The following is a 57,671-nucleotide window of genomic DNA, read 5'->3' on the forward strand; positions in this document are numbered from 1 at the left end:
TCCATGTTGCTCCATTATCTTTTCGTTATTGATTTGAATACCATGGGCGCAGGTATGCCATGTTATCCGTTAATGAGAATGGTATTCTTATCGTCATAATAATAAGACGACTGGAATTGATTGTTTGAAACTACGTACGCAAATCGCTTTAAGTTTAGTGTTGGTGAGTTTAGTCAGTGCGGCATCGGTGGGTGGTATAGCCTATTGGATGTTAATGCGTGATTTTAAACAATCGGTGCTTGACGATGCGTTTAGTCGCTTTCGCGATGACGTAGCCGCTTACATTGATGCCTACGGTAGTTGGCAGCAAGCGGTGCAAAGTGAACCCTTTCCGCGTTTTGTGGAATACCGCAATCGGCCTTTGCCCGGTATGACCGAAGGGCCACATTCATCCCTTCGGGAAGATTCCTATTTTCAGCGTCGTGCTACCGCGCCCTTTATGTTTTTGCTGCTTGATACTCAGGGTGTGGTAATGAAACCCGCCGAAGGTTATGCCATTGGTCAGTCGGCGCCGGAATTATTAGATGATGCATTTCCAATCAGCCTGCGTGGTGAGGTAGTGGCTAAGGCGGTGCCGTTGGGCGATCCTAATCTCAGCCCGCAGGACGAATCCTATTTACGCGCGATGCGCCAGGCACTCCTAACCGGCATGAGTGTGGCGGTATTGATTGCTCTATTGCTGGCACGTATGTTTATGCGCCGTATGAGCAAAGGCGTGGGACGCTTGATGGTCGCTGTGCGACAGATGCGTCAGCAGGGCAAACTGCAAGAGCCGATCCCGGTGCGCAGAAACGACGAAATTGGCGCGCTGTCAGAGGCGTTTAACCATATGAGTGCCGATTTAGCCAAAGCCCATGACAAGTTACGTGAGCTAAGCATTCGCGACCCGCTGACTCAGTTATACAACCGCCGACATTTTGTGGAGCAGGCTTCACAACTGTTTGAACAAGCCGCTCGTTACGACCACCCATTGACGTTTTTACTGGCGGATTTGGATCATTTTAAACGTATCAACGATCAGTTTTCCCACAGCGTGGGTGATGAAGTGTTGCGACAGGTGGGGCAGTTATTCACTAAAAATTTGCGTAAAAGTGATGTTATCGCCCGCTACGGTGGTGAGGAATTCGTGGTCGCGTTTGCCGAAACCTCGCTGGCTCAGGCGTGGCAGCGTTGTGAAACGCTGCGTCTGGCAATTGAAAACCATCCGTGGCATGAAATCCATCCCGAGTTAAAGGTCACCCTGAGTGGCGGTCTTTGTGGGGCGTTAACACTCGGCTCGGTAAAACGTATGTTGCATCAGGCCGACACGAATTTGTACCGCGCGAAAAAGCTGGGACGTAATTGCATCGAGCGCAGTCCACAAGAGGTGGACAGCGTCGCCTGAGTTAACGTACGCAGCGCACCAGATTCTCAATACGGATTTCATCCTGCTGACCACCTTGTTGCTGCGCGACTCTCGCCCCGCGCAGTTTGGGGTCGCTGCGCTGTGCACCTGCTCCGTGTACATCAATACCCTGTACCGACGTGCACTTTCCAAAACATACATAGTCAGCCTGGGAAATATCGTCGCCATGGGTGGTACTGCTCCAATACCAGGCGGCTGGATCACTGACGCCAAAACTAGCCGTGTCAATCGCGGGGGCTGGGCGCTGATAATTCACAATGCTCTGTAGTTCCTTCACGTTGGGCAAACGCCAGTCGGTGTGTCCGGCCAGAGTTAACCCCTTACAATAGTTCAGCGCCTCTTGCCAGTTGCGGGGTTTACCATCGTCCTGTTGTTGCCACATCAGGTCACTCATCTTATCGCTAACGGTGCCATTATTGTTGTCGACAAACTGATTCTCACCCCATGCAGGACCGCGCACACAGCGATAAAATAATCCCTCCCGTCCGCGCGTCGGCGCTTGCTTGATGCGGCCATCCAAAAAATTAACAAAAAACGCCGCTTCGACGTTGGGATCATCCCAATGTTGACCGGCATATTTAGTCGCCGACCAGGTTTGCCCCATCATTTCCGGCCTGTGATTGGCGGCAAACGGATCATTTTTGCTCAAGCTGGCTGGTGGCCGGATATCAAACTCATCGGGCAGATAAGCGCGTTGCCCAACGACACCCCGAAAATCAATAATTGAGAACAACTCTTTTATGCTTGGTAAGCGCCAGTCTTTGAATCCAGCCAGCGTCAACGACTCACATGCCTGATTCGCCTGGTACCAGTTGATGCGTTGTGGGTTATGGGCCTGTTGCCACATCAGTCCGGTAACGTTATCGGTGACAGTGCCGGATTTATCCTGTGTGTAGCTGGGCGTTGCACCTGCATAGTGGGCATCCTGACCATAAAATGCGTCATCTTTTGGCGGGCAAGGGATCTTTTGGTGATTATCAAAACAGCTGCCCTGGTTCGTATCGGGTATGCGACTCGTCGTTTTTACTGCATCGTTTGTTGTGGCATCGATGTCGATTTTGGCGCGTTTAGGTGGTTTGTTGCGTTGATCATTACGCTGATTGCTGCGATTAAGCATAGGCGGCATACTATCAGGCACACACAGTAAGCCCTCTCTGACGTCGCGACATTGTCCGCTAACCTTGCCGTGAGGCGCGATAAATTCACAGCGCTGCCCCTGAGGTTGTCCCTCGCAGGCACTTTTCGCCTCCGGTGGCGGTGGAGGTAATTGCTGGGCAAAGACAGGGGGCGCCAGTAGTAAACTGACAAAGAAATATCGGCGCATAGACAAGCTTGGTAGAGAATGATGGCGTTATGGTCTGGCAGATAGGTGCAAGAATCAAGTAATGAGGGTGGGATTGTATTTGTTGGGGTCGCCCACAAACGGGTATGGAACCCATTTGAACAGCGACAGCTAGCCTGCGGAGCAGGGGATAAAGCACGGGATTTAATTATGTCGATAGCAAATATTGAGGAAATCGATGAACATGCTGTACACGTGGGTAAAAAATCCAAGAGAGTTAAGCTTGAAGGCACCCTCTCAGTAAAAGTCTATAAAGTCATCAATTTTGAATTCGTAGTTTGCCGTTTAATTGTCGAAGAAATCCTCGTCGACTCTCTTTAAGTGTAGGGTCTCAATGTCTCGGCATCCGACGTTGTATCGAAGCATTAACTTTGAAAGCTCCTTCCCGTTGATCAAAACGATTCGCGTCCCGAGGTCTTTCGCCGTTTGAATTGCTGACGGAGTGAAGTCGGACGTTGTAATGAAAATCCCCTTACTGGCCTTCTTGAGGTTCAACGCACCGAAGAAGTCCCGGATGTCTCCGGCTCCGATATTGTTTCCGCTCGCATATCTCTTTGCTTGGATATAAATTTGATCAACGCCTAAAGGGTCTTGGTTAATAACCCCATCGACACCATTGTCACCAGTTTTTCCGAGAGCGTGAGCCGCCCCATCTTCGCTTCCTCCGTACCCCATTTCGACGAGTAATTCGACGAGCAAGTTCTCGAAGAACTGAGGTGTAACCGTTCGGACCCGGTTAAGTAAATCGGTCGAAAGCGAGTCGTTTATCTTCTGATAAGCGGCCCGGAGAGCCTCGTCGGGAGTTACGTGTTCGTCTTCTTTGGGTAGAGCCGTATCGACCTCGGTATCGGCTGAAGTTTGCCCTTGGAACGCGTTAAAGTCATCGAACTGTTGAAGGTACTTATTATTGATCTCTTGGCCTGATGAAAGGGCATCCTCTCCGAGCTTAGTTATTTTGAAGTAGCCTCGCTTTGTGACTTCGATGAGTCCCGCTTTTGAGAGGTAAGTCTTAGCCCAACCAATACGATTAGCAATAACGGTTTGCTTTCTACTTGGGAGCATCTCCGTGAGCTCTTCCTCTGTGAGATTGAGGTCTGAACTAACTTCATCGACGACCTTGCTTAATTTTACTTCTCCGTTAGCTGCTTTTTTTAGTACGGGTGTCATCAGCTCTTGATAAGTAGGAATCATCCCTTAATCCTTTTTTGTTTTTCGTTTGGCTCCAGTATAACTAGTTCGGTTTATCTGTCTAAGGGCATGCTCGACTCTTCACATGTTGATAATGTAAAGCGCACTTCATTTACCTTTCCGGTTTAAAAATTATCCTTTCAACGATAACAGAACATCTAGACAACCCTAAACTTCTGTTCGAGACTGATTACCGACGAATAGAGACAATATGCTAATTCTGGCGGGATTGTCCTCAGCGCCGTCCATGGCGCTGACCCTTCGGGCGCCTGCGGCGGTACAAAATGTTCCAGACATTTTGTGAACCCACTACGCGGGTTAGACCAAACCCTAACAACAACCAATAAAAAACCCCATGCCTAACGGCACAGGGTTTGTTATTGGTGGAGCTGGCGGGATTTGAACCCGCGTCCGTAATACCTACATCCTCAGTCCTACATGCTTAGTCAGTCTTTTCTTTAACTGTTTGGAACTCCGACAGACAGGATTTCCTACAGTGAGCCCGATTAGATTTAGCGCTTAAGCTACGGACGAAGCCGCTGCGCGATCCTGCGAGTATGACCTTCCGAATCTCCACCAGCAGGCAAGGCCGGAGTGGAAGGGCTCCCTACCGGGTATTAAGCGGCTAGAGCGTAGTTTTCGTCGTTTGCGACTATTTATTTGCGGCTTTTTTACGAGGCCTACCGCACCTCGGCATGCACCTTGGGTTTCGTGTATTCCGTCGAATCCTAATCAGCCCCGATTCATGAATCTGGGATAGGAGTACGTGGTTAACTAAAACCTAAGTGGTTTGAGTGTACCATAGTGTTTTTCACACTGCTGCACTTAGCACAACATATGGGACTCAAGTGATGAAATTTCAACCGTTAACGTGCGGTATGTTTCATCAAACGTTCTTTTTCGCGTGCCCAATCACGATCTTTGACCGTGTCACGCTTGTCGTGTTCCTTTTTACCTTTGGCCAGATAGCATTCCAACTTCACCCAGCATTTTTTCCAATACATGGCGGTGGCGACGATGGTCATGCCTTCGCGATCACGGCCACCTATCAGGCGATCTAATTCGCGTTTATTCAGCAATAACTTACGCGAACGTTCCACGTCACAGAACACATGGCTGGAGGCCTGATTAAGCGGCTGAATTTTACAACCAATCAGGTAGGCTTCGCCGTTTTGCAGGATCACGTAGGTGTCGGTGATATTCACTTTCCCCGCGCGAATGCTTTTGATTTCCCAACCTTGCAGCGCAATGCCTGCCTCGAACTTGTCGTACAAATGAAATTCGTGACGCGCTTTTTTATTCAGGGCGATAGTGCCGGTGCTGTTGGCTTTGTTTTTATTACTTTTGCTCATGCCGCGCATTATACGCAAAGCTGACAAGGATGGGAGAGGGGGAATAAAAAAAGGCGGGGTCTTTCCCCGCCAAAGGCACTCAGTAGAGGAATCGTCCAAGTGGGTTGAGTAAACGGCTCAGTCCCTGGGTGAAATGCAACGCATCGTCTGCCGCGGTCAGGCACACACAACCTTTCGTGCTGACCGGGCTATGAGTGTGATTACCGTCCAGCCAGATAAAATCACCACGTTGGTATTTGCCCATGTCGTCACTGAAACTGCCATCGAGCAGCAGCGTGGCTTCAAATCCTTTATGGGTGTGAGCAGGAATTTCGCCACCGGCATCGATTTTCAGCAGATGGCAGTGAATATCGTCCTCGCCGGTTTCGATCCGTGCACGTGACATTTTACCTAGGGTAAACCAATCGCCCATGCCTACGTGTCGCAGGGCGCGAGGGAGTTGAATAGCTTCGGCTTCGTTAAGTTCAAGAATGCGCGATTTGACTTCTGGTTCCGCTGGCGCATCGCCCTGGGCCATAATGCGAGCCGCCATATCCGCAAAATCATAGGTGTTATCGCTAGCGCTGAACGATTCGTTGGCCAGCGCCAATTCGAAAGTTTCGATGTGCTGCTGACAACAAGCGCACATTTCTGCGTGTGCAGCGACGAGCATGTTCAGCCCGCTGGGTAATTGAGCTGCGGCAAATGCGCGTAGCAAGCCTGGGTCTGGATGGAAATTAATCATACTACTGCACCTGCTGACGAAGTTTTCCAAGGGCAAGGCGAAGTCTCGATTTGACCGTTCCTAGCGGAATATTGAGGTGAATCGCCAATTGTTCCTGCGACATGTCCTGAAAGTACACGCCACGTACTACCTGTTGCTGCGCTTCTGGCAGGCTTTCAATCAGTCTTAAAAGTTGAGACTCTTCCAGATGGTCATCAAATACTTCCACCTCGTCCAACGCAGGCTCTCGGGATGGCCATAAATCATCACTGACGGGTAATTCACGACTATTTTTCATTTTGCGCAGCATGTCGTAGGAGACATTACGCATCACGGTGTATACCCAGGTGGTCGCCGCACCTTTCTCACGGTTAAACAAGTGAGCTTTGCGCCAGATATGCGTCATGGTTTCCTGCACGACTTCCATGGCCTGAGTTTCATTATTGAATTGGCGAGCCGCTACACGACGGATTTTAGGGGCGAACCAGTTAAATAAGTGAGTGAACGCAGAGCGGCTTCTGGTGGCGGCGATTTCTTCCAGCCAGCTACACAGCTGCTCATTGTCCTCGGACGGCGTTAGGTTGTGCGAATCTGAGACGTTGTGACGCGCTTGAGTTGCCATAGTGTGTCAGTCCTACTTGATTTGTAGGGGCATTACGCAGGCTTAATCTGATTGGATCACTCGGCGCATGAAGTTTTGTCTACAACCATGTTGATCAATTGACGTTCGCACTCGGTAAAGCTGTCAGCAGCAAGAAACCCCACCTTGCTGGTGGCGTTAATTGGTAAAAGCTCCAACCAACGGGCGCACACCCAATTGGCATTTTGCCATCTGGGAGCGGGGTACAGGTTGTTAAGCTCGGGATGTTCCGCAAACAGATTTTCTAACAGTGTCGCAAGTTGTTGATTATCCAAGCTTTGACCATGCTCAGGCCAGTGAGGATAATGGGTGATGGTCGCCCGGCGCAACCCGTCTGGCTCGCTATGTATGTTGGTTAACTCAACCAGTTGGTTGGCCATTACGTCGATGCTGAGCAAGCCATCGGGTAGGGTGGCAAAGTCTGTGATAGATACCCAGGCGGCGATCGGCGTGCAGCTCTCAGGGCGGTTCGGATCCAGCACAGTCAGGGCGAACCCATCACCCCGCGACGCTTCCTTTACCATCCGTAAATAGCGCTGCTCGAAAATTCTGAGACGGGTAGCCCCTCCGGGCAATAAAAAGATCGGCAATGGAAAGACTGCCAACGATTCTGGTGGTTGATGTTGCAGTGTCATAATGCCCTCCATAACGCAATACACGGTGTGTATTCAGAGTGTTAAGCTGGCCGCGATAAGTATCACGGCCAGCGACGCAACTACATTGCAGTAAAGTCATCCATCAGCAACAGATTGCCCGGCGCATTGTCCACCGCGACGGCAGAATAAATACCGCCTGCATCCAGCGTAATCGTGCCGGTGTTAATGGCCTCGACAGCGGCATTGCCGGTCGGGGTCACCGTTACAACATAATCACCTGCGGCCACACTGACCCAATTGGTATTGGCTTTATATGGCACATCGCTAAAAGCAGGGGTAACACCCGCAATGTTTCCGTCAGCGGTCAGGTAGATATCAACGTTACCAACGGTTGGGTGAGCATGGGTCAGGCGCAATTTGGCTTCCGTTGCGACACGACGGGTACTGTCATCCAGCACATAGTATTCCAGTGCAATATCCGGATCTTCGGTCGCAAGCGTACCTACTGCCAGAACAGTCACTTTGTCATTTGCATCCAGGGTTAAGTCGGCGGTTATGCCAACAATGCTGTTGTCTGACGTTAGCGCGGTATCAACCTGATACGTCCCCGGGTCTACGGCCACATAATCGGTAGCAGACGGGAAGGTAGCGCCGCTTAACTCATCAATTTTGCTGCCATCGGCCAAAATATCGACGCTCGGTACGTCTGCAGCAGCATGGCCGACACGCACCCATGCCTGAGTACGATCATCCATAAACACCGCGGTATCTGTGCCGTTATTAGCCAGCAGCACGACCGGCGATGTGGTCACGCCTGTATTAGGCAATGCAGTGACAATCCAGTCAGAGCCAGCGCTTAACTCAGGCAGTGTTGCATCAAACGCAACCGTACCCGCACCATCTGTTCCTTCTGGTAACACCAGGCGAACACGATAGCTACCCGCTGCTACTTCTAACTGGGCGGTGTAGTCACCATAGGCAAGTGTGGTTGTGGGTGTGTCCAATTCGCCGGTTGGCGTGGTCAGGTAAACATCAACCGCAGGTGCGTTGGCTGCGGCGTGGACTACCTGCAGACGGAAATTGCCAGCCGTGACTGCGGAGCGGGCATTGGCGATGACCAATGTGTCCAAATCATTGCTGGTATCACCATCTTCAGCGACGTAGCCGTGCGCAATAACGGTGTATTGGGTATCAGCTGCAAGCGCTGCGTCATCTATTGCCAGTACCGTGGCGGTAGACGCATCGGGAAGTACTGCGTCCACGCCGATATCGTAGGTAGCGGCATCAACTTCGACAAACCCAGAGGCCTGCAGGTAATCAACCCCTTCCAGATTCGCAAATGTCGCACCATTAACAGTAATGTTTACTTTCGGTGCATCAGCACCGCCGTGGATTACCCGAACGTCAGCTTTGGCAACAACTTCGGGTTGCATCTCTTTATCGTCATCATCATCCAGCACACATCCCTGGATGATTAATGCGCCCAACATTGGTAAGATTACGGTAGTGATCCTCTTCATGTTTAGTCCTCGTTAGTGTGTGATTGGCATTGCGTGCTACGAACTAAGCAAAAAAGCAGGATCACTTTTTTTATGATTGAAAATTTTCACCTTGTATTATTATCACGAAAAAAACAGGGAAATGCCGATGCCGCATGTAGCCAGAAGCGCGCTGATTAACTTCAGTGCTGGTCAAATGTACGATTTAGTTAATGACGTTGGGGCCTATCCGGCATTTTTGCCCGGCTGCGTCGAAAGCAAAATCCTGCAGCAGGAACCCAATTACATGAAGGCGTCACTCAAGGTGAGCAAAGGTGGCATAAGTCAGTGGTTTAGCACCGAAAATCATCTGATCCCTAACGAAAAAATTATCATGAATCTGGTCGATGGCCCGTTTAAATCATTGACCGGAGGCTGGACATTTACACCACTGGCAGACAATGCCTGTAAGGTGGAACTGAATCTGCATTTTGAGTTTAGTAACAAATTAGTTGAAATGGCTTTTGGTAAGATATTCAGTCAGTTAACCGCAAATATGGTAGACGCGTTTACCCAGCGGGCGAAGCAGGTTTATGTATGACAGATAATCAGATTTGTGTCGAAGTTGCCTATGCCCTGCCAGACAAACAGGCATTAGTGCAGGTGACAGTGCAGGCCGGTAATAGCGTAAAGGACGTGATTGAGTCCTCCGGGCTGTTAAAACGTTTCCCTGAGATTGATCTCAGCACCTCGGCGGTTGGCATCTGGAGCCGGGTATGCAAGCTGGCAGATATTCCGCGCGATGGTGACCGAATTGAAATCTACCGCCCATTAATTGCGGATCCAAAAGAAGCCAGACGTCGCAGAGCAGAAAAAGCCAAAGAAGAAGGGCGGGCAGATAAAGTGACCGGTGGCCGACCCAATGCCATCAGAAAAGCCGACGCGGAATAAAATTTAAATTTATGCCGAAAAAAACCGCGCATTGCGCGGTTTTTTTATATTTGGGCTATTGCTCGAGCGGCGTGTTGAAGTCTTCCGACAGCTCTACATCACCGGTGATTTTTGCCACCCGATCATTGCTGAATTCAATGCGCATGGTCTTTTCAACACTGTCATCTGACATACCACGTTTCATTTTATACACGTAATACCAGGTGTCGTGATCAAAGGAATCTTTGACCAATGGGCGGCCAAGCACGTAAACCACTTGTTCCCGGGTCATATCAATGCGCAATTTATCGATATCTTTCTGTTCAAGGTAGTTACCTTGTGGGACATCAATACGGTAAATAAATCCGGTACAACCGGAAACACCCATCGCTAATAGCGAGGTTAAAATCAGTGAACGGAACGTCTTCATTATTATCTGTTTCTCCTGCGAGCCGGCATCCTAACCTAAAATCTGCCGCCGGCTCAACGCTATTTTATTAATTAACCGCAACACAGGAGAGTCAGGCTGCTTTATGCTGCCCCAGCAATTCTCTGGCATTCGCCAACGCTGACTCCGTCACAGTGTCACCAGCCAATAGACGCGCCAATTCACGGATTCGTTCCTCATCGCCTAAATTTTGTATGCGTGTTTCTGTACTTTGCTTACCAGATAACTTACTGACAAACATCTGATGATGAGCGCAGGCGGCAACCTGCGGTAAGTGTGTCACACACATTACCTGATTATGTTGACCCAGCTCACGCAGTAGTTGTCCAACCATTGCGGCAGTTGGGCCGCTGATACCGGTATCCACTTCATCGAAGATAAGGGTGGGGACATCCTGATGTCCCGCGTTAATTACCTGAATAGCGAGACCAATACGCGATAATTCGCCACCGGACACGACTTTATCCAACGTATCCAGAGGTAAGCCCGGGTTAGTGCTGACTTTGAGCCTGATGATATCCAGACCGTGCGCACTGAGTGGATGCTGCTCGCTGTAATTGACCTCAATTTCCACCCTGGCTTTAGCCATATTCATCTGTTGAATACGTTGCTCAATGGCTTTGCTCAGCTGTTTGGCGGATTTGTTGCGCGCGAGGCTCAGTTTTTGCGCGGCTTGTACATAATGGCTGCGCGCCATTTCTAACAAGTTGTGCATATCGTCCAGGCTATCCTGCTCGGTTTGCAGCGCCTTAAATTCCACTGTCAGTGCCTGATGATAGGCATACAGACCTTCCGGTTGAACCTGATGCTTACGCGCCAGAGACATCGCCTGAGCATAACGCTCTTCAATTTGCTGAATACGCATGGGGTCAATTTCAAGGCGTTCGTAATAATCACGCAATTCATTGGCGGCTTCGTTCACCACGATGCAGGCATCATTGAGCATCTCTGCAATGGGCTTGAGTACCGGATCGCTATCCTGAAGCTCTTCCAATCTGTGGATACTGGCCTGAATTAAGCTAAGTGCGTTGCCTTCATCTGCGGCGTAAAGTTCATAAACACAACGCTGAGATTGTTCTAACAGAGCCTGGCTGTTACTCAGGCGTTTAAATTCCGCTTCTAATTCTTCAAACTCGAATTCCTGCAGGGCAAATTCATCCAGCTCCTGTACCTGATAGGTCAAAAGTTGCTGGCGAGCCTGACGTTGTTCATTACTGGCCTGCAATTGTTTAAATTGTTGTTGTAGCTTATGCCAATGCTGGTAAGCATCACCGACCTGGTCACGCATTGCCAGCAGCTGACCGAATGTATCCAGTGTTTGACGCTGTACATCAGGTTTTAGTAACAGATGGTGGGCATGTTGGCCGTGAATACTGATCAGACGTTCGCCCAGTTCACGCAATAATGCCAGTGGCACAGGTGCGCCGTTGATGAAGGCTTTTGAACGGCCTTCTGCGCTGATGGAACGTCGAATGATGCATTCATTCTCATCTACATCCAGTTCATGCTTTGCCAGCCATTTTTGCGCACGGGGATTCTTATCCAGGCAAAAAGTTGCGGCAATTTCAGCTTTGTCTGCACCGGGTCTGACCATGGAGGCATCGGCGCGATCACCCAGACACAGGCCCAGCGCATCGATAGCAATCGACTTACCCGCACCGGTTTCTCCCGTGACGGCAATCAGGCCTTGATTGAAGTCCACATCCAGAGATTTAACGACAGCAAAATGACGAATAGACAGATGACACAGCATAGTAGTAACACATGGTTATCAATACAGTATGTGTAAATTTATACAGTATTTCTGCGCTTGTCTAATAGAGTTTCGAACCCCAGCGCAATTTATTGCGCAAAACATTGAAATAACTATAGTTTTTGGGGTGAAGCAGGCTAAGTTTGTGGGCGTATTTGCGAATAATCACTTCATCGCCGGGTAAGGCTGATAATGCTTCATGGCCGTCACAACTGACCTGTAAATTATCACGGTTTTGACTGGATATTTTCAGGCGAATCTCACTGTTCGCATCGATGACGATGGGGCGAGAAGATAATGTATGCGGGTACATCGGCACCATTACCAGTGCATCCAGATTGGGTGTCAGAATCGGGCCGCCGCCACTGAGCGAATAGGCTGTCGAGCCTGTCGGTGTGGCGATAATCAGGCCGTCAGAGCGCTGACTGTAGACAAATGCATCGTTGACGTAGACTTCAAACTCCATCATCTGTGCGACTTTGCCAGGGTGCAGTACGGTCTCGTTGACGGCACAGTTATGGCTTTGCAGTAAACCATGGCGATGCACTTCCGCTTCGATTAAAAAGCGTTGTTCAATCTGATATTCGCCGTTGAAGATCGCATCTAATTGCGGCTCAAACTCGTCCGGATCTAAATCGGTTAAAAACCCTAAATTACCCCGGTTAACCCCAACCACGGCGACATTGAAACGGGATAATACCCGCGCCGCGCCGAGCATGCTGCCATCGCCACCGACCACGATAGCCAGATCAGCCTGCTCACCAATGCTTACCAAATCGGTAATGTCGACCTCGTCGTCATCCATTTTCCACGCGACGTTTTTTTCCAGCAAAATGCGGCACTGGCGTTTTTTCAGATAACGCAGAATGCCTTTAAGGCTGGTATTAGCGCCGGGATGGTCGGGTTTACCTATCAGGCCGATGGTGCGAAAAGTCGTCATGGGCGGTGTTTTCTAGATCCTTCATGGCCAGCAGTATAACTGTGCTTTTGAGATAAAGTCATGAATTTCAACACCATAGACTTTGTTCGCGAATGCTCAGTCATCTTTCAAAAGTCGGCATCATCGGAAAACGGTATTTTCTTTAAAAAACTTAGCGTAATTCCCTTGAATACATGTGGGTTAACCCCACATTGCTGGCATCTGAGTTTAAAACCTTTTTTTGATGGAGTTAGGCATGAGCGACAAGCAGCCGCAAAACGAAGAATTTGAAACCACGCAAACCCAGGAAGTAGAGACCGACGCACTGGAAACAGAAGGTCTGACGGTAGAGCAGGCACAAATTGCCGAGTTAACCGAAGCGCTGAATGCCGCCGAAGCCAAACTGGCTGAGCAGAAAGACTCTGTGTTACGCGCACTGGCTGACGCTGAAAACACCAAACGTCGTGCCGAAGGTGAAGTAGACAAAGCACGTAAGTTCGCACTGGAGAAATTCGCCGGGGAATTGTTGCCGGTATTGGACAATCTAGAGCGTGCGATTGCTGCAGGTAATCCAGACGATGACGCGGTTAAGCCATTGCTGGAAGGTGTGGAACTGACCTTAAAAACCTTTATCAGTGCCATCGGCAAATTCAACGTGGAAACGGTTGATCCCCAAGGTCAGCCTTTTAACCCGGAATTACATCAGGCGATGAGCATGGTTGAAAACGGTGATGTGGCACCTAACACCGTTATCGCTGTGATGCAGAAGGGTTACACCTTAAATGGACGCCTGCTGCGCCCGGCTATGGTCATGGTGTCTCGCGCCCCTGAAGGCGGCGTAGATACAACCGCATAAAAAATACGGTTTTTTTTGTAAGGGGGAGTTGAAAACCAAAATGCCACCCTTACTTAACTAGCATCAGATTTTGAAACACTTTTTTCGGAGATTTAGTCATGGGCAGAATCATTGGTATTGACTTAGGTACTACCAACTCATGTGTGGCAGTACTGGACGGTGACAAACCTCGTGTTATTGAAAACGCTGAGGGTGATCGTACTACACCTTCAATCATTGCTTACACGCAAGACGGCGAGACCTTAGTGGGTCAGCCTGCTAAGCGTCAGGCAATTACTAACCCTAAAAACACCCTGTTCGCGATCAAGCGTTTGATTGGTCGTCGCTGGGAAGATAAAGAAGTACAGCGTGATATCGACATCATGCCATTCACCCTGACCAAAGCCGACAATGGCGATGCATGGGTAGAAGTGAAAGGCGAGAAAATGGCTCCGCCACAAATCTCGGCCGAAGTACTGAAAAAGATGAAGAAAACAGCGGAAGATTACCTGGGTGAAAAGGTAACGGAAGCGGTTATCACAGTACCTGCCTACTTTAACGATGCGCAGCGTCAGGCGACTAAAGATGCCGGCCGTATCGCGGGTCTGGAAGTAAAACGTATTATCAACGAGCCAACGGCTGCGGCGCTGGCTTACGGTATGGATAAGCGTAAAGGCGACAACGTTATTGCGGTTTATGACCTGGGTGGCGGTACATTCGATATTTCCATCATCGAAATCGATGAAGTGGAAGGCGAACACACCTTTGAAGTATTAGCGACCAATGGTGACACTCACTTAGGTGGTGAAGACTTCGATAACCGTCTGATTACTTATCTGGTAGAAGAGTTCAAGAAAGACCAGGGTATGGATCTGCGTAAGGATCCGCTGGCGATGCAACGCTTAAAAGAAGCGGGCGAGAAAGCCAAAATTGAACTGTCTTCTGCTCAGCAGACAGAAGTTAACCTGCCATACATCACGGCTGATGCGTCTGGTCCTAAGCACCTGACCATCAAAGTGACCCGCGCTAAGCTGGAGTCACTGGTAGAAGATATGGTTAAAGCGTCACTTGAGCCGGTTAAACAGGCGCTGGCTGATGCGGATCTGTCTGTATCTGACATCCATGACATCATTCTGGTCGGCGGTCAGACCCGTATGCCGCTGGTACAAAAATACGTGACTGAATTCTTCGGTAAAGAGCCACGTAAAGACGTGAACCCGGACGAAGCGGTAGCGGTTGGTGCGGCGATTCAGGGTGGTGTACTGGCTGGTGACGTAAAAGACGTATTACTGTTGGACGTAACACCACTGAGCCTGGGTATCGAAACCATGGGCGGTGTAATGACCAAGCTGATTGAGAAGAACACCACGATTCCGACTAAGAAATCGCAGACCTTCTCAACTGCTGACGATAACCAGTCTGCTGTTACAGTGCACGTGTTGCAGGGTGAGCGTAAACAAGCTGCCGGTAACAAATCACTGGGTCAGTTCAACCTGGAAGGTATTCGTCCGGCTGCGCGCGGTGTGCCGCAAATCGAAGTAACCTTCGATATCGACGCCGACGGTATCTTGCATGTATCTGCCAAAGACAAAGACACTGGCAAAGAGCAGAAGATCACCATTCAGGCGTCATCTGGTCTGAACGAAGATGAAATCGAGAAAATGGTGCGTGATGCGGAAATGAACGCCGAAGCGGACAAGAAGTTCGAAGAGCTGGTACAAATTCGCAACCAGGCCGACGGTATCGTACACAGCACGCGTAAGCAGGTTGAAGAAGCCGGCGATGCATTGCCAGCAGACGACAAAGCTAAAATCGAAGCGGCATTGTCTGAGCTGGAAGGCGTGATGAAAGGCGACGACAAAGCAGAGATCGAAGCCAAGATTCAGGCTGTTATTGAAGCGTCTGCCAAGCTGATGGAAATCGCCCAGCAGAAAGCCTCAGCAGGTCAGGCTGACACCGCTGAGCACAATAGTGCTGCACAGGACGATGACGTTGTTGACGCTGAGTTCGAAGAAGTAAAAGACGACGATAAAAAATAATCGTCAGTCGTAACGAACATAAGTGGGATAGGGGCGTCGCTTCGATCCCACTTATTTGTATCTGAAGACGCAAAAAAGAGGTGCCCTTCAATATGTCGAAGCGCGATTATTATGAAGTGCTGGGTGTCGCAAAAGATGCCGAAGAGCGCGACATCAAAAAGGCATACAAACGCCTGGCGATGAAGTATCACCCTGATCGCACCAAAGGCGACAAGGAACTTGAAGAGAAATTTAAAGAGGTTCAGGAAGCCTATGAAGTGCTGACTGACTCGCAAAAGCGTGCGGCCTATGATCAGTATGGTCATGCCGGCGTGGATCCAAATCGTGGCGGTGCCGGTTTCGGTGGTGGCGCGGATTTTGGAGATATTTTTGGTGACGTATTCGGTGATATCTTCGGCGGTGGCCGTGGACGCGGCGGCCCTCGAGCGCGCCGTGGTGCAGACTTACGTTACAACCTGGAACTGAGCCTGGAAGAGGCGGTACGTGGAAAAGAAGTTGAAATCCGTGTGCCCACGCTGCAAAACTGTGATGAATGTCACGGCTCCGGCGCCAAGAAAGGGACATCGCCGACTACCTGTCCTACCTGTCATGGTAATGGTCAGGTGCAAATGCGCCAGGGCTTTTTCGCGGTACAGCAAACCTGTCCTACCTGTTCGGGTAAAGGCAAAATCGTTAGTGATCCATGTCGTAAATGTCATGGCCAGGGCCGCGTAGAAAAAACCAAAACCCTGTCGGTGAAAATTCCGGCTGGTGTGGATACCGGTGATCGCATTCGCTTAAGCGGCGAAGGCGAAGCGGGTGAAATGGGCGCTCCGGCCGGCGATTTGTATGTGCAGGTGCATATCAAAGATCACCCAATCTTTGTGCGCGATGGCAACAACCTGTATTGCGAAGTGCCGCTCAGCTTTACCCGTGCTGCGCTCGGTGGTGATATCGAAGTACCCACACTGGATGGCAAAGTTAAGCTGAAAATTAACGCCGAAACGCAAACCGGTAAGATGTTCCGTTTGCGTGGTAAAGGGGTTAAATCAGTACGTAGCGGTGTTACCGGTGATCTGATGTGTAAGGTGGTGGTGGAAACACCTGTTAACCTGACTGCACGTCAAAAAGAGTTACTGGAAGAGCTGGATAAGTCCATGGGCACCGGGGAAGAAAGTGCCAAATACCGTCCAAAGGAAAAAGGTTTCTTCGACGGTGTGAAGAAGTTCTTCGACGATTTAGCGAAATAAATCAAAGCAAAAAACGGGGCAGATGCCCCGTTTTTTGTGGTAATTTATCGCCTGATTGTCGGAGGGACGGAAGATGTACGACACTTACCAGGAAATCTTTTCCCTGCGCGGGAATGCCTATCATGATGCAATGGCCCTCGAGCCTACCGCCAGAGATGAAGAGTTTCTCAATGCTGTTCGTTTGCTAGACCTTAGTGATGGTGAGGTGCTAGTCGACTTTCCGTCTGGTGGCGGCTATCTGCAGCAATACCTTCCAGAGTCTGTCCAGCTTATTCAGGGCGAAACCTGCCAATCGTTTTTTGACCAATTAAAACCAGAACAAAGTCATAAGACATTTATGGGGGACTTTGAGTCAATCCCTTTAGAAAGCGATACTGCTGGGGTATTTATTTGTCTTGCTGCACTTCATCATGTGGTTGATGTTGCGCAATTTTTTTCTGAGGTAACAAGGGTGTTGCGTAACGATGGACAATTCCTCGTCGCGGATGTTGTTGAAGGCTCGAACATCGCTGAGTTTTTAAATACCTTCGTTGATCAGCACAACAGTATGGGACACCACGGCGTTTTTCTGTCTTCTCAAACGCTGCAAATCGCTCAGGAGAAGGGGCTGAAATGCCAGGCGAACGAAGTGATTGATTTTGACTGGAAGTTTAGATCTGAGAAAAATATGCTCGACTTTTGTCGCGGTTTATTTGGGCTCGATTTGGCTAACGATGAGCGAATAAAACAAGGTATTCATCGATATCTTGTGCCACGTAAAAAGGGGGAACATTTTTATCTGCGCTGGCAGTTGGCATATATTAAATTCGGTCTGGCCGGAGACTGACATGTATTCACTGCGACAGTGGTGGAAGTTTGCGAAGCAAATTAACCACCAATATAACGTAAGTATTTTGCGGATGTTGCTGGAAAACATAGTTCTGTATTGCTTCAGAGGCGTAGGACCACGCTATTATTTTGAGGCTCAAATTTGGCAACCTCAGCTAAATTGGCACGATAAATTGTCATATTCGGACTCGCGAGGCTACAAGACCTTGCTCGCGGAGTTGAACCCACCTGCATATCGTAAAATTTCCCAGCATAAAGTCGTGGAAAAAGCCGTATTGCAACTCAACGGTATTCCTGTCGCACCTTTCATTGGTTTTTTTCACCCCTCACGAGGAATTGAACACAATGGACAGACGCTCAACAATCGTCAGACACTGCATAAACTGCTTTCAGCACATAATGGACAGCGAATTGTATTCAAATTAGTTGAGGGGTGGGGAGGACATGGCATGTCTGTAATTATTCCGCTCGAGGTGAACCATCAGTTACAAATCAAAGACGTGAAACTTAATACTTTTTCAGCGTTTGACGTATGGTTCTCGCAATTAACTGTGCCCCAAGACGGCCTGGTTCTGGAAGAGTATGTAGAACAACATTCTCAAATGGCGCGCCTTAATCCTGACTCTGTAAATACGTTGCGTGTATGGGTTAAGTTAGTCAATAACATACCGCAAATAGTGGGAACAATTGTAAGAATTGGTCGGGCTGGTAGTTTGGTCGATAACGCCTCCCAAGGTGGCTTCATCGCCAGAGTAGTGCAGGACACAGGTATAATAGATCAAGCGATGAGTTGTGATATTGTGCCTGTTGTATATCAAACCCATCCTGATAGTGGCATCAAACTGTCAGGCACAGAGATTCCATTTTGGCACGAATCCATGAGCCTCGCTAAGCGCGCTTTACTTGCCTTTCCGGAAATGAAATTTACAGGGCTGGATATCGCTATTACCGCTGATGGCCCCCTGGTGATTGAGCTCAACCTCGAACCAGACAAGGTGACCGCCAGAAATTTTGGTAAGTCGCTTAAACAGCTATTGGATGTTAATGCTAATTAAATCGCCGCGAATAATACGAAAAGCAGAATGCCCGCAGCCGTAAAGCTCAGGGTTTGATTTTTCATACTCGCCATCTTTAACCCAAGCCATAGGCCGGTCAGCAATACAATCACTAATCCCAAAGCCAATAGCTGTTGCAAAATCCGGAAGAGTCCCGGCCCATGGCCTTTATGCAATTCAACGATGGACGCAATTAAGTCCGGGCTGCGTGGCGTAATCAGTAAATCATTCCCTTGTTGTTCAATGATGAAATGATCGCGGCTGGTCGGCCGTGTTTGCCAACGTGTGCCTGCGCCCTTAAGATATTCAAAATCCGCATCCAGGCCCACCTGCATGAAGACATCGCGAATTTGCTGTTCGCGCAGATGTTCATCGTTCGCAAGTTGGATATTGTTAAGTTGCACTGGGTCACCGGATGTAACGTTGCCTTTGATACCCAACAAATACAAACCACCTGAAATTGCCATAATCAGCAAAATTGGGGCAAAAAAAGCTGCTAGGTACAGGTGTAATGCGACCAAGGTTTTTCGCGACATATTTAGTGAGTTCCTAATAATAATTTAAGGAAGCACAGCTTACCGTTTCACTCTTACCTTATGCAAATGATAATTACTCTCATTTGTGGGGGTGTTATCCCTAAAATATTTCCAATCTATTGTAATTATGACATGGCAGTTTGTACTAAATGTTCATAACTATCTGTAATTAAATGAAAAAAATTATGGAATGGGGTTTGCGTCTCAGATTGGGTCAATTTCTTTAAAAGGAGAAAAATATGAGTTCCGCTCACTACAATATTGAAGCCGTCTCGTCTTTGGTACATGTATTAAACAGCGGCATCGACTTTTATCGGGAAGCGAAAGAGAAGGTCGCAGACAGTCAAACCCAGCCTTATTTTGACCGGATGATTTCCCGTCGTGAGATGGTTAAACAGTTATTGACCCCATACGCCAAAGCGGAGACAGGGGATTTCAAGGCTCTGGATACGGGAAGTAATTTCGCGCTCGAGGCGCGCCATTGGCATACCACGATTCTGGCGAAAATTGCGTCTGACGAACAGCATACCTGGGTAAGCCAGCTGGAAGAGGTGGAAGATAAAACCCTGGAAAAATTTGATGAAGTTATCGCCCAGGGTCAATCGGTTGCCTGTGAAGCAGCGCTGCAAAAAGGCAGGGAGCTAATGCAATCCTGCCATGATCAGATGCTTAGTTTGCAGAAGGCCACTAAGCATTAATTTCCTGTGGTAAAGGTAGACCACCAGATCCGCTTTACTGCGCGTTCAGTGACTGGCCGTTCTGGTCTTTACTGATGTCACTTAGCAGATAAAGGTACAGCGGCATAATCTCGTCGGCGGTAGGTAACTTCTCAGCATTCTCAGCCGGGTAGGCTTTGGAGCGCATGGCTGTGCGTGTCGCACCCGGATTAATTGCATTAAAACGCATAGTGGAATTGGAGAATTCGTCCGCCAGTGTTTGCATCAGGCCTTCCACGGCGAATTTAGACACGGCGTAGCTTCCCCAAAAAGCGCGCCCTTTGCGCCCGACGCTGGACGTGGTGAATACCACTGAAGCCGCAGCTGATGCTTCAAGTGCTGGTAGTAAGGCTTGCACCATCAAAAAGTTACTGGTGACGTTTACCTGCATTACATTCGCCCATTCTTCCTGAGGGATGTCTTCAAACGGGCGCAATTTACCTAAAATACCGGCATTGAGCAGTAGGCCATCTAAACGCCCAAACTGATCCATAATAGTGGCATTTAAGCCCTGATAATGGGTTAGCGTAGCTCCTTGTAAGTCCATCGGCACGATGGCAGGCTCCGGATGTCCTGCAGCGACGATCTCGTCATACACAGCTTCAAGCTTTTTAACTGTTTTACCCAACAGAATAACTGTGGCGCCATGCGCCGCTGCATGCACTGCTGCTGCTCGACCAATTCCGTCACCCGCACCGGTGATCAGGATAATTTTATTTATTAGCGCGTCTGGCTGAATTTGCGGATACATAGTCATTTTAATTCTGTAAAAAACCGAAAGGCGGATTCTACCAAAAGCCTTGTAGTAGCAGGGAAAAATTTATGTTGTTAATAAGTCTTACAAACAGTTAACAAACCTTTGCAAAAATTTTTCAAACTCAATAAGATGGCACCAATGTCAACTGGTCGTACATGTACGTACAGTGCCATACAGGAACAATACACTGTGATGGTCATGACGGCTGATAATTATAAAAAGGATCCTGGGAGTCATAATGAAAAAACTGATCTTAAGCTCCACCATAGCAGCGGTTTTAGGATTAACCGGTTGTGGTGGCGGTGAAACACTGGCGGACAAACAAAAAGAGGCATCAGCATCAGAAGCGGTGCCGTTTACGCGCGTAGTGTTTGACCCGTCAAACAGTGACCTGAATATTCCAAATGATCTGCTGGTGATCCCAAAGGGCAACCTTTTTGACTTCACACTGAATATTCTGGCCGATGAAGTCGTAGACCCAGCAGACCCGCAATATGCTCTGGGTGCACTGGATGGCTGGTCGACTCAACATCCATTTTCTATGCGCTTTACTGTTGCTGCTGGTGTTGAAATTGATGCCGTAACAGCCGCAGCACCTGGTTCAATCCGCATTTATGAAGCAGAGCAAGTACTGGAGAGCGATGAGGCCATTTGTCAGGCTATTGCTGCTGAGGTTCAGGCTCCGGGCTTGCCTTGTTTGCTGCATGACGAGTTGCAGTTTGGCGTAGACTTCGTTACGCAGAAATCGTCTGCCAACACTATGAGCATTGTACCACTCAAGCCTCTTAAGCCGGGTCAGGGATATGTAATTGTTGTTACCACCGACCTGAAAGACTCTTTGGGCCGTGATGTCGTAGGTTCTACGACCTGGGAATTGGTAAAACAGGATCCTACTGCTTATCCATTGGGTTCAGATGCGCAAAAGCAACTTCAGCAAATTGTTGATTTCTTTGTAACATTGCTCGACGGCAAAGGCTTGTCTCGCGATGATGTTTCTTACGCAGCTTACTTCACCACGCAATCTGCCGGTACCGTATTAAGCACAGTTAAGTCATTGAATGTTGCGCCTTATGCACAAGCATTTGGTCAAGCTTACGCCGCAACAGGCAGCCCAACACAAGCTTATCTGGCTGCCCGAGAATATCTGCCGGAAGTTGCCGTGACTGATTATGTAGTGCCGGATGTGTTCACTGCATTTGCGGCGCAAGGCATTATTACAACCGAACAAATTCAAGGTTTGGCGGCTATCGGCATCACTGGCTGTAATGCTGCTCAATTCCAGGCAGCATTTGGCACTGGTAATGCACAGGTTATTGCTGCTGCATCAGGTGTAATGCCACACTGTGCTGCACAGATGCGTGCTGGCTCTATCAACCTGCCATATTACCTGAGTAAAGAAAATCCATTAGGTGACTGGTGGCGCAGCGCCTGTACCAGCGGTGCACAACTGCAAGCGATGGGTGCAGAAGCTGTTGGCGGTTTAATTGCTGCAGGTGCGGTAGGGGCTAACAATAATTTATGTCAATTAGCCAGTGATGGGCAGTTGTTTGACTTGAATCTGGCTGCAGTTGGTATCGATGATCCACGTAACCTGACGCGTTTTGCGCCAATCCCAGCAGCAACGACTGTTGACAATATTCCGGTACAAATCACTGTGCCAGATACTGCATTCCTGTCGTTATACAATCAGGCACCAACCACAATGCCTGCGACTGGCTGGCCTGTCGTGATTCTGCAACATGGTATTACGTCCAAGAAAGAAGATATGCTGGCCATTACCGGCGCATTGAGTCTTGCTGGTTTCGCCACGATTGCTATCGACCATCCATTGCACGGTGCACGTGGCGTGGTAGCAACAGATACCAATGGTGTTGAGCGTGAAATTAACGCGTCTACCATGTCTGCCACTGACTATATGAACTTAGCCAGTCTGCTGACAACACGTGATAACGTGCGTCAGAGTATCTCTGATATTCTGGGTCTGCGTTTAGGTATCCATAACGTTGATGATGGCAGTACAGGTGGAACCATGCTGGATGCTAACAACGTGTATTTTGTTGGTCACTCACTTGGTGCGATTACGGGTACCAGTGCAGTTGCCCTTGCTAACACCACAATGGGTGAAACGCTGGGAGTGTTCGACGGATTGTACGCAATGAAAGCGACCACTCTGGCAATGCCAGGTGGCAGCGTAGCGGCTTTCCTGTTTGATTCAGGTGCGTTTGGTAACTTAGTCAAAGGCTCACTGGTGGCTGCACAAAGCGCTGATTTCCGTGCGGCACTGGGTGCTTATATGCAAGCCAATGGCATTGCTAATCAGGAGCAAGCGATTTCAGTGTTCTTCCCACTATTCTTTAATAGCTTAAGTGCGGCAGAGCAGGCTGAAATTAGTGCAGTGTTCCAAAGCTTCTCGTTCGCAGCTCAGACTGTTACTGATGCAGGTGACCCGAACAACTATGCTGGCATGTTAGCCGCCACAGAAACGCCGGTACATTTGATCGAAGTAGTCGGCGGCAATGATGACAATGATGGTGGCACCTGGAAGTCCGATCAGGTTATTCCGAATCAAGGCAGCATTCCACTTGCTGGTACAGAGCCTCTGGCAGCGTTAATTGGTTTGTCGTCAGTTAGTACTACAACACCAGGTAGCGGTATTGTGCGCTTCCTGGAAGGTACTCACAGTTCGATTCTGGATCCGGGTCCGAGCCTTGCTGCAACGGCAGAAATGCAGAAGCAAACAGCTGGCTTTATGCAGTCAACTAATGCAGGTCAGGCAACGATTGTTGTGACAGACACCACAGTGGTTAAACAATAATTGCCGCTTGTTAATGAAATAAAAAAGCCAGGTTGATGCCTGGCTTTTTTTATGCGCCAATGTCCCCATATAAGAGCAAACTGTTGTTGGAGTAGATGAACTTGGAATTTTTATACGAATACGGACTGTTTTTGGCCAAAGCCGCCACACTGGTGGTCGCCATCTTGTTGGTGGTTGGCGTGATTATGGGCATGGCGATGCGCCAGCGTAAGCACAAAGGCGAACTGGAAATAACCTGTATTTCAGACAAATTGGACGATGTGCGCGACCATATGCAGGCTGAGCTGCTTAGTAAAGATGAGCTGAAAAAGCTGCACAAAGAGGAAAAGAAGGCTGAGAAAGCCAAGCAGAAACAAAGCAAAAATCAACCAGATGACACCCGTCAGCCTGTGTTGTATGTCATCGATTTCAATGGCTCAATGGATGCGCATGAGGTAGAGGGTCTGCGCGAAGAAATCACCGCGATTTTATCTGTAGCCACTTCGCAGGATGAAGTGCTGGTGAAAGTGGAAAGTGGTGGTGGCGTCGTGCATGGCTACGGGTTAGCGGCATCTCAATTACAGCGTTTGCGTGATGCGAACATCAAGTTAACCGTGTCAGTGGATAAAGTAGCTGCCAGCGGCGGCTATATGATGGCTTGTGTGGCCAACGAAATCATCAGCGCGCCGTTTGCCATAATTGGTTCAATTGGCGTGATTGCGCAGTTGCCAAACTTTAATAAGCTGTTGAAGCATAACCACATAGAGTTTGAACAGCATACGGCGGGTGAGTTTAAACGCACTTTGACGGTGTTTGGTGAGAATACTGAGCAGGGCAGAGAGAAGTTCCGCGAAGAGCTGGAAAGCGTACATGGTATGTTCAAGTCGTTTGTTGCCGAGCACCGCCCAACGCTCGATATTGCATCCGTCGCCACTGGCGAGTATTGGTACGGCAACAAAGCGAAAGAGCTTGGATTAGTCGATGTAATTGGTACCTCTGATGATTACCTGATTAACGCCAGTAAATCAGCGCGGGTGTATCAGGTGAAATACTCCCTGAAGAAAAATCTGGCAGAGAAATTAGCAAACTCCGCTTCTTTGACCGTGCAAAGTGTATTCAATCGCTTGTGGTCTTTGGGACGTACCGCCTTTAACGGCTAGTGCGTTTTCATGAACGTGTATAAAAAAGCCCGGATATCCGGGCTTTTTGTGTTTTAAACATTTAGCTAGTTAAGATTGAGACTGGTGTTCGACCACGGTGTCCAGATCAATTGCCTCTTCTTCGCCCGCTGCATCAGGATCCAAATAGCGTGCCTGATTAAATTCACCTTCACTCTTGGCAATAATCACCGACACCATCGAGTCACCCGTGACATTGACCATAGTTCGGGTCATATCCAGTAATCGGTCTACTGCCATGATCATACCTATGGCTTCATGGGGAAGATTAACCTGCTGTAGCACCATACCCAACATAATGAGCCCAACCCCGGGTACTCCTGCCGTACCTACCGAGGCCAAGGTGGCAGTTAATATCACCATCAGCAGCTGCGAACCGCTTAAGTCAACACCATACATTTGGGCAATGAAGGCAGTGGCTACACCCTGCATTATGGCCGTGCCATCCATATTAATGGTGGCACCCAGTGGCACGGTGAAAGAGGCAATATTTCGACTCACACCCATTTTTCGCGTAACCGTTTCATAGGTGACCGGCATTGTGGCGTTACTGCTAGATGTGCTGAAGGCAAACAGCCATGTATCTCGCATTTTACGCAGGAACATCAGAGGATTGAGACCAGTCAGTACCTTAAAGATTAATGGGTAGACTAATAATCCATGCGCGAGCAGCAACACTGCGACGAGCACAAAGTATTTACCTAAATTGACGAATGCCTGTGGATCGACGGTGGCGGCCATCTTTGCCATCAAAGCGAATACGCCGTAAGGCGCCAGATTCATCAGAATCATGACCAGTTTCATGATGACGTCATTGAGGTCGTCAAACAAACTGGCAATGCGCTCACCGGCTTTACCACTTAATGCGATAGCGATGCCAAACAGCATGGCAAATACAATCACCTGTAGCATCTTACCCTGAGCCATTGCTTCAATCGGGTTCTGCGGGAACATATCAATAATCACCTGACCAATGCCGGGTGACGGTTTCGGCGTAAATGCTTTGTCGGTTTCCAGCATCACGCCAGCACCTGGCTCTATAGCAAGTGCCATAAACAAAGCGAACGTCACGGCGATCGCGGTGGTTGCCAGGTATAGGCCAATGGCTTTACCTCCAAGGCGACCTAAACGGGTTGGGTCGCTTAGTTTGCATACACCACAGACGAGCGATACGAATACCAGAGGGACGACGAGCATTTTCAGGCTGTTAACAAAAATACTGCCGACTACGTTGAATATACCATCGACTAAAATGCTATACGTTGAGATGGTGGAGCCGAATACAACAAATGCGTAATCTCCACTATCATCAAATAGCCAGTTTAACGCAGTTCCGATACTGATCCCGGCGATCATGCCGATAACGATGCGTAGCGTGAGATTGTGTTTGGATGCCGAATTGGCCATCTGAGATCCTTGTTATAGTTTTGTTAGGGCGTAGCCTAGCAAGTTTGGCCGCAGCCAACAATCAGATAGGAATACTCGCGGAATAACCGCGTCAAAATGCAGGAAGTTGAACATGAAAAGCTTTGTTAAATATTTTGCCTCTTTAATGATCATGTTAGGTCTGAGTGCATGTGGTGGGGGCGGGAGTCTAACCCAGGACGGGAGCAACAACGGCGGCAATACCTCAGGTACGTCCTATACCATCGCCTTGACCCTGCATGACGCCGCCACCGATGAACAGGTGGATTCCAGCACCTTGCTAAGTAGTGCTAAACCGTTAAAAGTGAAGGCTACTGTGACTGCGTCTAATGGTTCGTCGGTTGCCGGGCAGGTCGTTGCATTTAGTTTCGACGAAGAAAATCTGGCAAGCTTTACCGTGCAAAACGGACGGGTTGCGCTAGATGCTAACGGGCAGGCCAGTATCGGTTTGATGGTCGGCTCGACCAGTGGTGCAGGTAACGTCATTGCTACATTTGGCACAACGACTGCACAGATTGCATTTACTTCAGCTGGTGAAGGTGCAGAAAATAGACAACCTGCCAACTTAGACTTGTTTGCTACGTCACTGCAATTGCCATCCAGTGGCTCCGATCAGATTACTATTACTGCAGCAGTCAAAGATAGTAACAACAGTGTTATGGAAGGAATCACCGTTAATTTTGCAGTTGACTCAAATGCTGCTCTATCTAGTTCTACAGAAGTAACGGGTGCAGATGGCAAGGCATCGGTTGTTCTTTCAACCGGTGATGACCCGGAAAACCGCCTCGTTACTGTGACCGCTTCGGTGGGTAGTGCCTCGCCTATTATTAGCACCCTTGAAGTCCAGATTGATGGATCTGTGGTTGTAATAAATGGTCCTAAATCCGTTATCCTCGGCGATACCGCCCCGATCAGCGTTAGTGTTTTAGATTCAGACGGTAAGCCAGTAAGTGGTAAAGAGGTGACGCTTACTGCACAACTAGGTTCGCTGAATATTGCAAATCCAATCACATCCGAACAAGGCGTTGTAACAGGAACGTATCAAGCAGCTGCCTCAGGCACAGATACTATAGTTGCAAGCGCTCTAAATTATTCAGAGAGCATTGAAATTGTGGTTGGTGAAGATTCTTTCCGCTTTACCACATTACCTACGGATGAAGTGTATCTCGGTACAACAGAAACTGTAACGGTAACTTGGTTAAAAGACGGTGCTCCATACGCGAACGGCGCGATGACATTTGTCGCAAGTCGCGGCCAGATAACCAATGCTGATTTAACTACCGATGCAAACGGGCAGGCGTCGTTTGATATTCAATCCAGTAGTGCAGGATTTGCTTCGATTTCAGCGATAGGAGTCGACAGTAATAATGAAGAAGTCAGTGCGCGGGTTGAAATTGAGTTTGTTGCCTCAACTGCGGCATCCATCGTGGTTGATGCTACACCTGATGCAATTGGACCTGATGGTCAGGAAGCCACTATTACGGCAGTGGTAAGGGATCCTGCGGGAAATCTGGTGAAAGGAAAACAGGTCAGATTTGAAGTGGAGGAAGTTTCCGGAGGACAGTTATCACCAGTTCTGGCGACTACAGACAGCAGTGGTTCCGCCTCAACCGTGTATACCTCTGTGGGCACCAGCGAATTAAATGGTGTAAAGATTACTGCCACTGTAGTGGATACACCGTCAGTCAGTGCGTTTACAACGTTAACTGTGTCTGATCGAGCCTTTGACATTTCATTTGGTACAGGTAATCAAATACAGTCACCTAACGATGCAACGTACTTGAAAGAGTTTGTGGTGTTTGTCAGTGATGCCAGTGGTAATCCTGTGCGCGGAGAACCTTTGAGTGTATCTATTGCTCCTCCAACCCCGACAGCGATTGCATACTACAAAGGCTTCTGGCAGTGGGATGATGACCTCAGTGTTTGGTTCACGGTTACTACTGCTAGTTGCACATCAGAAGACGGTCTGAACGATCCTGATGAAGTAAATGGACAACTGGACGCGGGTGAAGACCGTAACGGAGATGGCGATCTAACCCCGGGTATCATAGGTGTGATTAGTTTTGAAGATAATGTGAATACCACAGATGAAAATGGCCAAGTGATTTTGCAGTGGCGTTATCCGAAAGAGTTTGCCCCTTGGGTAAATATGGTAATGACGGTGCGTGGACAAAGCTCTGGAACTGAGTCGCAACAAACTCAGCAATACCGTTTACCAGTAGCGGCCGCAGACTTGAAAGACAAAGGTGCGAGTCCTCCGGCTAACCCATTTGGACTAAGCGGCAATTGCGCTGACACGTTGTAGTCTGCGTTGTATCAAAAAAGCCCGGGACATCCCGGGCTTTTTTATGACTGAAACCTAAACGGTGTTAAATCAATCCATCGCGCTGGAATGGATACACAGAGCCCAGTTTCATGATTTGCGTTAGTTCATCCAGGGCGGCGCGGCTTTCTTCCAGCAGCGCAGGATCATGCAGTTCATCGGCACTGAGTTCGTCGCGGTAGTGCTTGTCTACCCACTGATTCAAGCGGCTAAATAGTGCATCGCTCATCAGTGTGTTGGGGTTTACCGCGGCCAGTTCCTGGTCGTTTAGGGCCACACGCAGGCGCAAGCAGGCAGGGCCGCCACCGTTACGCATGGATTGTTTGACGTCAAAATAATGTACCTGCTTGATCGGTGTGTCTTGTGTGACCAAATCGGCCAGGTAACGGGAGACAGATTCACTTTCCTGACACTCGGTGGGGGCAATAATCGCCATTTCACCATTTGGCATGGTCAGAATTTGCGTATTGAACAGGTAGGTTTTGACCGCTTCTTCAACGCTTACTGCGCTGCTGTCTACACGTACAAAGTGCAGTGGGTGGTCACCAAATTTAGCGCGAATTTCGGCGAAATCGGCATCGGTGTTGGCAAAGGCTTCCTGATGGTAAAACAGCACATTCTGGTTGCCTACCGAAATAACGTCATTGTGGAACACACCTTTGTCGATCACATCCGGGTTTTGCAGCATAAACACAGTGTTTTCATCCGACAGACCGTGCAAGCGGGCAATGGCCTGACTGGCTTCTAAGGTCTGACGGGCTGGGTAGCGTTTCGGAGCCGGCTTACTGCTATCGAACGCGGTACGGCCATAAACAAACAGCTCAACCCCGGCATGGCCATATTGTGCACACAAACGGGTATGGTTAGCCGCACCCTCATCACCAAAATGTTCATTATCTGGCAGGTGTTTATGGTGGTGGAAGTATTTTCCGTCACTGAAAATGGCCTGCAGGATGCGCCCGGTGACCGCCGGCTCTAAAGAGCGGTGAAACTTATTGGTCAGGTTGGCTGGCGTAAAATGCACTTTGCCATCGGCCGTATCGGCACTGGGTGAGACGGTTGCAGCGTTGGCGGTCCACATGCTGGATGCTGAACAGCAGGCCTGTAATAACGCTGGAGCCTGCTTCGCCGCTTTTGCCAGTACCTGAGCATCGGTTCCGTTGAAACCTAAGCGACGTAGCGTAAGAATGTCTGGGCGTTCCTGAGGCGCCAGAATCCCCTGCACCATGCCCATATCGGCCAATGCTTTGGCTTTCATAAGTCCCTGTTTGGCGGCCTGACGGGGGCTACTTTTGGCTTTGGCATTTGATTGCGACGCGACGTTACCAAAAGAGAGCCCGGCATAGTTGTGTGTAGGACCAACTAAGCCGTCAAAGTTCACTTCAAAATGCTGCATACATCCTCACTTTTTATTTATTAAGCAGAGCGGGACAAGCCTGGATGTCAGACCGCTGATGGGAAAAGAGGCGGCATTATACGGTTTTTATGGCGGAAGCAAAATCGGATGTCTCAGCAATGAAATATATCCAGTGAAATAATAAAACCTTGTTTTCAGTAAAGTTTGTCTATATACCTTAAAAAGTTAAGAATTCTGTGTGACTGGGTGATGACCCGGTCTTTTCGTATAAAGCATCTAATTTTCAAAGGTTTACGTTTCATCTATGGGAAAATCTCTGGTAATCGTCGAGTCCCCGGCCAAAGCAAAAACAATCAATAAATACCTGGGTAGCGACTTTATTGTTAAGTCCAGCGTAGGCCATATTCGCGATCTTCCCACTAAAGCATTGGGCAAAGTTCCGCCCAAAAAGAGCAGTGCTGAATTAAAAAAACTCTCTGATAAAGCGCGTGATACTTATCTGCGCCACTATGAATATCTCAAATTAGTGGATCGAATGGGGGTGGACCCTCAGAACGACTGGGAAGCCCATTACGAGATCCTACAAGGTAAAGAAAAAGTCGTCAGTGAACTGAAAAAACTGGCTAAGCAGGCCGACACCATCTATCTGGCAACGGACTTGGATAGGGAAGGGGAAGCCATCGCCTGGCATCTGCGTGAGATCATTGGTGGTAAGGGAAAAACCTTTCAGCGCGTGGTGTTTAACGAAATCACCAAGAAGGCAATTCAGGAAGCGTTTTCACACCCGGGAGAGGTGAATATTGCCCGGGTAAATGCTCAACAGGCACGACGCTTTTTGGACCGTGTGGTGGGCTTTATGGTCTCGCCATTGCTGTGGAAAAAAATTGCTCGCGGTTTGTCCGCCGGTCGCGTTCAGTCAGTCGCGGTGCGCCTGGTGGTGGAGCGTGAACGGGAAATCAAAGCCTTCGTGCCGGAAGAATTCTGGGAAGTCCATGCTGACGTCAGTAAAAATAACAGCGAGGCCTTTCGTCTACAGGTAGCCCGTCAAAACGGCGAAACATTTAAACCGGTTAATAAAGCTCAGACGGATGCGGCATTAGCGCTGCTGGAAAAAGCCCAGTACGACGTTGTGAGTCGCGAGTCTAAGCCAACCCAGTCGCGTCCAAGCGCACCTTTTATCACGTCAACCTTGCAGCAGGCGGCCAGTACCCGTCTTGGTTTTGGTGTGAAGAAAACCATGATGATGGCGCAGCGTTTATATGAGGCAGGGCACATTACCTATATGCGTACCGACTCGACTAACCTCAGTGCTGAGGCGGTGAGTGCGGCGCGTGATTACATCGGTAAACAGTTTGGCGATAAGTATTTGCCGGCTAATCCGATTGTGTATGGCAGCAAGGATAATGCCCAGGAAGCGCACGAAGCGATTCGTCCTTCTAACGTCATTGTCTCAGCGGCTTCCTTATCCGATATGGAACGCGACGCTCAGCGTCTGTACGAATTGATTTGGCGTCAGTTTGTCGCCTGTCAGATGACGCCTGCACAATATGACGCAACCACGATAAAAGTTGCTGCCGGTGAATTTGAATTGACCGCCAAGGGCCGGGTATTGAAATTCGATGGCTGGACGCGGGTGCAAAATGCCATGCGTCGTAAAGGCGAAGAAGATGTGCTGCTGCCAGACGTTAACGCCGGCGATAAACTAGCGCTGCAAACCCTGTTACCCAAGCAACACTTTACTAAGCCACCGGCACGTTTTAATGAAGCGTCACTGGTTAAAGAATTGGAAAAACGCGGTATTGGCCGTCCATCTACCTATGCCAGCATTATTTCGACGATTCAGGATCGTGGCTATGTTCGCCTCGAGAGTAAACGCTTCTATGCGGAAAAAATGGGCGAGATCGTAAACGATCGCTTGCTGGAAAATTTCTCGAACCTGATGAGTTATGACTTTACCGCCAATATGGAGCAACATCTGGACGATATTGCAGAAGGTAAGCTCAACTGGAAACAGGTATTAAATGATTTCTATGGAGACTTTTACGATCGTTTGATTAGCGCAGAAAAACCAATGGAAGATGGTGGTATGCGCAATAATCAGGCAATCGAAACGTCAATTTCCTGTCCGAAATGCCAGCGCCCGATGATGTTAAGAACCGCCAGCACCGGCGTGTTCCTCGGATGTTCCGGGTTTAATCTTCCACCTAAAGAACGCTGCAGCACAACGATGAATTTGCTGCCCGGCGATGAGGCGATTAAAGCTGATGATGAGGACAGTGCAGAGACTGATGTTCTGCGCGCTAAACATCGCTGTCAAAAATGCGGTACTGCGATGGACAGTTACCTTCTCGACGAGACCCGTAAACTGCATTTGTGTGGCAACGCACCGGCTTGTAGTGGCACGGAAGTGGAGCAAGGTACCTTTAAGATTAAAGGTTATGATGGCCCGCTGATTGAGTGTGATCGCTGTGGCAGTGATATGGAGCTTAAAACTGGGCGTTTTGGTAAGTATTTCGGCTGTACTAACAGCGAATGTAAGAATACGCGCAAGTTGTTGAAAAACGGTGAAGCCGCGCCGCCTAAAGAGGATCCGGTGGACTTACCAGAGTTGCCATGTAGCAAGTCGGATGCACACTTTGTGCTGCGCGATGGTGCGTCAGGTATTTTCCTGGCAGCTCATAACTTCCCGAAATCCCGTGAAACACGTGCGCCGCTTGTAGCAGAATTAGCACGTTTCCGTGATCGATTACCGGAGAAGTTCTTGTACCTGGCCGATGCACCAAAGGCGGATCCGGATGGCAATCCGGCACTGGTCAGATTTAGTCGCAAGACTAAACAACAGTATGTGATGACGGAAAACGACAAAGGTAAAGCCAGTGGCTGGTCTGCCTGGTATGAGAATGGCAAATGGCAGGTCGACGATAAACGTAAATCGTAACTACTTGAAAAGGCTGCAATTCGCAGCCTTTTTTAATGGCCTAATCGGCGGGTAATTCGTTGCAGACTAAGCGCTATCAACGCGCCGAGTACAAAGCCCAGCAGTGGTAGCCTGATGGCAAACTCGACACCGAAAAATGTTTTAGCGCTTTGTTCCAGTGCGTTAAGTTCAGGGTGAATGATATTGCTAAGTAACACGTAGACCAGTGTGCCGCCGGATAACATCAGGCGCAGTCGGTGAGTCTGTGCCGGGTTAAAGGGCAGCCATGCCGCCACCGTCCACACTATCCAAGCGAAAGCGGCAGACAGCAATGCCACAATCGCAATATGTTCAAGACTGCCGAGCCCGCCGCTGACCAGAATGGTGACAGTTAGCAGTGCCGCGCTCAGAATAAAAGCGATTAGACTTTTGAAACCCAGAAAGGATGGGTGGCCATGAGAGCTGTTGTGCTGTTCCATGCTCAATCGGACTCCGTGTCATATATTGAGTAGTTGAAATTTTAACCGCGGTACTTTCTTAGAAAAGTAGTGAAAATGCAAGAAATAGAGTGTTAAGGCATTAAAAAACCCGGTGAACCGGGTTTTTGGGATTGTCGGCGTGTGGATATTATGCCAATTCAGCCAGGCACATTTCGTCGTGGATTTGTTTACACCATTGTTTTACGCGCGACTCGGTCAGCTCTGGCTGACGGTCTTCATCGATACCTAAACCAACAAAGTGATTATCGTCGGCCATGCCTTTCGATGCTTCAAAGCTATAACCATCAGTAGGCCATTTACCTACCAGAATCGCACCGCGTGCTTCTACGATGTCACGAATGGTACCCATCGCATCCAGGAAGTATTCGGCGTAGTCTTCCTGGTCACCGCACCCAAAGATCGCGACTAATTTATCGTTAAAATCGATTTGTTCCAGTTCAGGGAAGAAGTCATCCCAGTCACATTGGGCTTCACCGTAGTACCAGGTAGGAATGCCCAACAGCAGCAAATCGAATTCTGCAATTTGTTCTTTGGTGCTTTTGGCAATGTCATGCACTGCAATTAATTGCTTACCCAGTTCTTTCTGGATCATCTTGGCAACGTGTTCGGTATTACCCGTATCACTGCCGAAAAACAAACCTACGCTTGCCATCTACTCTTTAACCTTCTTAATGTGAAACTGTATTTAGCCGCTTATACCCTGCGCGTGCCAGAAAACCTGAATGATGCCTTTGATCAGAAAACCGGCGGCACCCAAACCTAATACGCCGTAAGCTACTACACGGCCTACCATTGGGACGTCATTCTTTTTCATCACGTCGTGAACGGCCATTCCCATCAACAGAAACAACCCTACCAGGCACAAATTCAGTAGCATTGACTCAATCTGCTCATAATTCTGATTAAACATTCGGCCAATCCTGTAAAAAAGCGGCGCGCACTATAGCATAATCATCCCATCGATGCATCAATGTGCTGACGCACGAAACGGCTGAATTCTGCCGGTTTTTGCGCATGTAACCAGTGCCCGCAACCCGCCATGATTCGAGCTTTCGCAGCCGGAAACAACTGTTCGATCGCATTTCGATGCGCAGCCTGAATATAGTCCGAATCTGCCCCTTTGATAAACAGGGTGGGGCCAGTATATTGATTGCCCATTTGTTGCATAGGTGCCCGTAAAATGTCGCCATAATCCCGTTGCAATAACGGTAAATTGAATCGCCAACGCCAGCCTTGCTCGGTCTGTTCCAGACTTTTTAGCAAAAACTGCCGGGTGCCGGCATCATCCAGATTTTTAGCCATGTAGGCGTCAGCCTCGCTACGGCTGGTGATGGTATCCAGTGGCACGGCATTTAATGCGGCAAACACATTGTCATGGCGAGGCGCATAATTTACCGGCGCAATGTCACCAATGGTTAATGAATCAACCCGGGCCGGATGCGTCAGCGCCATTTGCATGGCGACTTTGCCGCCCATGGAGTGGCCGAGAATGTGCGCAGATTGGAGCTGCAACTGGTCCATCACTGCAAATACTGCGTCTGAATAGGCCTGATAACTAAAGAATTCACTTTGCGGTGACAGGCCATGGTCGGGCAGGTCAATATTGATGGTAGAAAAATAGTCGGACAATGGCCGGCTTATCATCTTCAGATTGTCCAGTGAGCCAAACAGACCATGTAGTAAGATCAGCGCAGGCCCGTGGCCAGATTGTTCAAAATTTAGCAAACACACACCTAAAACTCTGTTATTTCATCGAAATCATGATCGATAACTGTACCAAACAGGTGCGGATTGTATAATGGCGCTAACTGCTGCCCCAAGGAGTAATCAGCAAAAATGAAACAAATTGAGATAGATGACGAGTTATATCGTTATATCGCCAGCCAAACCCAGTTTATTGGCGAAAGCGCCTCGCAAATCCTTCGTCGGTTACTGATGGGCGATAGCGTACCGGTTGCTGTCGCTGCCGAGACTCCCTCAGCGCCGGTTGCTAAAGCACCAGCGCCGGAGGTAAAAAGCGCAGCCACGTCGCTGAGTCAATTAATTAAAGATGCCAATCCGGCACAACACGCCAGTGCGGTAAAACGATTTTTAGTCTTACTGGGTATTTTACATCAGTACCACGGCAATGGTTTTGCCAAAGTATTGCAACTGAAAGGGCGTAACCGGGTTTATTTCTCTGCAGATAAAGAAACCTTATTACGTACCGGTAGCAGTACGAACCCCAAACAAATTCCGGATTCGGTGTATTGGGTGATTACCAACAATAACACCACCAAAAAATTAACCATGCTGACTCAGGTAATGACGTTGTTGGGTCACAAGGACGAAGAAATTAAACAGATTTGTGAAATTTTCGACCCGCAGGGAGAATAATTATGCATCCACGTGCAGGACAGCCAGCGCAACAAAGTGATTTAACCAATATTCCGCGTTTAGTCAGCCAGTATTACTGCCTGACACCGGATAGTACCAATCCGCTACAGGCGGTTAGTTTTGGTACATCGGGTCATCGCGGCAGCGCGGCACACTGTACGTTTAATGATGCACATATCGCAGCCATCTGTCAGGCATTGGCGGAATACCGGCAGCAGCAAAACATCACTGGGCCGTTATTTATTGGCATGGACACCCATGCACTATCTGAGGCCGCCTTTGCTACGGCAGTGGAAGTGCTTGTGGCAAACCAGGTATCTGTGGTGATCGAGCAGGGGCGTGGTTATACCCCGACGCCGGTGATTTCACATGCCATCCTGTCCCACAATCAGGATGGGACACAACGTGCCGATGGTGTGGTAATTACGCCGTCGCATAACCCTCCGCAGGATGGCGGTTTTAAATATAATCCGCCTCACGGTGGGCCCGCTGAAAGTGATATCACTAATCAGATTCAGGCCCGTGCCAATGCCTTGTTATCCAAAAATAACGAAGGTGTTAAACGCGTCGCCTTTGAGCAGGCTATTTTGCAGGTCACTGAACAAGATCTGGCTGCCGGGTATATCGCAAGCCTCGAACAAGTGGTGGATATGCAGGCGATTGCCAATGCAGGTCTTAAACTGGGTACCGACCCGTTAGGCGGTGCTGGGTTAGCCTTGTGGGACCGTATCGCCGAGCATTACGGCCTGAATATTGACGTAGTTAACCGCCGCATCGATCCGGCGTTTGCGTTTATGACACTGGATAAAGATGGTCAAATCCGCATGGATTGCTCATCTGCCAGCGCCATGGCGAGCCTGATTGAATTGAAAGATAAATTTGATTTGGCGTTTGGTAACGACGCGGATTTTGACCGCCATGGTATCGTTGATCCACAAATGGGCTTGATGAACCCAAACCATTACCTGGCAGTGGCGATTGATTATCTCTATTCCCATCGTCCCGATTGGTCTGCCAACATGAAAATCGGCAAGACGCTGGTGTCCAGTAGCCTGATTGACCGGGTTGCGTCGGGTCTTGGACGGGAACTGGCAGAGATGCCGGTAGGCTTTAAATGGTTTGTTGAAGGGCTTGGCAGCGGTGAAATCGCATTTGCCGGCGAAGAAAGTGCCGGTGGGATTTTCCTGCGTCGCAACGGATCAGTCTGGGCGACGGACAAAGACGGCATCATTATGTGCTTGCTAGCGGCTGAAATCCTGGCCGTTACCGGTAAAACCCCGGGCCAATATTACCAGGCGTTAACGGAAAAGTATGGCAGTGGTGTGTACGAGCGCATCGATGTGGCAGCGACACCCGCGCAGAAAAAGGTACTGAGTGGTCTGAAGGTTGATGACATTCAGGCGACAGAACTTGCCGGCGAAAAAATCACAGCGGTACAAACCCATGCACCGGGCAACGGCGCAGCCATCGGTGGGGTGAAAGTCAGCACGGCTAACGGCTGGTTCGCAGCAAGACCTTCAGGCACGGAAGATGTTTATAAAATCTATGCGGAAAGCTTTAATGGCGATGCGCATCTGGATGCCTTAATCAACGCCGCACAAAAATTGGTCGATGAAGTGTTTTCCAGTGTAAAATGAGCGGAATCTGTAGCGTAAGCTAAAGAAAACCCGTAGAGTCGCGATAACGTAAAAATAATAATAAAAACGCGCAGCACCATAGACAGAGGTTTGTAGTACTCAATGAGTTTGAGTTGTCCTGTACTGGCATCCATCCCAAATCGCTATATGTTCGTAGAGAAAATCACGGACGCGATTCAGCAAGACCCTAACATCTCACTAATGATGATCGATGTGGTGCGTTTTTCTGACGTAAGCACAGGGTTAGGCTATAAAGCGGGTGATCAGATCCTTGGACAGATTGGTAAACGTCTGCAGCGCTTAACCGGCAACAATGCCATATTAGGCCGTATCAGCGGCGATATCTTTGGTGTAATGCTGCCAAGTCGCTACAGTGAGTCTCGCTTTCGCGAGCTTTACACCCACATCATTGAACACTTCAAAGCGCCTATCACCTTGGATGGCCATTCGTTTATTGCCGATTTTAATGTGGGCGCGGTGGCGAATATGCCATCTAATAGTCAGGCAAATTTGCTATTTACCCGCACCGAACTGGCACTTAAGCAGGCGAAAGGCAATAAGTTCGAAAACTTCTGCTGCTTGCGTCTGCTTGATAACAACGAAAACGGCCGTTCACTGACGTTAAAAGCTGATCTCACCCGGGCCATCAAGAACGATGAACTGGAGTTGTATTTCCAGCCCAAAGTAAACCTGAGTAATTTGGAAATCGTTGGCGCTGAGTGTCTATTGCGCTGGCATCATCCTCTGGATGGCATCATTTTCCCAGGCGCCTTGCTGGAAGCCGCCGAGTCTTACAACATGATGAATGATATCGGTTACTGGGTGCTGGATCGGGCATTTCGCTCGTTAATGGAAATGCGCCAGTTTGGTATCGATTTGTCTTTGTCGGTAAATATGTCGCCTACCCAGTTGTATGACGAAGATTTCGCTAAAAAAATCAATGAGATGGTTATTCGTTATGGGGTAAAGCCAGAGCAAATTGAACTGGAACTTACTGAAGATATCGCCCTGAATAATTCGTTGATTGTGCATCAACAGCTGAACCTGATTAAGCGAATGGGATTCACGATTGCGGTGGATGATTTTGGTAAGGGTTACTCAAATCTGGCCTATATCCGTGATTTGCATTTGGACAGCCTGAAAATCGATAAGACCTTTATTTTGCAACTGGAAGATAACCCGGTGAATGAAGCCATCGTTAAAGCCACGTTGGTGATTGCCGAAGCATTGGGCTGCGAGGTTATCGCTGAAGGGATTGAAACCCTGAATCATTTGCATAAATTACGTGAACTGGGCGTACCGCAAGGGCAGGGGTTCTTGTTTTCTCGTGCCGTGCCATTTGACGACTTTATCCGCTTAACCCAGAGTGAACTGGCGGTGGGTGGCTCTCACGCTTATCAATCGCAAATCGCCTGATTTTCTGCATTGAAGCCGGTACAATAGTGCGGTGTTCAATCATTTATGGATCCCCATGGCAGTTCACCCAGTGCTGGCCGCAGCAGGTCAGTTCTTACACCTCTCCCGTACGCAAGCCGAATTATTTAACCAACCCCAGTCTTTGAGCTTAAGCGATGGCACGCAGGTCACGATTCACGCTGCGGGTATCATTGAGTTTGCACCGATAAACGCGGCCACCCAAGCCATCCTGCTATCCTGTGGGATCCATGGCAACGAAACGGCCCCTATCGAGATACTGGATGCGATGGTGCAGGACATTTTATGTGGTCGATTGGTGGTGAAGCATCGCTTGATGGTGCAGTTTGGAAATTTACCTGCCATGGATATTGCGGAGCGATTCGTTGATGAAAATATGAATCGCTTATTCAGTGGCGCGCACTCCAAAGCGCCGGGTCTGGTAAATCAGGAGCGCATCCGTGCCAAGCAGTTAGAAGATTGCACCCGCGCGTTCTTTTTAAAGGATTTGCTGCCGCGCTGCCACTATGATTTGCATACCGCCATTCGTGCCTCAAAGAACGATAAATTTGCGGTATATCCGTTTTTACACGGTAAGCCCTGGAAAGCGCAGCAGATTAGTTTTATGCAGGCGTGTGGGGTCAACACCATCTTGCTGTCCAACAGCCCAACGACGACTTATAGCTATTTTTCTTCTCATCAGTTTGGCGCTGATGCCTTTACCGTGGAATTAGGTAAAGTTCGCCCGTTTGGACAAAATAACATGGCAGATTTTGCCGAGGTGACATCCACGTTGCGGGCGCTGGTGGCCGGTGAAGCATTGAATTTACCCGACTATCAGGATGACGCGGTGAACCTGTTTAGCGTTAATCAGGTGATCAATAAGACGCAGCCTGATTTTCGATTGCACTTTGCAGACGATGCCCCCAATTTCAGTGATTTTAAACAAGGCGAGTTATTGGCCAGTGAAACCGGTCACGAGTATCGGGCGTTGGTGGATGGCGAGGCGATAGTCTTTCCTAATGCTAATGTAGCGTTGGGTCAGCGGGCACTGCTGACCGTCGCGCCGGTTACGTTGCAGCAAGCCAACGAGGGCAAAGCGGATGTTTGAATTGGATAGTCGACTGGCAAATGATTGCGCTCTGGTTACCGACCTGCCGCTTTGCCGGGTGTTACTGATGAAAGATGCCAATTATCCCTGGCTGATTCTGGTTCCCCGAATCGCCGGAGTGAAAGAAATTATTGAGTTAAGCACGCATCAGCAAAGTGAATTGTATCTGGAGTCAAACCGTGTGAGTCGCTGCTTGCAACAGCTGTTCAGCCCTGACAAACTGAATATTGCTGCGCTTGGCAATGTGGTGTCACAGTTACACATTCATCATATTGCACGATTTACCTCGGACGCGGCGTGGCCGAAACCGGTATGGGGTACAGTGCCGGCAACTGCCTACTCGGACCAGGCGTTGAACGAGCGCATTGCATTAATAAAACAAGGATTGGAGACAAATTATGATTATGACCACCACCAGTAATATCGAAGGAAAGAAGATTACTCAGTACATGGGGATTGTAGTGGGTGAAGCGGTGATGGGCGCGAATGTGTTCAAAGATATTTTTGCCAGTATTCGCGACATCGTCGGTGGCCGTTCCGGCAGTTACGAAGAAGAATTTACCAAGGCACGCAAAATTGCGTTTCAGGAAATTCAGAATGAAGCGTTAGCCATGGGTGCAAACGCGGTAATCGGGTTGGATATCGACTACGAAGTGGTGGGGCAGAACGGCTCCATTCTGATGGTAAGTATCAACGGTACCGCAGTACGTTACGAAGACGCCTGATTAGGCGTCTCCAGCAATCCAGCTGCGAACCAGCGTTTGTAGCTCCTGCATATCGAATAACCTCAGGCCTTTGGCAAAAAACGCATCAAGCTGAGTTTGATCAGGATGGCTGAAATAATGGCCACCGTCGCTGGGCGAGGCCGACTGCAATGGCTTGCCGAGGTTAAGGCTCTCGACCGCACTGACCATGGCATCCACGCCACTGGTATATAGAGACAGCACGTTGGTTAAGTAAGATTGCCTGTAATCCAGCGGCTGGCGCTGAATGGAAACAATATCTCCACTATCAATGCCAGCATCCTGAATAAAATGCAAGGTGGTACCAATCTGTTGTTCTGTATTCAACATGGCGTGAAATGTCGCCATCACGCCGCGATAATCCGGCAAAATTCCTGAATGCAGATTCAACACACCCAAACGCGATAATTGAATTACTGGCTCACGCAAGATCAGACCAAAGCGAATCGATAAGATGAGATCCGGTGCGATCTGTTCAATCTGCCTTATAGTCGCCTCATCGTTAATGCTACTGATCTGCTGAAATTGTCCTGCCGACACCAAATGTTCAAAAGAACGAATGCGACAACCATGCTGGCGAGCGAAGGGCAGCAATAACTCGGGTAACACCTGACGTTCGAGTAAATCCAGTTGCGCCAGCTCCGGTGGGGGTTGCTTGCCTTTGCCAACCCGGGCGGATGTCCACAACGTAACATCATGATACGGAAGCGCCTTAATCAGGCGGTTACAGGCAAGTAAACTGGCAATGTCCTGATTCCCTAACAGCAGAATTTTCATTCGTCATCATCGCTATAGGGTTGGGCTTTTACGCCGGGAGGCACCTCGTTTTTACTGTATTTATTGTTGGCGGTTTGTTTAAGCAACATCAGGTTGCCAACAATTACCCCCAGCACCACAAAAATAATGATGCCGACAATCCAGCCACTCATAATCTGACCTTATTTAATATGTATCGGTAAAAAATATCGTCGATGTGCGCAAGAATCGCCGATTTACCGGCAACACACTGGGTGCGCAGTAGGCTTACCAGTTGTTCAACGTCAAAGTTGTCACTGATTTCCCGCGCTTGCGGCCGGTAACTCAAATGCCAGGGTTCAGCAGCGATGGCACCATGAAATTCTGCATAAGGCCGGTAAAAACCATACGTGTGTGCGTGTTGTTCAAGCCATAGACTCATTGCCGCACAAGGGCCATTATCGTGATATTCGCTGGCAACCAGTTGCAGAGCATGGCCCCGTTCAGCACAGGCTCGGGCATCATACACGTCCAAATCTGTGCCCCAGTGGTGGCGACTTCCTCCCGGTATGGCGGAATAGAGTAAAATGGCAAACAGTTTTTGTTCATCACTCAACGCCTGCATGTCCACTGCTTGCTGATGAATATCCAGCACCGCGCGCTGACCCTGCCATTTGGCCTGCCAAATCGCACTTTGGCGGTCGAAACTACGGTGACTGCTGGCAATGGCAATGTCTATACCTTCGGCCGCAGCGGCCCGTTGCATCTGGATAAACGCTGCGGCAGCGTCGGGGGTAAGGCGATGGCCACTGGCTATCCCGACCAGATGGCTTTCTTCTATTCCCAAATACTGCGCGCTGCTGATCATGCCAGTAAGTTCTCCAGAATATGGAAGTACATGGCTTCCAGCTGAATAAGGTCATCGACTTTCACACATTCATTGATCTTATGAATGGTGGCATTGGGCGGGCCTAATTCCAGCACCTGTGCGCCGGTGGGGGCAATAAATCGACCATCCGATGTACCACCGGCGGTAGAAAGCTGTGTCTTGCGTCCGCTGACCTTTTCGATGGCCTTTTCAGTTGCCGCCAGCAGCGCGCCGCTGTCAGTTAAAAACGGTTGCCCGTTAAAGGTCCATTTAAGGTCATAGTCCAGATTATGTCGGTCGAGGATTTCTTCCACTCGCGCGATAAGTTCGCGGTCGGTGGTTTCGGTAGAAAACCGAAAATTAAAGCACACCTGCATTTCGCCCGGGATAACGTTACCCGCACCTGTACCCGCGTGGATGTTGGAAATCTGGAAGCTGGTAGGCGGAAAAAATGCATTGCCATCATCCCAATGGGTTGCTGCCAGTTCTGCCAGGGCACTACTGGCCTGATGCACCGGATTGCGTGCCAGGTGCGGATAAGCCACATGGCCCTGAATACCTTTTACCGTCAGATCACCGGTGAGTGAGCCTCGGCGGCCGTTTTTCACCACGTCGCCAGTATATTCAGTAGATGAAGGCTCACCGACTACACACCAATCGATTTTTTCATTTCGGGCTTCAAGGGTGTCCACTACCTTAGTGGTGCCATTGATAAATGGCCCTTCCTCATCGCTGGTAATCAACAGTGCAATCGACCCCCGATGATTAGGATATTCTTCAACAAAACGCTGGGTTGCGCACAACATCGCAGCCAGACTCCCTTTCATATCCGCGGCGCCGCGGCCATACAACACCCCGTCTTTTATGGTCGGTTCAAAGGGTGGGGTATCCCACTTCTCAGCCGGGCCAGAGGGCACGACGTCGGTGTGGCCGGCAAAACAGAACAGCGGGCGCTCAGTTCCCCTGCGCGCCCATAAATTGGTGGTGTCATGAAATACCATGCTTTCACAGGCAAATCCCAGCGGCGCCAACATATCTGTCATTAATTGCTGGCAACCGGCGTCATTGGGGGTAACTGACTCGCGGGCGATCAGGTCTTCGGTAAGCGCAATCACATCATGACTCATGCGAAAATCCCGGCATATTGGGCAGCTTTGAAACCCAGATAAAATTGCTCGTTGTGTATCAGCACAGGCCGTTTGATCATGGCCGGGTGAGCCAGCATCAGTTCGATTGCTTTGCTTTGTGTCATGTTCTGTTTGTCGGCGTCCGGCAATTGGCGGTAGGTTGTGCCGCGGGTATTGAGTAGTTGCTGCCAGCCTAATGCCTGCTCTGCATTAATCAACCACGCTTCACTCAATCCATCTTTGCGATAGTCATGAAAGCTAAATTCTATATGCTGCTGTGTGAGCCAGGCTTTGGCTTTTTTGATGGTATCGCAGTTGCTGATGCCGAACATTGTTGTCATGTGAATTCCCATATAATGCAATGAACCGCATTGTGGCATCGCTGTTAGTAAATATAAAGTAGGCGCCACTGCGGGGTCTGCGGCCTACATCAAGTTAATTGGATTCTGCAACGAATGATCGATCCGATCAAAAGGTGTGGATAATCTGCCGTTAACCCTTGAATTGTGTGAATAATTTCAAGGATCTGAGCGATCTAATCCACAGGCAAGGGTTCGGTTTGATGAAATGATCGACAAATCAATAAGTTGATCCTGATTGTCGGTAAGGCTTTGCTGATTAGATCTGCATCAATCTGCGCAGTCATTACACAAATCCTAACAGCAACAATAAGTTATTCAGGTTATCCACGTTTTCTGTGGATAACCTTGTTGAAAGCACTGGTAATACCAAGTAAGTGCATGTTTTTAAAAGATAAAAAATTATGCGCAAGAAATGAGCAGGGCAAATAAGTGTCTTAAAAATGTCATTTTTCGCCATTATTATCCTTGACAGTTGTGGAAAACTACCCGGTTATCCCCGAATGTTATACACAAATTCCCCTACATCGCGCTAAAAATGTGGATATTATCCGCTAGGTGTCGCTGATTACTGACACTTAAATTGTTTGTTTACCTGTCCGGTTATGAGGAATAAATACGATCAATGGCCACCTGAGGGCGGGTAAAGCGCTTTGGGAATAGCGATCTGTATGCGATGATTTCGGCAAACAATAACCGCCTACAGGATGCAGGGAGAAAAGCTATGGCCGCATTGCAGTTGATGGCCGGGGAAAATGCGTTATCGCAAATACGGGAACATGGATTACGCCCGGCATTGTTCGATTTTATGTTGGGGGCATCGGGCGGCCCAAAGTGGTTTGTACTGGCGGGTCTTGACCGGGTCATCATGCCGCAATTTTTTGCTGGCCGGCAAAAGCCGCTGGATATACTGGGATCCTCAGCCGGTTCTTTTCGCTTTGCCTGTTACGCCCAGCGTGACCCATTGGCGGCGATTAATCGCCTGGCCGACCACTATTCTCATACCGTTTATACTGACAAGCCTGACAGACAAGAGATCTCTGAAAAAGGCTGGGCGCTGATGGATCATTTCCTCGGAGAACATGGTGCGCAGGAAATTGCTTCCAATCCCGTGGTCAGGGCGCACTTTGTGGTAGCGCGCAGCAAGGGGATTATTGCCTCTGAGCGTACCCCTTTACAGGTGACAGGTTTATTAGCCAGCGCACTGGCAAATCGGGTGTCACGTAAGACCCTGGACTGGTTTTATCACCGCCACGTATTTTCATCTTCTCATTCTACGCTGCAACTGGACGATCCTTATCAGTTAGCCATCAGCCAGCATACGCTGACGCCGGAAAATCTGCCTAAGGCGTTGATGGCGTCTGGATCGATTCCTGTGGTTCTGGAAGGGGTGGAGAATATTCCTGATGCACCGCTGGGTATGTATCGAGACGGTGGCATCATCGATTACCATTTTGATATGGCGCTGAGTCGGCCGGATAGCCCGCAGGGATTGGTGTTGTATCCGCACTTTTTCGATCAACCGATCCCTGGTTGGTTTGATAAGTCGAATAAAAAGCGACGCCCTCATCGCCAGAGTTTTGAGCGGGTGCTTAAACTGGTGCCAAGCGCCCAGTTTATTGCGTCCTTGCCCTACGGCAAGATCCCGGATCGTAAAGACTTTGAAAGTTTGGATGCCACAACGCGGATTAAGTATTGGCAAACGGTGCTCAGTGAGTCAGATCGCCTGGGTGAAGAATTTATGAATTTGGTCGAAAAGCAAGACGTCGCCCATTTGATCAAGCCGATTGATTACTGCATAGGATAACGATGAAAAAGAGCATTATCAGCGCACTGGCCTTGATTGTCAGTACTGCCGCAGGTGCGCAACAGGCGCAGCTGGAACTGGTTGAGATTCAGGTAGGCCCGTTGGCGCTTAAAGTTGAATTGGCTAATGAACATGATGAACGGGTCGCTGGGTTGATGAATCGACGCATCGCGCTGCCTGGCATGTTGTTTTATTATCCTGAGCCGCGTCATATGGCGTTGTGGATGAAGAACACCCTGATTCCGCTGGACGCGGCTTACATTAACGAGGCTGGCGAAATTATCGATATTATCCAGCTGGAACCACATGATCTGACGAGTCGCCCGGCACCGGATAAGGTGATTGCGGCGCTGGAAATGCCTAAAGGATGGTTTGCCAAAAAGGGCATAAAAGTAGGGGACAACGTCAGTATCCCTGCTGATGTAAAGGCATACTATTAGCCTGCATTTATTGATAAGCTTTTGTAAATTAAAAAGATTTAAGGAATTAGTATGTTGTTACGCTGTAAAAAGCCTTTGCTGTTGGCTGCTGCCATGGCGACCAATATGGCTGTGCAGGCACCGGCCTTCGCGTGGGGCCAAACTGGCCACCGGGTCACTGGTGCCATTGCAGAACAATATTTAAGTGTTGAGGCTCGGGCTGCGATTGCCCGCTTAGTACCGCATAGCTCACTGGCTGAAATCTCCACCTACGCCGACGAAATGCGTTCAGAGCCTAGTGAGTACTGGCAAAAAATTACCCCACCTTGGCATTACGTCACGGTACCGGAAGGTAAGCATTACCATGCAGAGAAGCATGCGCCGAAACAGGGGGATGCCTACACCGCGCTGATGGGGTATAGCAAAACCTTAAAAGATCCATCGGCAGCCGATGCAGATAAACAGCTGGCGCTGAAAATGATCGTGCATATTATCGGTGATTTACATCAACCGCTGCATGTGGGTAATGGCACCGACAAAGGTGGTAACGACGTTAAAGTACGCTTTTTCTGGAACGACTCTAACTTACACCGTGTGTGGGATAGCCAGATCATTGACCAATATGGGTTGTCCTATACCGAGCTGACCAGCTGGCTAAGTGAAAAGATCACTGCTCAGGATGTTAAAGACTGGTCGAGCATCAATCCGCAGGACTGGATGGCAGAGAGTATTGGTTATCGCGATAACCTGTATCCCAAAGACGCCAATAACATGAACTATGTTTACCAGCATGAAAATCTGCCTACCGTGAAGCTGCGTCTGCAGCAGGCCGGTGTGCGCATTGCCAGTTATCTGAATGCGATCTTTGACAAATAAGATCTGGTTCAGGTGAGAGAAAGCCAGCATTGACTGGCTTTTTTTATGTTCGCTGCCCGGCTTTTTGCTCGTTAGCGCTATCAGCTAAGCATGCTAACTCAACCTGTACTGTGGAGTTGTTTCAGCGGGTTGTAAGTTATCGGCTGCGAATAATTTGCACGGGAGAACTGTTACGCTCGGTTTGCACTGTGCAAACCGAATCGATTTTGCCTAAAAATACCAACGATGTGATTAGGTGTTGGCGTTTAATGTACTGACTTTACCACCCGGTAGTGAGTAACGCAGAATACGCCAGAACACAGTGCCATATTGGCGTAAAAAGCTACCCGTGTTGTAAGGAATGTTAAACCGCGCTGCGATGGCTTGGACCTGTTGCGCCATTGCCGGGTAGTGCCGTGCTGGGATATCCGGAAACAAGTGATGCTCTATTTGACAGCTCAGATGGCCGGTTAAAATATGCAGCCAGGTGGGGCCGGTAAAATTAGACGAGCCGAGCATTTGACGAAAATACCATTGACCACGGCTTTCGTTTTCGCACGCTTGGGCATCAAAGGTATGAATATCGGCTGTAAAGTGGCCACAAAAAATAACGGTTGAAGTCCACAGATTGCGGATCATATTTGCGAGAAAGTTACCGGCTATTACCCAAAGCCACATGGGCCCGGCGATGAGAGGGAAAAATAAGTAATCTTTCAAAAGCTGGCGAGCACCTTTACCAAAGAAGGCATTTTTAAGGTCCTTATCACTAACCTGACTATGGCGGTCAGCTTTTTTCTTACCAAAAAACACCCGCTGGGCAGCCAGTTCATGGTATGACACGCCCCATTGAAATAACAAACTTAACAGCAAATAGGTGCCGCCTTGCCACAGATTGCGTAACCGCCATCGAAAATCATTACTCAGGCGCAGTAAACCGTAGCCAAAGTCGCGATCTTTGCCGATGATATTCGTGTACGTATGGTGTTCAAAGTTATGGGTGCGCTGCCATGAACCCGCATCGCAAGCAATATCCCACTCATAACGTTTGGAATGGAGTACGGGATCGTTCATCCAGTCGTACTGGCCATGCAGCACATTGTGGCCAATTTCCATATTATCGAGAATTTTCGCCAGAGCTAGCAGCATTACTCCTGCCAGCCACAGCCAGGGCGTAACAAAGCCGAGCACCAATAAAATGCGGCCACTGATTGCACTTAGGCGCTGCCACAGCAATACGCGGTGGATATAACGTGCATCAGTTTCGCCAAGCTGTTGTTTTACCTGTGATTTAAGCGCATCAAGTTGGTGCGCGAGCGCGTCATATTGTTCGCTGGTTAATTTCATCTTTTACCTTAAAGCTTAATAACCAGCTCGCTGACTGGCTGACTGATACAGAGTTGAATTTGCTCGCGGCCATGGCCGCTCAGAGTACCGTTGCGTATGTCACGCACCTGACCGGATACTTTTTCACAGACGCACTGAAAACATACCCCCATGCGGCAGCCGAAGCTCGGTGTTAACCCTTGTTGCTCTGCACTTTGCAGTATGCTTTGTGATGTCGAAACACTGATGTTGTGGGCCGTACCTGCTGAGATTAGCGTGCTGTTAAACACTGTCTCTGCTGCTGCGTTTGGGGTCGCTGGCGCTATGTCTACGCCAAATTGCTCGCGAAAAATATGCTCCGCTTGCACCGCGTTTTGCACAAGCTGTGCTGTGATGCTTTGCATAAAGCCTGCGGGGCCGCATAGGTAATATTGGGTGTGGTTATCGCTACAATGATGGCGAAATTGTTCACTGAACAGGGCCGCGGTTTGCTCCCGGCTATCTGAAAACACCAGATTAAATAAGGGATTCCGTTCAGCCAGTCGCGTCAGCGGTTGGAGTAGTGCAGCGCTTTCGATACCGCGTGCGCGATAGTAAAGGGTAACGGGTGCCAGCCAATGGCGCTGGCTTAACAGCATGGCGGCAATTGGGGTAATACCGCTGCCTGCGGCGATAAATACCGTTGGCTTAGTTGGTTGCTGCCAGTAAAAATCACCTTGCGCCGCGCTGATATTTACAATATCCCCGATATTTAGCGTACCAAGTAAGCTGGTAAATTCACCTCTGGGATCGACTCTGCAGCACAGGCGAATGCGGCGCATACTTTGCCACTCGTTAGTGGCTGAGCAAATGCTAAACGGACGTGTAATCAGGCGACCATTGTGATTGAGGGTTAAGTGAATGTGTTGGCCTGCAATAAACCCCGGCCAGCGCCGTGATACCTGCAGTGTTAGTTCGAGCATATCGGTGCATTGCCATTGATGGCTAAGCAGGCGTGCCCTAAATACATCAGGTAAAAAGCTCGGTACGAAGCGTTGAATAACAGGTAATAAATAGCGACTCAGGCTGGGCTGATTGCCCAGCATCAGACAAAATCCACGCCACAGACGTGTAAAAACAGCACTCACAACAGGTTTGCTCACTCAGCATTAATTTCGGCGCACAGTTGTACACTAAAATAACTGGTAAGGCCAGATTGAGCTTTTGGTTTGATTTGTGTTTTTATTTAAGTTTATGAAATATAGCTAAAAAAATAATTAAAATTAAATTCTTTTGATTGCGTAAAGAGAACGAGTGTTTGTTTTTGTGATTCATTTGCGGGCAGCTACCGCTATGGCCAGTGTGATGCAGTCAATATTGCTGAGACTGAACACTATCTGTACCGATATTTGGGGGAGTCAGTAATTCAGCTATTTTTTTAAGCCTACAGCTCAGGGTTTTCTATAGTTAAAGCTAGGCGTTCACGAGAGCATGGCAAATGAAACTGGGTCGGTGGTTGGAATTGGCAGGGATATTCGTTGTGTTGCCTGTTTTGCTGGCCATGTTTAGTCATTATTCACTGCGTTATCTGATGCCGTTACTCGCGGTGGTGGGGCTGTTGTGTTTGCTCTATTTGTTGCATGACAAGCAATTTAAACGTAAACGCTTATGGCGGATTAAGGGCGCGAGTGCCCATGTGTTGAATGCGATAAAATTGTTTTTGCCGCTGGCCATGGTGATTACTTTATTGGTCTATTGGTTTTTACCCGATAATTTTCTCGATTTACCCCAGCAACACACGCAGTTATGGCTGACAACCATATTTATTTATCCTTTGATCAGTGTATTACCCCAGGAACTTATCTTTCGCAGCTTTTTCTTTCATCGCTACAAACCCATTGTACCGGATAAACAACATCGCTGGTGGCTCAGTAGCGGCGTGTTTGCGCTGGCACATGCGGTATATGGTAACTGGCTGGCGGTGATTGGCAGCGTGTTTGCCGGCTTACTGTTTGGCTATCGGTATATTCAGAGCAAATCCACTCTGGTGGTAGCGCTCGAACACAGCCTATGGGGCTGTTTTGCTTTTACTGTTGGCTTGGGCGGTTTTTTCCTGTCGCAATCGCTTAATTAACTCGTCATATACGACTTTTGTCGACAATCCATGCCTTTTTGATTGCGGAATGACGACTTAAAGACTAAATTGTCGACAGTTTTTGCTTGACTCGACATTTAGTTTCTATGTTATTTCAGACTGAACAATCAGTAACTGCCGCGGATAAAACCTTTTATCAGCTACGCAAAGCCATTGTAGAAGGTGAAATTTCCGCAGGGACAAAACTCAGTGAAACCGAATTGTCGACAAAGTATGCGGTAAGCCGGGCGTTAGTGCGCGAAGCGATTAACCGCCTTGAAAGCAGTAATTTGGTTGAGCGCAAGGCGAATATCGGTGCCAGAGTGGTTAGCCTCTCTCCGGAAGGATTAGTCGAACTGTATCAGGTGCGTGAATCCTTAGAAGGCATGGCGGCGCGTTTGGCGGCGCAAAACATGACCGATGACGAAATTGCCGACCTGAATCAACTGCTCGGCAATCATTTTGCCGAGGTGAAAGACGGCCAATCCTACTATCAGGAAGCGGGTGATGTGGATTTTCATTATCGCATCATCATGGGCAGCAAAAACCGCCATCTGATCAGTATGCTACTCAACGGCATTTATCATCTTGTACGCATGTACCGGGTGCAATTAGGTATGGCAGGCCCGCGTGTCACTACCGCATTTGACGAACATCGACAAATTGTTCGGGCTATTTCTAATCGTGACGGTGAACTGGCTGAGATGCTGATGCGCCGCCATATTCTGTATTCCAAAAACAATATCGCGTCTAAGCTCGAACAGCTTAGTCTTGATCAACATAAGCGAGAAACCCTATGACTCCAGGCAAAAAATTCCGCCAGGCGCTGGCACAACACAAGCCATTGCAAATCGTCGGCACTATCAATGCTTACGCCGCGATGATGGCCAAACAAATCGGTCACAATGCTATTTATCTGTCTGGCGGTGGTGTAGCCAATGCGTCATATGGGTTGCCAGATTTAGGCATGACGTCGCTTAATGACGTGATTGCTGACGTACAACGGATTACCTCTGCCTGTGATTTACCTTTGCTGGTGGATATCGATACCGGTTGGGGCGGGGCGTTCAACATTGCTAAAACCATTCGCGATATGGAAAAGGCCGGTGCAGCGGCTGTGCATATTGAAGATCAGGTTGCGCAGAAGCGCTGTGGTCACCGTCCGAATAAAGAGATTGTGTCGGTTGAAGAGATGGTTGATCGCATTAAAGCCGCGGTAGATGCCCGCACCGATCCGGACTTCTTTATCATGGCGCGTACCGATGCATTTGCGCAGGAAGGTCTGGAACAAGCATTGGAGCGGGCAAAGGCCTACATTGCTGCTGGTGCGGATGGCATTTTCGCTGAGGCAGTGAAGACCGAAGAGCACTATCGCGCATTTGCGTCGCTGGGCGTACCAATTCTGGCCAATATTACTGAATTCGGACAAACCGAATTATGGAATACCAAGCAGTTAGGCGAGTGGGGCGCGGCCATGGTGTTGTATCCACTTAGCGCATTCCGTGCCATGAATAAAGCAGCCGAACTGGTTTATCAGACTATTCTCAAAGACGGCGATCAAAAGGCCGTGCTGGATACCATGCAAACCCGCATGGAACTCTACGATTATCTGGGTTATCACGCTTATGAACAAAAGCTGGATGCCCTCTTTGCCGAAGGCAAAAACAAATAAAACTCTGACCCTTTTAGTGCGTCGCGACAGGCGCCAATAATGTTAACGAATTAAAAAATCAGGAGAAATTCCATGGCAAAGGTACTAAGTGGCGCAGGCTTGCGCGGACAGGTAGCGGGAAAAACCGCACTTTCAACCGTAGGTAAATCGGGCTCGGGCCTGACCTATCGCGGTTATGATGTGAAAGATCTGGCTGAGAACTGCCAGTTTGAAGAAGTGGCCTATTTGATCCTCAAAGGCAACCTGCCGACCCAGGCTGAACTGGATGCCTACAAAGCTAAGCTGAAAAACCTGCGTGGTTTGCCACAGGCGCTGAAAGATGTACTGGAACGTATTCCGGCCGATGCGCATCCGATGGACGTATTGCGCACCGGTTGTTCAATGCTGGGGAATCTGGAAGGTGAGCTGAATTTTGATATGCAGCAGGATGTGACAGATCGCATGCTGGCCTGTTTCCCAAGCATTATTTGTTACTGGTACCGCTTTAGCCACGATGGTGTGCGGGTGGATGTGGAAACCGACGATGACTCTATCGGTGCGCATTTCCTGCATTTACTGCACGGTGAAAAGCCTTCTGAGTTATTTGAACAGGTCATGCATGTGTCACTGATCCTGTATGCAGAGCATGAGTTCAACGCCTCAACCTTTACTGCCCGTGTGTGTGCCTCAACCCTGTCAGATATGCACAGCTGTATCACAGGTGCGATTGGCTCGTTGCGTGGCCCACTGCACGGTGGCGCGAATGAAGCGGCGATGGAGATGATCGAGGGCTTTACTTCAGCCGAGCATGCCGAGCAGGAAATGATGGGCAAACTGGCGCGTAAAGAGAAAATCATGGGCTTTGGTCATGCGATTTATTCTGAGTCTGATCCACGCAATGCCATCATCAAAGGTTGGTCTGAGAAGCTTGCTGCTGCGGTGGGCGATACGGTGCTTTACCCTGTATCTGTGCGCTGTGAAGAAGTGATGTGGCGCGAGAAAAAACTGTTTTGTAACGCAGACTTTTTCCACGCGTCGGCCTACCACTTTATGGGCATTCCAACCAAGTTGTTTACGCCTATCTTTGTGATGTCCCGTTTAACCGGATGGGCTGCACACGTGATGGAACAACGTGCCGATAACCGCATTATCCGTCCTTCTGCCGAATACACCGGTGAAGAGTTACGCAAAGTACCGGCCATCGCTGACCGTTAATTTTCAGGAACGGGCGGTGCAAGCCGTCCGCAAAAGTGATTATGAATACGCAATTTCGTAAAAAACTGCCGGGCACTAATCTGGATTTTTATGATACTCAGGCCGCGGTTGAAGCCATTAAACCCGGAGCCTGGGCGGGCTTACCCTATGTGTCGCGCGTGCACGCGGAAAATATCGTGCGCCGCGGTGAGCCAGACAAGATCAATGCATACTTAAGCCAGATTATTGAGCGCAAGCGTGATATGGATTTTCCGTGGTTCCCGGCCCGGGTGGTCTGTCATGATATTCTCGGCCAGACCGCGTTGGTTGACTTAGCCGGACTGCGTGACGCTATCGCTGAGCAAGGTGGAGACCCGGCGAAAGTCAATCCGGTGGTGCCGACTCAGTTGATCGTGGATCACTCATTGGCCGTAGAGCATGCGGGTTTTGAACCAGACGCTTTTGAAAAAAACCGCGCAGTAGAAGAACGTCGAAACGCCGACCGCTTCCATTTTATTAACTGGTGCAAAACCGCATTTAAAAATGTCGATGTGATCCCACCGGGGAACGGCATCATGCACCAGATCAATCTGGAGCGGATGTCACCGGTGATCCAGGTCCGCGATGGGGTGGCTTTTCCGGACACGCTGGTCGGTACTGACAGTCATACTCCTCACGTGGATGCTCTGGGCGTGATCGCCATCGGTGTTGGCGGTCTGGAAGCAGAAAATGTGATGCTGGGGCGCGCTTCGTGGATGCGCTTACCAGATATCATCGGTGTTGAATTAACTGGCAAACCTGCGCCTGGCATTACCGCGACCGATATCGTGCTGGCACTGACGGAGTTCCTGCGTAATGAGCGGGTGGTATCCAGCTATCTGGAGTTTTATGGCGAGGGTGTGGCGCATCTGACCCTGGGCGATCGTGCCACTATTTCGAATATGACGCCGGAATACGGTGCCAGCGCGGCGATGTTCTCTATCGACCAACAAACGCTGGACTATCTGCGTCTGACCGGGCGTGACGAGAAGCAGGTGCAGCTGGTGGAAACCTACGCCAAACACTGTGGCCTGTGGGCCGACTCGCTGCAACATGCCGAATACGAGCGTACCTTAAGTTTCGATTTATCCAGCGTTGGCCGCAACATGGCCGGGCCGTCTAATCCACATAAGCGGGTTGCGACGGCTGATCTTGCCAAAGCCGGCATCGCTGGTGCCTATGAACAGCAGGATGGCCTGATGCCGGATGGCGCGGTGATTATTGCTGCGATTACCAGCTGTACCAATACCAGTAACCCGCGCAACGTGATTGCTGCTGGTTTGTTGGCACGCAATGCAAACAAGTTGGGATTGACCCGTAAACCGTGGGTGAAAACATCACTGGCACCTGGTTCTAAAGCGGTAAAGCTTTATCTGGAAGATGCCAATTTATTACCTGATCTGGAGCAGCTTGGTTTTGGTGTGGTCGCGTTTGCCTGTACCACCTGTAACGGCATGAGCGGTGCACTGGATCCGGCTATTCAACAGGAAATTATCGACCGTGACCTGTATGCCACGGCGGTCTTATCCGGCAACCGTAACTTCGACGGCCGAATTCACCCCTATGCGAAACAGGCATTTTTAGCTTCACCGCCGTTGGTAGTAGCCTATGCGATTGCCGGTTCTGTGCGCTTCGATATTGAAAAAGATGTGTTAGGCACTGACCAAGATGGTAATCCGGTCACCCTGAAAGATATCTGGCCAAGCGATGAAGAAATCGATGCAATTATCGCCAAGCATGTTAAACCTGAGCAGTTCCGTCAGGTTTATGATCCAATGTTTGACCTGAAAGTAGAATACGGTGAAGACAACAATCCGCTGTATGACTGGCGTGAGATGAGTACCTATATTCGCCGTCCGCCATACTGGGAAGGCGCATTGGCTGCACCACGCACCATGCAGGGCATGCGTCCTCTGGCCGTGCTCGGCGATAACATCACAACCGACCACCTGTCACCGTCTAATGCGATTCTGGCCAGCAGCGCTGCCGGAGAGTATCTGGCCAAGATGGGGTTGCCGGAAGAAGACTTTAACTCCTACGCTACCCACCGTGGCGATCACCTGACCGCGCAGCGCGCCACCTTTGCTAACCCAAAACTGTTTAATGAAATGGTACGGGAAAACGGCGAAGTGGTGCAGGGCTCTTTGGCCCGTCTGGAGCCCGAAGGCACTGTGATGCGCATGTGGGAAGTCATTGAAACCTACATGCAGCGCAGTCAGCCGCTGTGCATCATCGCCGGTAAAGATTATGGCCAGGGCTCGTCCCGTGACTGGGCGGCTAAAGGTGTGCGTCTGGCCGGTGTAGAGGTGATTGTAGCCGAAGGTTTTGAGCGCATTCACCGTACCAATCTGATTGGTATGGGCGTGCTGCCGCTGGAGTTTAAAGCGGGTACCGACCGTATCACGTTGGCTATCGATGGCAGTGAAACCTTCGATGTAAAAGGGGATATCAGCCCGGGCTGCGATATGACGTTGGTTATCCACCGTCGCAGTGGAGAAACAATCGAAGTCACGTTGAAATGTCGACTGGATACTCAGGAAGAAGTGTCTGTGTACAGTGCGGGTGGGGTGTTGCAACGCTTTGCCCAAGACTTCTTGGCATCTGAAGCGTAGAAATGGGTTGGCTGTGCCCATGCCTTTGGCGGCAGTGCTCATGTACGCTTTGTACACTGCGCGCTGCCTTCGCGGCCTGAACTCAGCCACCACCATTTTTCCTGCTCAGACTTTCTGAGTGATCTGAATTTAAAAGGATTGAATGAATGTTCAAACCACAGATAAAAATTCCCGCCACCTACATGCGTGGCGGTGACTGTGGTTTACGCGCGTTGCGCTTGGTCGCGGCGGAAAAAGTGTGATTTTTCCTTGCTCGCAAACACCTGTGGTGTTTGGTAATGCTGGCGCATTACCGACGTACCGCCACATCGTTGCGGGATTTATTCAGGATATGAAAAATGTTTAAACCACAGATAAAAATTCCCGCCACCTACATGCGCGGCGGTACGTCGAAAGGCGTGTTTTTTCGGTTGCAGGATTTACCGGAAGTGGCGCAGCAGCCCGGTGATATGCGCGATGCAATATTGCTACGCGTGATTGGTAGCCCGGATCCCTATGGCAAGCACACCGATGGCATGGGCGGCGCGACGTCCAGTACCAGCAAAACCGTGATTTTGAGTAAAAGTGACAAAGCTGAGCATGATGTGGATTACCTGTTTGGCCAGGTCGCCATCGATAAACCTTTTATTGACTGGAGTGGTAACTGCGGCAATTTAACCGCGGCAGTCGGCGCATTCGCGATTAGTAATGGTCTGGTGGATGCGGCGCGCATCCCGCAAAACGGTATCGCGACGATTCGCATCTGGCAGGTCAATATCTGCAAAACCATTATTGCTCATGTGCCGATTACCAACGGTGAGGTGCAGGAAACCGGTGACTTTGAGTTGGATGGCGTGACTTTTCCGGCTGCAGAAGTACAGATCGAATTTATGGATCCGGCCGATGGTGAAGGGGATATGTTCCCCACGGGTAATGTGGTGGATACACTGGACGTGCCGGGGATTGGTAGCTTAAAGGCAACCATGATCAACGCCGGGATCCCAACGATTTTTGTTAACGCAGCGGATATTGGCTATTGCGGCACCGAGTTGCAGGAAGCCATAAATGGTGACGGGTCAGCGTTGGATAAATTCGAAAAGCTGCGGGCCTATGGCGCATTAAAAATGGGGCTGATTCAGGATTTGGCGGAGGCGGCTGCCCGTCAGCATACGCCAAAGATCGCCTTTGTCGCGCCGCCGCAAAGTTATACCGCCTCCAGTGGCAAGCAAATTGATGGCAATGATATCGACCTGAATGTGCGAGCCCTTTCCATGGGGAAATTACACCATGCCATGATGGGCACGGCTGCTGTGGCGATCGGTACGGCAGCGGCCATTCCCGGCACATTGGTGAATCTCGCCGCGGGCGGGACAGAACGTGAGGCGGTGCGTTTCGGACACCCTTCAGGTACCTTACGGGTTGGCGCGGCAGCGACTCAGCAGGACGGTAAATGGCAGGTCACGAAAGCCATTATGAGCCGTAGCGCCAGGGTGTTAATGGAAGGCAACGTGCGCATTCCGGGTGATATTCTAGAGTAGTAAAAATCAGCGTTTTTAATAAAAACGCGTCTAAAAGGCGCGTTTTTTTATTTATTAGCAAAACCACCGTGAAGGCTTTGGTTAAATCGTTGATATAAAATAAGTATTTTTCATTCAAAGACCTTGTGGATTTTTACGTTTCTCATTAAATGTACGTAATTGTACGGTTGCGGCTAGAGAAAGTGAGTGTAAATCTGGGTAAACACTGTTTTTTATGGTCAGTGAAATAAAATTGACTTTCTAAACTGGTCATACCTATAATGCCGTTCCAAAGGAGGTGCACCCGCACCTTTTTTTTGCCTGAAAAACGCCAGATGAACTATTTGTGACGTTTTGAGGGACAAAAAAATTAAAGCATTGCAAGTGGTCGTCATACCGCGCGCCCTTTGGAGACACTCATGAAAGCTACATTTACCCGACGTTTTAATGCGTCACTGCTGGCCAGCGCTATTGCAGTGGCATTTTCCGCACATGCTCAGGAGCAAACCACTGAGCAGGAGCAGGCAACCGAACAAAAAATCGAAGCCAT

The 57,671-nt window shown here is 49.2% G+C and carries 55 protein-coding genes and 1 other RNA gene (1 of these 56 running past the window's edge); 30 read left to right on the forward strand and 26 right to left on the reverse strand.

Annotated elements, in window-relative coordinates; translation table 11 throughout:
• The first annotated feature begins 124 nt into the window (after nt 1-124).
• A complete protein-coding gene (locus TK45_RS00005) occupies nt 125-1,384 on the forward strand; it encodes a GGDEF domain-containing protein (RefSeq protein WP_131256569.1) in 1,260 nt (419 codons plus the stop codon).
• 1 nt (nt 1,385) lies between these two features.
• Here the strand turns inward: TK45_RS00005 and TK45_RS00010 are convergent, their stop codons facing one another.
• Nucleotides 1,386-2,729, reverse strand: coding sequence for a DUF1566 domain-containing protein (locus tag TK45_RS00010; RefSeq protein ID WP_131256570.1), 1,344 nt, complete (start codon nt 2,727-2,729; stop codon nt 1,386-1,388).
• Between the two features lie 45 nt (nt 2,730-2,774).
• On the opposite strand from TK45_RS00010, the gene TK45_RS00015 reads away from it, so the two are divergent.
• Nucleotides 2,775-3,068 carry a hypothetical protein gene (locus TK45_RS00015; protein WP_131256571.1) on the forward strand — a complete coding sequence of 98 codons (294 nt, stop codon included), beginning with the start codon at nt 2,775-2,777 and terminating at the stop codon, nt 3,066-3,068.
• On the opposite strand, the gene TK45_RS00020 is transcribed toward TK45_RS00015, so the two are convergent.
• From TK45_RS00020 to TK45_RS00050, 7 genes are all read right to left on the reverse strand, one after another.
• Nucleotides 3,033-3,938: a restriction endonuclease gene (locus TK45_RS00020; RefSeq protein ID WP_131256572.1), complete on the reverse strand. Its 906-nt coding sequence runs from the start codon at nt 3,936-3,938 to the stop codon at nt 3,033-3,035. The genes TK45_RS00015 and TK45_RS00020 overlap by 36 nt on opposite strands.
• Before the next feature lie 378 nt (nt 3,939-4,316).
• Nucleotides 4,317-4,675: a transfer-messenger RNA gene (gene ssrA, locus TK45_RS00025) on the reverse strand.
• Nucleotides 4,676-4,801: 126 nt separating this feature from the next.
• Nucleotides 4,802-5,287: an SsrA-binding protein SmpB gene (smpB, locus tag TK45_RS00030; RefSeq protein WP_131256573.1), complete on the reverse strand. Its 486-nt coding sequence runs from the start codon at nt 5,285-5,287 to the stop codon at nt 4,802-4,804.
• A 79-nt stretch (nt 5,288-5,366) separates the two neighbouring features.
• Nucleotides 5,367-6,011: a ChrR family anti-sigma-E factor gene (locus TK45_RS00035; RefSeq protein WP_131256574.1), complete on the reverse strand. Its 645-nt coding sequence runs from the start codon at nt 6,009-6,011 to the stop codon at nt 5,367-5,369.
• Between the two features lies 1 nt (nt 6,012).
• Nucleotides 6,013-6,612 (reverse strand): sigma-70 family RNA polymerase sigma factor, encoded by a 600-nt coding sequence (locus tag TK45_RS00040; protein WP_131256575.1) that lies wholly within the window; start codon nt 6,610-6,612, stop codon nt 6,013-6,015.
• 56 nt (nt 6,613-6,668) lie between these two features.
• On the reverse strand, nt 6,669-7,265 hold the full coding sequence (locus tag TK45_RS00045; RefSeq protein ID WP_131256576.1) for an LON peptidase substrate-binding domain-containing protein: 597 nt from the start codon (nt 7,263-7,265) through the stop codon (nt 6,669-6,671).
• A gap of 80 nt (nt 7,266-7,345) precedes the next feature.
• Nucleotides 7,346-8,746: a DUF4397 domain-containing protein gene (locus TK45_RS00050; RefSeq protein WP_131256577.1), complete on the reverse strand. Its 1,401-nt coding sequence runs from the start codon at nt 8,744-8,746 to the stop codon at nt 7,346-7,348.
• Between the two features lie 127 nt (nt 8,747-8,873).
• On the opposite strand from TK45_RS00050, the gene TK45_RS00055 reads away from it, so the two are divergent.
• Nucleotides 8,874-9,305 carry a type II toxin-antitoxin system RatA family toxin gene (locus TK45_RS00055; protein ID WP_131256578.1) on the forward strand — a complete coding sequence of 144 codons (432 nt, stop codon included), beginning with the start codon at nt 8,874-8,876 and terminating at the stop codon, nt 9,303-9,305.
• Nucleotides 9,302-9,655, forward strand: coding sequence for an RnfH family protein (locus TK45_RS00060; protein WP_131256579.1), 354 nt, complete (start codon nt 9,302-9,304; stop codon nt 9,653-9,655). The genes TK45_RS00055 and TK45_RS00060 overlap by 4 nt, the downstream gene beginning before the upstream one ends.
• A 55-nt stretch (nt 9,656-9,710) precedes the next feature.
• Here the strand turns inward: TK45_RS00060 and TK45_RS00065 are convergent, their stop codons facing one another.
• From TK45_RS00065 to nadK, 3 genes are all read right to left on the reverse strand, one after another.
• Nucleotides 9,711-10,022 (reverse strand): outer membrane protein assembly factor BamE, encoded by a 312-nt coding sequence (locus tag TK45_RS00065; protein ID WP_371414240.1) that lies wholly within the window; start codon nt 10,020-10,022, stop codon nt 9,711-9,713.
• A 133-nt stretch (nt 10,023-10,155) separates the two neighbouring features.
• Nucleotides 10,156-11,835, reverse strand: coding sequence for a DNA repair protein RecN (gene recN / locus TK45_RS00070; protein ID WP_131256581.1), 1,680 nt, complete (start codon nt 11,833-11,835; stop codon nt 10,156-10,158).
• A gap of 61 nt (nt 11,836-11,896) precedes the next feature.
• Nucleotides 11,897-12,775, reverse strand: a complete 879-nt coding sequence (gene nadK, locus TK45_RS00075; protein ID WP_131256582.1) for an NAD(+) kinase — start codon at nt 12,773-12,775, stop codon at nt 11,897-11,899.
• Between the two features lie 235 nt (nt 12,776-13,010).
• Here nadK and grpE point away from each other — a divergent pair, with 235 nt between their 5' ends.
• The 5 genes from grpE (at nt 13,011) to TK45_RS00100 (ending at nt 18,740) form a co-directional block, all read left to right on the forward strand.
• Nucleotides 13,011-13,610, forward strand: coding sequence for a nucleotide exchange factor GrpE (grpE, locus tag TK45_RS00080; protein ID WP_131256583.1), 600 nt, complete (start codon nt 13,011-13,013; stop codon nt 13,608-13,610).
• Between the two features lie 98 nt (nt 13,611-13,708).
• On the forward strand, nt 13,709-15,628 hold the full coding sequence (gene dnaK / locus TK45_RS00085; protein ID WP_131256584.1) for a molecular chaperone DnaK: 1,920 nt from the start codon (nt 13,709-13,711) through the stop codon (nt 15,626-15,628).
• A gap of 92 nt (nt 15,629-15,720) precedes the next feature.
• Nucleotides 15,721-16,857: a molecular chaperone DnaJ gene (dnaJ, locus tag TK45_RS00090; protein WP_131256585.1), complete on the forward strand. Its 1,137-nt coding sequence runs from the start codon at nt 15,721-15,723 to the stop codon at nt 16,855-16,857.
• Between the two features lie 73 nt (nt 16,858-16,930).
• Nucleotides 16,931-17,683 carry a methyltransferase domain-containing protein gene (locus TK45_RS00095; RefSeq protein WP_131256586.1) on the forward strand — a complete coding sequence of 251 codons (753 nt, stop codon included), beginning with the start codon at nt 16,931-16,933 and terminating at the stop codon, nt 17,681-17,683.
• A 1-nt stretch (nt 17,684) separates the two neighbouring features.
• The gene (locus TK45_RS00100) at nt 17,685-18,740 is read left to right on the forward strand and encodes a sugar-transfer associated ATP-grasp domain-containing protein (protein WP_131256587.1); all 1,056 of its coding nucleotides are present in this window, start codon (nt 17,685-17,687) and stop codon (nt 18,738-18,740) included.
• Here TK45_RS00100 and TK45_RS00105 read toward each other — a convergent pair.
• Nucleotides 18,737-19,276, reverse strand: a complete 540-nt coding sequence (locus TK45_RS00105) for a PepSY-associated TM helix domain-containing protein (RefSeq protein WP_131256588.1) — start codon at nt 19,274-19,276, stop codon at nt 18,737-18,739. The genes TK45_RS00100 and TK45_RS00105 overlap by 4 nt on opposite strands.
• Before the next feature lie 239 nt (nt 19,277-19,515).
• Here TK45_RS00105 and TK45_RS00110 point away from each other — a divergent pair, with 239 nt between their 5' ends.
• Nucleotides 19,516-19,974: a PA2169 family four-helix-bundle protein gene (locus tag TK45_RS00110; RefSeq protein WP_131256589.1), complete on the forward strand. Its 459-nt coding sequence runs from the start codon at nt 19,516-19,518 to the stop codon at nt 19,972-19,974.
• Between the two features lie 34 nt (nt 19,975-20,008).
• Here the strand turns inward: TK45_RS00110 and TK45_RS00115 are convergent, their stop codons facing one another.
• Complete coding sequence (locus TK45_RS00115) at nt 20,009-20,743, reverse strand: YciK family oxidoreductase (RefSeq protein ID WP_217350787.1); 735 nt, start codon at nt 20,741-20,743, stop codon at nt 20,009-20,011.
• Nucleotides 20,744-20,987: 244 nt separating this feature from the next.
• On the opposite strand from TK45_RS00115, the gene TK45_RS00120 reads away from it, so the two are divergent.
• A complete protein-coding gene (locus TK45_RS00120) occupies nt 20,988-23,564 on the forward strand; it encodes a VolA/Pla-1 family phospholipase (RefSeq protein ID WP_131256591.1) in 2,577 nt (858 codons plus the stop codon).
• A gap of 101 nt (nt 23,565-23,665) precedes the next feature.
• Entirely contained in the window at nt 23,666-24,703 is a 1,038-nt protein-coding gene (gene sohB / locus TK45_RS00125) for a protease SohB (RefSeq protein WP_131256628.1), read from the forward strand.
• Between the two features lie 69 nt (nt 24,704-24,772).
• On the opposite strand, the gene TK45_RS00130 is transcribed toward sohB, so the two are convergent.
• Nucleotides 24,773-26,128 carry a dicarboxylate/amino acid:cation symporter gene (locus TK45_RS00130; protein ID WP_131256592.1) on the reverse strand — a complete coding sequence of 452 codons (1,356 nt, stop codon included), beginning with the start codon at nt 26,126-26,128 and terminating at the stop codon, nt 24,773-24,775.
• 112 nt (nt 26,129-26,240) lie between these two features.
• Between TK45_RS00130 and TK45_RS00135 the strand changes: the two genes are divergently transcribed.
• A complete protein-coding gene (locus TK45_RS00135; protein ID WP_131256593.1) occupies nt 26,241-28,451 on the forward strand; it encodes an Ig-like domain-containing protein in 2,211 nt (736 codons plus the stop codon).
• A gap of 64 nt (nt 28,452-28,515) precedes the next feature.
• On the opposite strand, the gene astB is transcribed toward TK45_RS00135, so the two are convergent.
• Nucleotides 28,516-29,865 carry an N-succinylarginine dihydrolase gene (gene astB / locus TK45_RS00140; protein WP_131256594.1) on the reverse strand — a complete coding sequence of 450 codons (1,350 nt, stop codon included), beginning with the start codon at nt 29,863-29,865 and terminating at the stop codon, nt 28,516-28,518.
• A gap of 265 nt (nt 29,866-30,130) precedes the next feature.
• On the opposite strand from astB, the gene topA reads away from it, so the two are divergent.
• Nucleotides 30,131-32,764: a type I DNA topoisomerase gene (topA, locus tag TK45_RS00145; protein WP_131256595.1), complete on the forward strand. Its 2,634-nt coding sequence runs from the start codon at nt 30,131-30,133 to the stop codon at nt 32,762-32,764.
• A 32-nt stretch (nt 32,765-32,796) separates the two neighbouring features.
• On the opposite strand, the gene TK45_RS00150 is transcribed toward topA, so the two are convergent.
• The 4 genes from TK45_RS00150 to TK45_RS00165 form a co-directional block, all read right to left on the reverse strand.
• Nucleotides 32,797-33,228 (reverse strand): hypothetical protein, encoded by a 432-nt coding sequence (locus tag TK45_RS00150; protein ID WP_165490665.1) that lies wholly within the window; start codon nt 33,226-33,228, stop codon nt 32,797-32,799.
• A 142-nt stretch (nt 33,229-33,370) separates the two neighbouring features.
• The gene (gene fldA / locus TK45_RS00155; protein WP_131256597.1) at nt 33,371-33,895 is read right to left on the reverse strand and encodes a flavodoxin FldA; all 525 of its coding nucleotides are present in this window, start codon (nt 33,893-33,895) and stop codon (nt 33,371-33,373) included.
• Nucleotides 33,896-33,928: 33 nt separating this feature from the next.
• Complete coding sequence (locus TK45_RS00160; protein ID WP_131256598.1) at nt 33,929-34,153, reverse strand: DUF2788 domain-containing protein; 225 nt, start codon at nt 34,151-34,153, stop codon at nt 33,929-33,931.
• 41 nt (nt 34,154-34,194) lie between these two features.
• A complete protein-coding gene (locus TK45_RS00165) occupies nt 34,195-34,968 on the reverse strand; it encodes an alpha/beta fold hydrolase (RefSeq protein WP_165490666.1) in 774 nt (257 codons plus the stop codon).
• 111 nt (nt 34,969-35,079) lie between these two features.
• Here TK45_RS00165 and seqA point away from each other — a divergent pair, with 111 nt between their 5' ends.
• From seqA to TK45_RS00195, 6 genes are all read left to right on the forward strand, one after another.
• The gene (gene seqA, locus TK45_RS00170; protein WP_131256600.1) at nt 35,080-35,619 is read left to right on the forward strand and encodes a replication initiation negative regulator SeqA; all 540 of its coding nucleotides are present in this window, start codon (nt 35,080-35,082) and stop codon (nt 35,617-35,619) included.
• Nucleotides 35,616-37,256: a phosphoglucomutase (alpha-D-glucose-1,6-bisphosphate-dependent) gene (gene pgm / locus TK45_RS00175; protein WP_131256601.1), complete on the forward strand. Its 1,641-nt coding sequence runs from the start codon at nt 35,616-35,618 to the stop codon at nt 37,254-37,256. The genes seqA and pgm overlap by 4 nt, the downstream gene beginning before the upstream one ends.
• 102 nt (nt 37,257-37,358) lie before the next feature.
• Nucleotides 37,359-38,672, forward strand: coding sequence for a bifunctional diguanylate cyclase/phosphodiesterase (locus TK45_RS00180; protein WP_131256602.1), 1,314 nt, complete (start codon nt 37,359-37,361; stop codon nt 38,670-38,672).
• 55 nt (nt 38,673-38,727) lie between these two features.
• Complete coding sequence (gene astE / locus TK45_RS00185; protein WP_131256603.1) at nt 38,728-39,780, forward strand: succinylglutamate desuccinylase; 1,053 nt, start codon at nt 38,728-38,730, stop codon at nt 39,778-39,780.
• Nucleotides 39,773-40,201, forward strand: a complete 429-nt coding sequence (locus tag TK45_RS00190; RefSeq protein ID WP_131256604.1) for an HIT domain-containing protein — start codon at nt 39,773-39,775, stop codon at nt 40,199-40,201. The genes astE and TK45_RS00190 overlap by 8 nt, the downstream gene beginning before the upstream one ends.
• Nucleotides 40,179-40,505, forward strand: a complete 327-nt coding sequence (locus TK45_RS00195; RefSeq protein ID WP_131256605.1) for a heavy metal-binding domain-containing protein — start codon at nt 40,179-40,181, stop codon at nt 40,503-40,505. The genes TK45_RS00190 and TK45_RS00195 overlap by 23 nt, the downstream gene beginning before the upstream one ends.
• Here TK45_RS00195 and TK45_RS00200 read toward each other — a convergent pair whose 3' ends face one another.
• From TK45_RS00200 to TK45_RS00220, 5 genes are read right to left on the reverse strand one after another with little or no spacing between them, the layout of a single operon-like run.
• Nucleotides 40,506-41,300, reverse strand: coding sequence for a formyl transferase (locus TK45_RS00200; protein WP_131256606.1), 795 nt, complete (start codon nt 41,298-41,300; stop codon nt 40,506-40,508).
• Nucleotides 41,297-41,452: a DUF2897 family protein gene (locus tag TK45_RS00205; RefSeq protein WP_131256607.1), complete on the reverse strand. Its 156-nt coding sequence runs from the start codon at nt 41,450-41,452 to the stop codon at nt 41,297-41,299. The genes TK45_RS00200 and TK45_RS00205 overlap by 4 nt, the downstream gene beginning before the upstream one ends.
• A complete protein-coding gene (locus TK45_RS00210; RefSeq protein WP_131256608.1) occupies nt 41,449-42,126 on the reverse strand; it encodes a M15 family metallopeptidase in 678 nt (225 codons plus the stop codon). Before TK45_RS00210 ends, TK45_RS00205 begins: the two co-directional genes overlap by 4 nt.
• The gene (dapE, locus tag TK45_RS00215) at nt 42,123-43,253 is read right to left on the reverse strand and encodes a succinyl-diaminopimelate desuccinylase (protein WP_131256609.1); all 1,131 of its coding nucleotides are present in this window, start codon (nt 43,251-43,253) and stop codon (nt 42,123-42,125) included. The genes TK45_RS00210 and dapE overlap by 4 nt, the downstream gene beginning before the upstream one ends.
• Nucleotides 43,250-43,594 carry an ArsC family reductase gene (locus tag TK45_RS00220; protein WP_131256610.1) on the reverse strand — a complete coding sequence of 115 codons (345 nt, stop codon included), beginning with the start codon at nt 43,592-43,594 and terminating at the stop codon, nt 43,250-43,252. The genes dapE and TK45_RS00220 overlap by 4 nt, the downstream gene beginning before the upstream one ends.
• A 742-nt stretch (nt 43,595-44,336) precedes the next feature.
• On the opposite strand from TK45_RS00220, the gene TK45_RS00225 reads away from it, so the two are divergent.
• From TK45_RS00225 to TK45_RS00235, 3 genes are read left to right on the forward strand one after another with little or no spacing between them, the layout of a single operon-like run.
• On the forward strand, nt 44,337-45,419 hold the full coding sequence (locus TK45_RS00225; RefSeq protein WP_131256611.1) for a patatin-like phospholipase family protein: 1,083 nt from the start codon (nt 44,337-44,339) through the stop codon (nt 45,417-45,419).
• A 2-nt stretch (nt 45,420-45,421) separates the two neighbouring features.
• Complete coding sequence (locus TK45_RS00230) at nt 45,422-45,859, forward strand: DUF192 domain-containing protein (protein WP_131256612.1); 438 nt, start codon at nt 45,422-45,424, stop codon at nt 45,857-45,859.
• 51 nt (nt 45,860-45,910) lie between these two features.
• Nucleotides 45,911-46,714, forward strand: coding sequence for a S1/P1 nuclease (locus TK45_RS00235; protein WP_131256613.1), 804 nt, complete (start codon nt 45,911-45,913; stop codon nt 46,712-46,714).
• Between the two features lie 231 nt (nt 46,715-46,945).
• Here the strand turns inward: TK45_RS00235 and TK45_RS00240 are convergent, their stop codons facing one another.
• On the reverse strand, nt 46,946-48,037 hold the full coding sequence (locus TK45_RS00240; RefSeq protein ID WP_131256614.1) for an acyl-CoA desaturase: 1,092 nt from the start codon (nt 48,035-48,037) through the stop codon (nt 46,946-46,948).
• Between the two features lie 8 nt (nt 48,038-48,045).
• Nucleotides 48,046-49,143 carry a flavin reductase family protein gene (locus TK45_RS00245; RefSeq protein ID WP_131256615.1) on the reverse strand — a complete coding sequence of 366 codons (1,098 nt, stop codon included), beginning with the start codon at nt 49,141-49,143 and terminating at the stop codon, nt 48,046-48,048.
• Nucleotides 49,144-49,493: 350 nt separating this feature from the next.
• Between TK45_RS00245 and TK45_RS00250 the strand changes: the two genes are divergently transcribed.
• The 7 genes from TK45_RS00250 to TK45_RS00280 form a co-directional block, all read left to right on the forward strand.
• Nucleotides 49,494-50,129 carry a CPBP family intramembrane glutamic endopeptidase gene (locus tag TK45_RS00250; protein ID WP_131256616.1) on the forward strand — a complete coding sequence of 212 codons (636 nt, stop codon included), beginning with the start codon at nt 49,494-49,496 and terminating at the stop codon, nt 50,127-50,129.
• A 107-nt stretch (nt 50,130-50,236) separates the two neighbouring features.
• The gene (locus tag TK45_RS00255) at nt 50,237-50,929 is read left to right on the forward strand and encodes a GntR family transcriptional regulator (RefSeq protein WP_131256617.1); all 693 of its coding nucleotides are present in this window, start codon (nt 50,237-50,239) and stop codon (nt 50,927-50,929) included.
• Nucleotides 50,926-51,801: a methylisocitrate lyase gene (gene prpB / locus TK45_RS00260; protein WP_131256618.1), complete on the forward strand. Its 876-nt coding sequence runs from the start codon at nt 50,926-50,928 to the stop codon at nt 51,799-51,801. The genes TK45_RS00255 and prpB overlap by 4 nt, the downstream gene beginning before the upstream one ends.
• A gap of 72 nt (nt 51,802-51,873) precedes the next feature.
• Nucleotides 51,874-52,995: a 2-methylcitrate synthase gene (prpC, locus tag TK45_RS00265; protein ID WP_131256619.1), complete on the forward strand. Its 1,122-nt coding sequence runs from the start codon at nt 51,874-51,876 to the stop codon at nt 52,993-52,995.
• Between the two features lie 41 nt (nt 52,996-53,036).
• Nucleotides 53,037-55,625, forward strand: a complete 2,589-nt coding sequence (acnD, locus tag TK45_RS00270; RefSeq protein ID WP_131256620.1) for a Fe/S-dependent 2-methylisocitrate dehydratase AcnD — start codon at nt 53,037-53,039, stop codon at nt 55,623-55,625.
• A gap of 338 nt (nt 55,626-55,963) precedes the next feature.
• The gene (prpF, locus tag TK45_RS00275) at nt 55,964-57,142 is read left to right on the forward strand and encodes a 2-methylaconitate cis-trans isomerase PrpF (protein ID WP_131256621.1); all 1,179 of its coding nucleotides are present in this window, start codon (nt 55,964-55,966) and stop codon (nt 57,140-57,142) included.
• 398 nt (nt 57,143-57,540) lie between these two features.
• Nucleotides 57,541-57,671, forward strand: partial view of a TonB-dependent receptor gene (locus TK45_RS00280; protein WP_131256622.1) — the 5' end (the start) only. Its footprint extends 2,068 nt past the window's final position; only the first 131 of its 2,199 coding nucleotides appear in the window; its start codon is at nt 57,541-57,543; its stop codon lies beyond the right edge, outside the window.

The organism is Bowmanella sp. JS7-9 (genome assembly GCF_004329715.1).
Lineage (GTDB): Bacteria > Pseudomonadota > Gammaproteobacteria > Enterobacterales > Alteromonadaceae > Pseudobowmanella > Pseudobowmanella zhangzhouensis.

Bases quoted from the DNA above. Each gene is read 5' to 3' on its own strand.
- TK45_RS00160 (WP_131256598.1), bottom strand. From the start codon at position 34,153: ATGTTTAATCAGAATTATGAGCAGATTGAGTCAATGCTACTGAATTTG.
- TK45_RS00180 (WP_131256602.1), top strand. From the start codon at position 37,359: ATGAGTTTGAGTTGTCCTGTACTGGCATCCATCCCAAATCGCTATATG.
- topA (WP_131256595.1), top strand. From the start codon at position 30,131: ATGGGAAAATCTCTGGTAATCGTCGAGTCCCCGGCCAAAGCAAAAACA.
- prpF (WP_131256621.1), top strand. From the start codon at position 55,964: ATGTTTAAACCACAGATAAAAATTCCCGCCACCTACATGCGCGGCGGT.
- TK45_RS00120 (WP_131256591.1), top strand. From the start codon at position 20,988: ATGAAAAAACTGATCTTAAGCTCCACCATAGCAGCGGTTTTAGGATTA.
- TK45_RS00110 (WP_131256589.1), top strand. From the start codon at position 19,516: ATGAGTTCCGCTCACTACAATATTGAAGCCGTCTCGTCTTTGGTACAT.
- smpB (WP_131256573.1), bottom strand. From the start codon at position 5,287: ATGAGCAAAAGTAATAAAAACAAAGCCAACAGCACCGGCACTATCGCC.
- astB (WP_131256594.1), bottom strand. From the start codon at position 29,865: ATGCAGCATTTTGAAGTGAACTTTGACGGCTTAGTTGGTCCTACACAC.
- TK45_RS00010 (WP_131256570.1), bottom strand. From the start codon at position 2,729: ATGCGCCGATATTTCTTTGTCAGTTTACTACTGGCGCCCCCTGTCTTT.
- TK45_RS00095 (WP_131256586.1), top strand. From the start codon at position 16,931: ATGTACGACACTTACCAGGAAATCTTTTCCCTGCGCGGGAATGCCTAT.
- grpE (WP_131256583.1), top strand. From the start codon at position 13,011: ATGAGCGACAAGCAGCCGCAAAACGAAGAATTTGAAACCACGCAAACC.
- fldA (WP_131256597.1), bottom strand. From the start codon at position 33,895: ATGGCAAGCGTAGGTTTGTTTTTCGGCAGTGATACGGGTAATACCGAA.
- recN (WP_131256581.1), bottom strand. From the start codon at position 11,835: ATGCTGTGTCATCTGTCTATTCGTCATTTTGCTGTCGTTAAATCTCTG.
- TK45_RS00240 (WP_131256614.1), bottom strand. From the start codon at position 48,037: ATGAAATTAACCAGCGAACAATATGACGCGCTCGCGCACCAACTTGAT.
- TK45_RS00045 (WP_131256576.1), bottom strand. From the start codon at position 7,265: ATGACACTGCAACATCAACCACCAGAATCGTTGGCAGTCTTTCCATTG.
- TK45_RS00100 (WP_131256587.1), top strand. From the start codon at position 17,685: ATGTATTCACTGCGACAGTGGTGGAAGTTTGCGAAGCAAATTAACCAC.
- TK45_RS00200 (WP_131256606.1), bottom strand. From the start codon at position 41,300: ATGAAAATTCTGCTGTTAGGGAATCAGGACATTGCCAGTTTACTTGCC.
- astE (WP_131256603.1), top strand. From the start codon at position 38,728: ATGGCAGTTCACCCAGTGCTGGCCGCAGCAGGTCAGTTCTTACACCTC.
- TK45_RS00115 (WP_217350787.1), bottom strand. From the start codon at position 20,743: ATGTATCCGCAAATTCAGCCAGACGCGCTAATAAATAAAATTATCCTG.
- TK45_RS00050 (WP_131256577.1), bottom strand. From the start codon at position 8,746: ATGAAGAGGATCACTACCGTAATCTTACCAATGTTGGGCGCATTAATC.
- TK45_RS00135 (WP_131256593.1), top strand. From the start codon at position 26,241: ATGAAAAGCTTTGTTAAATATTTTGCCTCTTTAATGATCATGTTAGGT.
- TK45_RS00105 (WP_131256588.1), bottom strand. From the start codon at position 19,276: ATGTCGCGAAAAACCTTGGTCGCATTACACCTGTACCTAGCAGCTTTT.
- TK45_RS00210 (WP_131256608.1), bottom strand. From the start codon at position 42,126: ATGATCAGCAGCGCGCAGTATTTGGGAATAGAAGAAAGCCATCTGGTC.
- TK45_RS00130 (WP_131256592.1), bottom strand. From the start codon at position 26,128: ATGGCCAATTCGGCATCCAAACACAATCTCACGCTACGCATCGTTATC.
- prpC (WP_131256619.1), top strand. From the start codon at position 51,874: ATGGCAAAGGTACTAAGTGGCGCAGGCTTGCGCGGACAGGTAGCGGGA.
- TK45_RS00190 (WP_131256604.1), top strand. From the start codon at position 39,773: ATGTTTGAATTGGATAGTCGACTGGCAAATGATTGCGCTCTGGTTACC.
- TK45_RS00055 (WP_131256578.1), top strand. From the start codon at position 8,874: ATGCCGCATGTAGCCAGAAGCGCGCTGATTAACTTCAGTGCTGGTCAA.
- TK45_RS00250 (WP_131256616.1), top strand. From the start codon at position 49,494: ATGAAACTGGGTCGGTGGTTGGAATTGGCAGGGATATTCGTTGTGTTG.
- TK45_RS00230 (WP_131256612.1), top strand. From the start codon at position 45,422: ATGAAAAAGAGCATTATCAGCGCACTGGCCTTGATTGTCAGTACTGCC.
- dapE (WP_131256609.1), bottom strand. From the start codon at position 43,253: ATGAGTCATGATGTGATTGCGCTTACCGAAGACCTGATCGCCCGCGAG.
- TK45_RS00205 (WP_131256607.1), bottom strand. From the start codon at position 41,452: ATGAGTGGCTGGATTGTCGGCATCATTATTTTTGTGGTGCTGGGGGTA.
- TK45_RS00255 (WP_131256617.1), top strand. From the start codon at position 50,237: ATGTTATTTCAGACTGAACAATCAGTAACTGCCGCGGATAAAACCTTT.
- acnD (WP_131256620.1), top strand. From the start codon at position 53,037: ATGAATACGCAATTTCGTAAAAAACTGCCGGGCACTAATCTGGATTTT.
- nadK (WP_131256582.1), bottom strand. From the start codon at position 12,775: ATGACGACTTTTCGCACCATCGGCCTGATAGGTAAACCCGACCATCCC.
- TK45_RS00235 (WP_131256613.1), top strand. From the start codon at position 45,911: ATGTTGTTACGCTGTAAAAAGCCTTTGCTGTTGGCTGCTGCCATGGCG.
- TK45_RS00220 (WP_131256610.1), bottom strand. From the start codon at position 43,594: ATGACAACAATGTTCGGCATCAGCAACTGCGATACCATCAAAAAAGCC.
- TK45_RS00065 (WP_371414240.1), bottom strand. From the start codon at position 10,022: ATGGGTGTTTCCGGTTGTACCGGATTTATTTACCGTATTGATGTCCCA.
- TK45_RS00225 (WP_131256611.1), top strand. From the start codon at position 44,337: ATGGCCGCATTGCAGTTGATGGCCGGGGAAAATGCGTTATCGCAAATA.
- dnaK (WP_131256584.1), top strand. From the start codon at position 13,709: ATGGGCAGAATCATTGGTATTGACTTAGGTACTACCAACTCATGTGTG.
- TK45_RS00195 (WP_131256605.1), top strand. From the start codon at position 40,179: ATGATTATGACCACCACCAGTAATATCGAAGGAAAGAAGATTACTCAG.
- TK45_RS00020 (WP_131256572.1), bottom strand. From the start codon at position 3,938: ATGATTCCTACTTATCAAGAGCTGATGACACCCGTACTAAAAAAAGCA.
- TK45_RS00035 (WP_131256574.1), bottom strand. From the start codon at position 6,011: ATGATTAATTTCCATCCAGACCCAGGCTTGCTACGCGCATTTGCCGCA.
- TK45_RS00040 (WP_131256575.1), bottom strand. From the start codon at position 6,612: ATGGCAACTCAAGCGCGTCACAACGTCTCAGATTCGCACAACCTAACG.
- prpB (WP_131256618.1), top strand. From the start codon at position 50,926: ATGACTCCAGGCAAAAAATTCCGCCAGGCGCTGGCACAACACAAGCCA.
- TK45_RS00060 (WP_131256579.1), top strand. From the start codon at position 9,302: ATGACAGATAATCAGATTTGTGTCGAAGTTGCCTATGCCCTGCCAGAC.
- seqA (WP_131256600.1), top strand. From the start codon at position 35,080: ATGAAACAAATTGAGATAGATGACGAGTTATATCGTTATATCGCCAGC.
- dnaJ (WP_131256585.1), top strand. From the start codon at position 15,721: ATGTCGAAGCGCGATTATTATGAAGTGCTGGGTGTCGCAAAAGATGCC.